43 protein-coding genes are annotated in these 57,671 nt (G+C 72.2%); 20 read left to right on the plus strand and 23 right to left on the minus strand.

Annotation, left to right across the window (positions count from 1 at the left end):
- Positions 1 to 7: 7 nt before the first annotated feature.
- Positions 8 to 415 (plus strand): zinc ribbon domain-containing protein, encoded by a 408-nt coding sequence (locus ABD999_RS41495; RefSeq protein ID WP_345483209.1) that lies wholly within the window; start codon positions 8 to 10, stop codon positions 413 to 415.
- Here ABD999_RS41495 and ABD999_RS41500 read toward each other — a convergent pair.
- Positions 349 to 1,125, minus strand: coding sequence for an alpha/beta fold hydrolase (locus tag ABD999_RS41500; protein WP_345483199.1), 777 nt, complete (start codon positions 1,123 to 1,125; stop codon positions 349 to 351). The genes ABD999_RS41495 and ABD999_RS41500 overlap by 67 nt on opposite strands.
- A gap of 57 nt (positions 1,126 to 1,182) precedes the next feature.
- Here ABD999_RS41500 and ABD999_RS41505 point away from each other — a divergent pair, with 57 nt between their 5' ends.
- Entirely contained in the window at positions 1,183 to 1,647 is a 465-nt protein-coding gene (locus ABD999_RS41505; RefSeq protein WP_148030103.1) for a MarR family winged helix-turn-helix transcriptional regulator, read from the plus strand.
- 48 nt (positions 1,648 to 1,695) lie between these two features.
- On the opposite strand, the gene ABD999_RS41510 is transcribed toward ABD999_RS41505, so the two are convergent.
- From ABD999_RS41510 to ABD999_RS41525, 4 genes are all read right to left on the minus strand, one after another.
- Complete coding sequence (locus ABD999_RS41510; protein WP_345483200.1) at positions 1,696 to 3,120, minus strand: L-fucose/L-arabinose isomerase family protein; 1,425 nt, start codon at positions 3,118 to 3,120, stop codon at positions 1,696 to 1,698.
- Positions 3,121 to 3,134: 14 nt separating this feature from the next.
- A complete protein-coding gene (locus ABD999_RS41515; RefSeq protein WP_271279189.1) occupies positions 3,135 to 4,040 on the minus strand; it encodes a discoidin domain-containing protein in 906 nt (301 codons plus the stop codon).
- A gap of 12 nt (positions 4,041 to 4,052) precedes the next feature.
- The gene (locus ABD999_RS41520) at positions 4,053 to 5,621 is read right to left on the minus strand and encodes an alkaline phosphatase D family protein (RefSeq protein WP_271279190.1); all 1,569 of its coding nucleotides are present in this window, start codon (positions 5,619 to 5,621) and stop codon (positions 4,053 to 4,055) included.
- 92 nt (positions 5,622 to 5,713) lie between these two features.
- Positions 5,714 to 6,499, minus strand: a complete 786-nt coding sequence (locus ABD999_RS41525; RefSeq protein ID WP_271279191.1) for a DeoR/GlpR family DNA-binding transcription regulator — start codon at positions 6,497 to 6,499, stop codon at positions 5,714 to 5,716.
- Positions 6,500 to 6,713: 214 nt separating this feature from the next.
- Between ABD999_RS41525 and ABD999_RS41530 the strand changes: the two genes are divergently transcribed.
- From ABD999_RS41530 to ABD999_RS41545, 4 genes are read left to right on the plus strand one after another with little or no spacing between them, the layout of a single operon-like run.
- Complete coding sequence (locus ABD999_RS41530; RefSeq protein ID WP_271279192.1) at positions 6,714 to 8,018, plus strand: extracellular solute-binding protein; 1,305 nt, start codon at positions 6,714 to 6,716, stop codon at positions 8,016 to 8,018.
- A complete protein-coding gene (locus ABD999_RS41535) occupies positions 8,015 to 8,929 on the plus strand; it encodes a carbohydrate ABC transporter permease (protein WP_271279193.1) in 915 nt (304 codons plus the stop codon). Before ABD999_RS41530 ends, ABD999_RS41535 begins: the two co-directional genes overlap by 4 nt.
- Positions 8,926 to 9,738: a carbohydrate ABC transporter permease gene (locus ABD999_RS41540; RefSeq protein ID WP_148030109.1), complete on the plus strand. Its 813-nt coding sequence runs from the start codon at positions 8,926 to 8,928 to the stop codon at positions 9,736 to 9,738. Before ABD999_RS41535 ends, ABD999_RS41540 begins: the two co-directional genes overlap by 4 nt.
- Positions 9,735 to 13,526, plus strand: a complete 3,792-nt coding sequence (locus ABD999_RS41545) for a hypothetical protein (protein WP_271279194.1) — start codon at positions 9,735 to 9,737, stop codon at positions 13,524 to 13,526. The genes ABD999_RS41540 and ABD999_RS41545 overlap by 4 nt, the downstream gene beginning before the upstream one ends.
- Here ABD999_RS41545 and ABD999_RS41550 read toward each other — a convergent pair.
- Positions 13,516 to 15,042, minus strand: a complete 1,527-nt coding sequence (locus tag ABD999_RS41550) for an ATP-dependent DNA ligase (protein WP_271279195.1) — start codon at positions 15,040 to 15,042, stop codon at positions 13,516 to 13,518. The two genes, ABD999_RS41545 and ABD999_RS41550, sit on opposite strands and share 11 nt — an antisense overlap.
- A gap of 499 nt (positions 15,043 to 15,541) precedes the next feature.
- Positions 15,542 to 15,916, minus strand: a complete 375-nt coding sequence (locus tag ABD999_RS41555) for an FKBP-type peptidyl-prolyl cis-trans isomerase (RefSeq protein ID WP_148030111.1) — start codon at positions 15,914 to 15,916, stop codon at positions 15,542 to 15,544.
- Positions 15,917 to 15,983: 67 nt separating this feature from the next.
- Between ABD999_RS41555 and ABD999_RS41560 the strand changes: the two genes are divergently transcribed.
- Positions 15,984 to 16,610 carry an SDR family oxidoreductase gene (locus ABD999_RS41560; RefSeq protein WP_271279196.1) on the plus strand — a complete coding sequence of 209 codons (627 nt, stop codon included), beginning with the start codon at positions 15,984 to 15,986 and terminating at the stop codon, positions 16,608 to 16,610.
- Positions 16,611 to 16,695: 85 nt separating this feature from the next.
- On the opposite strand, the gene ABD999_RS41565 is transcribed toward ABD999_RS41560, so the two are convergent.
- The gene (locus ABD999_RS41565; protein WP_219550663.1) at positions 16,696 to 18,135 is read right to left on the minus strand and encodes a GuaB1 family IMP dehydrogenase-related protein; all 1,440 of its coding nucleotides are present in this window, start codon (positions 18,133 to 18,135) and stop codon (positions 16,696 to 16,698) included.
- A gap of 98 nt (positions 18,136 to 18,233) precedes the next feature.
- Between ABD999_RS41565 and ABD999_RS41570 the strand changes: the two genes are divergently transcribed.
- Entirely contained in the window at positions 18,234 to 18,686 is a 453-nt protein-coding gene (locus tag ABD999_RS41570) for a GyrI-like domain-containing protein (protein WP_148030114.1), read from the plus strand.
- Here the strand turns inward: ABD999_RS41570 and ABD999_RS41575 are convergent.
- On the minus strand, positions 18,683 to 19,210 hold the full coding sequence (locus ABD999_RS41575) for a TetR/AcrR family transcriptional regulator (protein WP_148030115.1): 528 nt from the start codon (positions 19,208 to 19,210) through the stop codon (positions 18,683 to 18,685). The two genes, ABD999_RS41570 and ABD999_RS41575, sit on opposite strands and share 4 nt — an antisense overlap.
- A gap of 91 nt (positions 19,211 to 19,301) precedes the next feature.
- On the opposite strand from ABD999_RS41575, the gene ABD999_RS41580 reads away from it, so the two are divergent.
- On the plus strand, positions 19,302 to 20,531 hold the full coding sequence (locus ABD999_RS41580) for an FAD-dependent monooxygenase (RefSeq protein WP_271279197.1): 1,230 nt from the start codon (positions 19,302 to 19,304) through the stop codon (positions 20,529 to 20,531).
- Positions 20,532 to 20,600: 69 nt separating this feature from the next.
- Here ABD999_RS41580 and ABD999_RS41585 read toward each other — a convergent pair whose 3' ends face one another.
- On the minus strand, positions 20,601 to 21,722 hold the full coding sequence (locus ABD999_RS41585; RefSeq protein WP_271279198.1) for a CaiB/BaiF CoA transferase family protein: 1,122 nt from the start codon (positions 21,720 to 21,722) through the stop codon (positions 20,601 to 20,603).
- Positions 21,723 to 21,874: 152 nt separating this feature from the next.
- Here ABD999_RS41585 and ABD999_RS41590 point away from each other — a divergent pair, with 152 nt between their 5' ends.
- The 4 genes from ABD999_RS41590 (at position 21,875) to ABD999_RS41605 (ending at position 27,148) form a co-directional block, all read left to right on the plus strand.
- Positions 21,875 to 23,425 (plus strand): serine/threonine-protein kinase, encoded by a 1,551-nt coding sequence (locus tag ABD999_RS41590; protein WP_345483202.1) that lies wholly within the window; start codon positions 21,875 to 21,877, stop codon positions 23,423 to 23,425.
- Positions 23,422 to 24,405, plus strand: coding sequence for an NAD(P)-dependent oxidoreductase (locus ABD999_RS41595; protein WP_345483203.1), 984 nt, complete (start codon positions 23,422 to 23,424; stop codon positions 24,403 to 24,405). The genes ABD999_RS41590 and ABD999_RS41595 overlap by 4 nt, the downstream gene beginning before the upstream one ends.
- A gap of 129 nt (positions 24,406 to 24,534) precedes the next feature.
- On the plus strand, positions 24,535 to 25,884 hold the full coding sequence (locus tag ABD999_RS41600) for an FAD-binding oxidoreductase (protein WP_271279376.1): 1,350 nt from the start codon (positions 24,535 to 24,537) through the stop codon (positions 25,882 to 25,884).
- 4 nt (positions 25,885 to 25,888) lie between these two features.
- A complete protein-coding gene (locus ABD999_RS41605; RefSeq protein ID WP_271279375.1) occupies positions 25,889 to 27,148 on the plus strand; it encodes an SAM-dependent methyltransferase in 1,260 nt (419 codons plus the stop codon).
- Here the strand turns inward: ABD999_RS41605 and ABD999_RS41610 are convergent, their stop codons facing one another.
- Positions 27,149 to 27,958: an alpha/beta fold hydrolase gene (locus ABD999_RS41610; protein WP_148030122.1), complete on the minus strand. Its 810-nt coding sequence runs from the start codon at positions 27,956 to 27,958 to the stop codon at positions 27,149 to 27,151. It lies immediately after the preceding gene.
- A gap of 102 nt (positions 27,959 to 28,060) precedes the next feature.
- Positions 28,061 to 29,596, minus strand: coding sequence for a long-chain-fatty-acid--CoA ligase (locus ABD999_RS41615; RefSeq protein ID WP_271279374.1), 1,536 nt, complete (start codon positions 29,594 to 29,596; stop codon positions 28,061 to 28,063).
- A 148-nt stretch (positions 29,597 to 29,744) separates the two neighbouring features.
- On the opposite strand from ABD999_RS41615, the gene ABD999_RS41620 reads away from it, so the two are divergent.
- Both ABD999_RS41620 and ABD999_RS41625 read left to right on the plus strand, forming a co-directional pair.
- A complete protein-coding gene (locus ABD999_RS41620) occupies positions 29,745 to 31,286 on the plus strand; it encodes a GMC family oxidoreductase (RefSeq protein WP_271279373.1) in 1,542 nt (513 codons plus the stop codon).
- A gap of 51 nt (positions 31,287 to 31,337) precedes the next feature.
- Positions 31,338 to 32,177 (plus strand): alpha/beta fold hydrolase, encoded by an 840-nt coding sequence (locus ABD999_RS41625; RefSeq protein WP_219550675.1) that lies wholly within the window; start codon positions 31,338 to 31,340, stop codon positions 32,175 to 32,177.
- Here the strand turns inward: ABD999_RS41625 and ABD999_RS41630 are convergent.
- The 5 genes from ABD999_RS41630 to ABD999_RS41650 all read right to left on the minus strand — a co-directional run bounded on the left by ABD999_RS41630 (position 32,137) and on the right by ABD999_RS41650 (position 39,388).
- Positions 32,137 to 33,291 (minus strand): methyltransferase domain-containing protein, encoded by a 1,155-nt coding sequence (locus tag ABD999_RS41630; protein WP_271279372.1) that lies wholly within the window; start codon positions 33,289 to 33,291, stop codon positions 32,137 to 32,139. The genes ABD999_RS41625 and ABD999_RS41630 overlap by 41 nt on opposite strands.
- 229 nt (positions 33,292 to 33,520) lie before the next feature.
- Positions 33,521 to 35,872 carry a penicillin acylase family protein gene (locus ABD999_RS41635; RefSeq protein ID WP_271279371.1) on the minus strand — a complete coding sequence of 784 codons (2,352 nt, stop codon included), beginning with the start codon at positions 35,870 to 35,872 and terminating at the stop codon, positions 33,521 to 33,523.
- Between the two features lie 8 nt (positions 35,873 to 35,880).
- Positions 35,881 to 38,157 (minus strand): FtsX-like permease family protein, encoded by a 2,277-nt coding sequence (locus ABD999_RS41640; RefSeq protein ID WP_271279370.1) that lies wholly within the window; start codon positions 38,155 to 38,157, stop codon positions 35,881 to 35,883.
- Positions 38,154 to 38,864 carry an ABC transporter ATP-binding protein gene (locus ABD999_RS41645; RefSeq protein WP_148030129.1) on the minus strand — a complete coding sequence of 237 codons (711 nt, stop codon included), beginning with the start codon at positions 38,862 to 38,864 and terminating at the stop codon, positions 38,154 to 38,156. Before ABD999_RS41645 ends, ABD999_RS41640 begins: the two co-directional genes overlap by 4 nt.
- Positions 38,861 to 39,388, minus strand: coding sequence for a PadR family transcriptional regulator (locus ABD999_RS41650; RefSeq protein ID WP_148030130.1), 528 nt, complete (start codon positions 39,386 to 39,388; stop codon positions 38,861 to 38,863). Before ABD999_RS41650 ends, ABD999_RS41645 begins: the two co-directional genes overlap by 4 nt.
- Positions 39,389 to 39,508: 120 nt before the next feature.
- Here ABD999_RS41650 and ABD999_RS41655 point away from each other — a divergent pair, with 120 nt between their 5' ends.
- Positions 39,509 to 40,750: a cytochrome P450 gene (locus tag ABD999_RS41655; protein WP_271279369.1), complete on the plus strand. Its 1,242-nt coding sequence runs from the start codon at positions 39,509 to 39,511 to the stop codon at positions 40,748 to 40,750.
- Positions 40,751 to 40,753: 3 nt separating this feature from the next.
- Here ABD999_RS41655 and ABD999_RS41660 read toward each other — a convergent pair whose 3' ends face one another.
- A complete protein-coding gene (locus ABD999_RS41660) occupies positions 40,754 to 43,105 on the minus strand; it encodes a hypothetical protein (RefSeq protein WP_345483205.1) in 2,352 nt (783 codons plus the stop codon).
- A gap of 519 nt (positions 43,106 to 43,624) precedes the next feature.
- Between ABD999_RS41660 and leuS the strand changes: the two genes are divergently transcribed.
- Both leuS and ABD999_RS41670 read left to right on the plus strand, forming a co-directional pair.
- Positions 43,625 to 46,078 (plus strand): leucine--tRNA ligase, encoded by a 2,454-nt coding sequence (gene leuS / locus ABD999_RS41665; RefSeq protein WP_271280302.1) that lies wholly within the window; start codon positions 43,625 to 43,627, stop codon positions 46,076 to 46,078.
- Positions 46,079 to 46,255: 177 nt separating this feature from the next.
- Positions 46,256 to 48,364 carry a transglycosylase domain-containing protein gene (locus ABD999_RS41670; protein ID WP_271280303.1) on the plus strand — a complete coding sequence of 703 codons (2,109 nt, stop codon included), beginning with the start codon at positions 46,256 to 46,258 and terminating at the stop codon, positions 48,362 to 48,364.
- Positions 48,365 to 48,366: 2 nt separating this feature from the next.
- On the opposite strand, the gene ABD999_RS41675 is transcribed toward ABD999_RS41670, so the two are convergent.
- Positions 48,367 to 49,335, minus strand: a complete 969-nt coding sequence (locus tag ABD999_RS41675; protein ID WP_271280304.1) for a TIGR03557 family F420-dependent LLM class oxidoreductase — start codon at positions 49,333 to 49,335, stop codon at positions 48,367 to 48,369.
- Between the two features lie 7 nt (positions 49,336 to 49,342).
- Positions 49,343 to 49,786 (minus strand): hypothetical protein, encoded by a 444-nt coding sequence (locus ABD999_RS41680; protein WP_148030135.1) that lies wholly within the window; start codon positions 49,784 to 49,786, stop codon positions 49,343 to 49,345.
- Positions 49,787 to 49,939: 153 nt separating this feature from the next.
- Here ABD999_RS41680 and ABD999_RS41685 point away from each other — a divergent pair, with 153 nt between their 5' ends.
- Positions 49,940 to 53,089 (plus strand): S41 family peptidase, encoded by a 3,150-nt coding sequence (locus ABD999_RS41685; RefSeq protein ID WP_345483206.1) that lies wholly within the window; start codon positions 49,940 to 49,942, stop codon positions 53,087 to 53,089.
- 50 nt (positions 53,090 to 53,139) lie between these two features.
- Here the strand turns inward: ABD999_RS41685 and ABD999_RS41690 are convergent, their stop codons facing one another.
- From ABD999_RS41690 to lexA, 3 genes are all read right to left on the minus strand, one after another.
- Positions 53,140 to 54,252 carry a MalY/PatB family protein gene (locus ABD999_RS41690; protein ID WP_271278977.1) on the minus strand — a complete coding sequence of 371 codons (1,113 nt, stop codon included), beginning with the start codon at positions 54,250 to 54,252 and terminating at the stop codon, positions 53,140 to 53,142.
- Between the two features lie 34 nt (positions 54,253 to 54,286).
- Positions 54,287 to 54,694 carry a DoxX family protein gene (locus tag ABD999_RS41695; protein WP_271278978.1) on the minus strand — a complete coding sequence of 136 codons (408 nt, stop codon included), beginning with the start codon at positions 54,692 to 54,694 and terminating at the stop codon, positions 54,287 to 54,289.
- Positions 54,695 to 54,942: 248 nt separating this feature from the next.
- Positions 54,943 to 55,650: a transcriptional repressor LexA gene (gene lexA, locus ABD999_RS41700; protein WP_148030138.1), complete on the minus strand. Its 708-nt coding sequence runs from the start codon at positions 55,648 to 55,650 to the stop codon at positions 54,943 to 54,945.
- Between the two features lie 1,266 nt (positions 55,651 to 56,916).
- On the opposite strand from lexA, the gene ABD999_RS41705 reads away from it, so the two are divergent.
- Positions 56,917 to 57,546, plus strand: a complete 630-nt coding sequence (locus tag ABD999_RS41705; protein ID WP_271278979.1) for a hypothetical protein — start codon at positions 56,917 to 56,919, stop codon at positions 57,544 to 57,546.
- The last annotated feature ends 125 nt before the right edge of the window (positions 57,547 to 57,671 follow it).

The following is a 57,671-nucleotide window of genomic DNA, read 5'->3' on the forward strand; positions in this document are numbered from 1 at the left end:
GTCGATCATGGCCGCCGCATGGGGCGGTCTCGTCCGACGGCTCGAGGACAAGGCGCCCGGACGGGTGGTGAAGGTCAACCCCGCGTACACGAGCCAGCGGTGCTCGGCGTGCGGGATCGTGGACCGGGAAGCGCGCGAGAGCCAAGCGCGTTACCGGTGCCGATCGTGTGGATACGCCGGCAACGCCGATGTGAACGCGGCCAGGAACATCGCACACGCGGCAGGGCATGCCGTGTCTGCGCGGGAAGGCCACGGGTTGCCCGGCCGGTGCACCGCGAACCTCAACGCGACCTCCTCCTCGTGGGGTAGTTGCGGTTGGAATCCCCGTGCTTCAGCACGGGGAGGATGTCAAACGGTGCGCAGGAAGTCTCCGAGGATCCTGTTGAAGGCGTCCGGGCGTTCCATGTTGGGGTAGTGGGCGGCCCCGTCGATCGAGGTCGCGCGGCCGTCGGCCACCGCGCCGGCGAGGCGTTCCGCCATGCCGATGTGGTCGGGGGAGTCGGCGGCGCCGTTGACGGCCAGCACGGGGACGCCGATGGTGGGGACGCGTTCCCAGGTGTCGCGCACCGGGACGAGGTGGTCGGGCTCGCCGGCGCCGTGCTTGGACATGGTCTCCATGGCCATGCGGCGCAGGCGGCTCACGACCTCGGCATCGAGCTCGCCGAGCGAGCGGTGCGGACCGGCGGCGAAGAGCATGAACCCCTCGACCGAGGCGTCCAGATCCCCGGCGGCCATCCCGGCGTGCCACGTGGCCATGGCCCGGGTGGTCCACGGGTCGGTGAAGTAGGGCTCGCTGGTCCCCGCCCCGCTGACGACCACGGCGCTGACCAGGTCGGGGTGCTCCAGTGCGGTGTCTACGGCGAGGGCGCCTCCCATGGAGACCCCCACGAGGATCGCGGGGCCGGTGTCCAGGTGGCGCAGCAGGGCGGCGAGGTCGTCGGTGAGCCGGTACGGCCCGGTGGCGTTGGCGGACCGGCCGTGGCCGCGGGCGTCGGGCGCGATGACGCGGTACTCCTCCGCGAACACCGGGATCTGGTCCTCCCACATGCGGTGGTCCAGGAAGCCGCCGTGCAGGAGGACGAGCGGGCGGCCGGTGCCGGTGTCGATCCAGAACAAGTCATCCATGACAACCAAGGTGTCATTCTGTGGCGAGAATGGCAACCCAGGTGTCATCATGGTGGAGTGAGTGAGACAGCGGTTCCCGGAGAGCTGCCCGACCGGCTCATCGAGGTGTTCGACCTCGTGGGGCCGCTCTACCGGCGTGCCCACCGCAAGGTGGAGCAGGACGCGCCCGTCGAAGGGCTGTCGGTCGGGGTCCGGGCCGTGCTCAACATGCTGCGCGAGCACGGGCCCATGACCGTCCCCCAGATGGGCCGAGCCCAGGCGCTGAGCCGCCAGTTCGTGCAGCGCATGAGCAACGACGCGGCCGCGCTGGGGCTGGTGGAGTTCGTCGCCAACCCGGCGCACAAGCGGTCCTCGCTCGTACGGATGACCGAGGCTGGCCGCGCCGCCATCACCGCCCTGATCGACCGCGAGCGCGCGATGCTGGCCCCGGTCGGTGAGCACGTGACCGGCGCCGAGGTCGACGCCTGCGTCCGCGTGCTCTCCAGCCTGCTCCGGCTCCTCGACGACGTGGAGGTCGACTGAGGCGTCGGTGTCCGGCGGGCGGGCCGCCCGCCGGACACCGAGGGCGGGTCAAGGCTGGACGTGGATCAGGTCCGCGCCCAGGATGTCGGTCGTGGCGCGGAGGTCCGCGGCCCGGTGACCGGTGCCCAGCGCCCAGTGGTGGGAGATGCCGGTGGCGCTCCACTCGTCGGTCCACTCGCCGGGGTCGCAGCCGAAGTCCACCCGGGAGGTGGTGTTGCCGATCCGCAGCAGCGGCCCGTCCACGACCTCGCCCTCCGAGACGACGAACCCGTAGCCGCCGTCACGCGCCTGGCGCAGCCCGAACACGGTGACCGGCCCGTGCTTGACGTCGAACTCGACCGACACGCCCCAGCCGCGCTTGCCGTGGTAGACGCCGAGCCCGCGCAGCAGCGGCTTGCGGGCGCTGATCGCCAGGTGGGCCGGGCCGTCGTGGCCCATCTCGACGTGGCCGCGCTGGAAGTCGAGCGCCTGCAGCTCGGTGAACGAGCCGCCGGCGCCGAGCCGGTCCATGATGAGCATCGCCAGGCTGGTGCGCAGCTCGTACTCCCCGGCGGCCGGGATGCCGCGGGCGGTGAGCAGCGACGAGCCGAGGATCATGCCCGCGCCGAGCCGCTCGTGGATCTCGCCGTCGAGGCCGCGGTGGTAGTAGGCGAGGCTGTCCAGCTCGAAGTCCTCGACCAGCCGGTCCAGGCCGACGGACACCCGGGCCGCCCAGGCCAGGTCGTCGTCGTCGACGGAGGCGTCCAGCTCGAACACCTCGCGGGCGAGCTTGACGCGCTCGTCCGCGTCGCCGTCGGTCACCTTCTCCACGCGGACGCGCAGGTCGTCGAACTCCAGCACCTCCACATGCCCGCCGAGGTTCGCGGTGACCAGGGTGAGGTCGGTCGCGACGTCCAGCATGCCGGGGTAGAGGTGGCCCATGAGGCCGTGCCGTCCCCGGCGCAGCGCGGCGCGCACGCCGGCCGCCCGCACCCAGCGGCCGATCTTCTGCCACGCCCGCTCGTCCTCCAGGTAGCCCGACACCGAGCGGAACGGGATGCCGAGCCGGGTGAACGCGTTGGCCATCTCCGGCAGCGGGCACGCCCCGCAGTAGGCCAGCCACTGGCCGGTGTCGAAGGTGGCGTGGTCCATCGACTCGGTCGGCTGCAGGTTGATCAGCAGCATCGGCGCGCCACTGCGCTGCGCGATCGGCGCCAGCATGGTGGCCGTCATGTACGTCGTGAGGAACCCGACGATGAGGTCACAGCCGGCGGCCCTGAGCTTCTCGGCCGCGGCCGCGCCCTCCTGGGCGTCCGAGATGAAGCCGACGTCGACGATCTCGGCGTCGAACTCCCCCATCCGCTCCGACACGCGCGCGGCCGAGCGCTGGAGCTGGGGGAGGAGGTCGGGGAACTGCGGCCAGTACGCTCCCAGCCCTCCGGCCACCAGCCCCACCTTGACGCGGGGCGGGGTGATGCGGGTGAACGTGCTCATCGGAGCCTCCTTCGTCAACGGACCTCGACTTCGACGATCCGGGTGTAGTCGTTGGCGCCGTTCGAGGCGAGCGCCACGATGCGGACGGCGTCCGCGGTGACGGCCGCGAAACCGGACTGCACGGCGCCCGCGATGTTGCCGCGTACCTGGGCGACGGTCTGCCACTGGCCGGCCACCCGCGCCTGGACGTCCCAGTCGCGCAACCCGTAGCGCGCGGCCGGGTAGCGCTCGGAGTCGAGCGTGTACAGGTCCACGCGGGAGATCTGCCGGGCGCCGCCCAGCTCGACCGCGACGGTGTCGGGCCAGGAGCGGGAGGTGGCGTCGTTCCAGCCGTTGCCTCCGGCCCAGCCGCTGGAGGAGCGGTCGCCGTCCACGATGCTGCAGGCCGGGTAGTTGGCGTTGGCATGCTGGGAGGAGGCGGTGACCGGGCGGCGCAGCGCGTGGTTGCCGCCGTTGTCGAGGCTGTCCACGGAGACGACCTCGACCGGCACCTTCACGGTCTGCGACGGGGTCCGCAGACGCAGTTCGTACGAGCCTTCCGCGGTGCCGGGAGGCGGGGTGACGAGCAGTTTCGTGCGGACCTCGTAGCCCGGCGGCAGGTAGCTGGTCAGCATCGTGCGGGAGGCGGTGAGCGGCCGGTCGATCTCCATGTCCATGGTGGCGTACCGGGCCTTCTTGGCGTCGCTGCGCAGGCCGATGTCCACCCGGGCGGGGCAGGAGGGGTCGGCGCCGAGGAGGGCGACGATCCGGTCGGCGCCCGCGACGGGGGTGAGCTTGCCGGAGCCCTTGGCGGATCCCGGCTTGACCTTCATCAGCACCGCGGGCGGCGGCTCGGGGGTGGGAGCGGGGGCGGGGTCCCAGGCGGCGGCGGTGGTGAGCGTGAGGGCGGCGGCGGCCAGCGCGGCGGTGAGGTGACGCATGATCGGTCCTTCCTAGAGCGCGTTGAGGCCGGGGGCGCCGTCGAGGGTGACCAGGCTGGCCCTGGTGGACACGGGGGCGCCGGGCCGGTCCACGTACGGGATGACCTTGTAGTCGGCCCGCCACTGGTCGCGGGTGACCTCGCAGGAGACGTAGCCGCGCTGGTAGCTGGAGAACCTCAGGTGCGGGTTGACGGGGTCGCTGCCGCCGGGCGGCAGTCCGGTGTCCGGGTTGCCGTTGCCGCCGCTGGTGATCGAGGTGCAGACGAACTCCACGCCGACGGTGCGGGAGGACGGGTCGTCGAAGTTCTGCTTCAGCTCCCCGGCGAGGTTGTAGTGGATGTCGCCGGTCAGCACGACGGGGTTGCTCACCTGGCGGTCGACCATGCCGTTGACGACGCGGTCCTTGGCGGCCTTGTAGCCGTCCCAGAGGTCCATGCTGAGCTGCTGGGCGGGGCCGGGGTCGAAGTCGAGCTGGATCATGGCGATCTGCTGGGCGAGCACGTTCCACTTGGCGGGGGAGGCGGCCAGGCCGTCGAGCAGCCACGTCTCCTGCTCGGCGCCGAGCATCTGCCGCGCGGGGTCGAGACGCTCCTCGCAGCCGATCCGCTGGCCGTCGCCGCAGACCTGGTCGTCGCGGTACTGCCGGGTGTCGAGCACGTTGAACTCGGCCAGGTCGCCGAAGGTGAACCTGCGGTAGATCCGGGCGTCGGGGCCCTCCACGGGAGGCACCCTGACGGGCATGTTCTCCCAGAAGGCGCGGAAGGCGTTGGCGCGGATCACCAGGTAGTCCTGCTCGGTCACGTCGCCGCCGGGACCGTGCCGGCCGGCCCAGTTGTCGAGCACCTCGTGGTCGTCCCAGGTGACGATCCACGGCGCCCGGTGGTGGGCGGCCTGCAGGTCTGGGTCGCTCTTGTAGAGGCCGTACTGGATCCGGTAGCGGTCGAGGGTGTCGCACTGCACCCGGTACTGCTCGGGTACGGGGATGTCGCGGTTCCCGCCCGTCGGCCGGATGCCGTACTCGTAGAGGTAGTCGCCGAGGTGGAAGACCACGTCGGGGTTCTCGTCGGCGAGATGGCGGTAGGCGGTGTAGTAGCCGTCGGGCCAGGAGGCGCACGAGGCGAAGGCCAGCCGCAGGGAGTCCGGGCTGCTGCCGGGGGCCGGCGCGGTCTTGGTGCGGCCGGTGGGGCTGATCTCGCCGCCGGAGCGGAAGCGGTAGAAGTACTCGCGGCCCGGCTCCAGGCCCTTGGCGTCGATGTGGACGGAGTGGCCGTACTCGGGGCGGGCCCAGGCGGAGCCGTGGCGGGCTCGCCGGGTGAACCCCTCGTCCTCGGCGATCTCCCATTCGACCTTGAGCTTGGCGAACGGCAGCCCGCCGAGTGGCTGTAACGGTTCGGCCGCCAGGCGCGTCCAGAGGATGACCCGGTCGGGCAGCGGGTCCCCGGAGGCGACGCCCAGCCGGAAGGGGTAGTCACCCTTCACAGCGGCCTGCGCGGTCCAGGGGTCGGCCAGGTCGGTGGTGAAGGCGAGGGCGAGTGCGGAGCCGCCGAGCCCAAGGAAAGATCGTCGCGAGGGACGGTGCATGTTGCTTCCTAAGGTGGGGGGCGAAAGCCCTCACTTTGTAGCAAGATGCAATCGTTTTAACAAGCCTCAAGTTACAAATAACAGCTTCGGCGTTACAACTGCGCCACCTCGACGTGCGCGTGGTGGTCGCGGAGCCGTTGGAGCAGGTCGGCGGGGGCGTTGGCGTCGACCACCACGACGTGGAAGTCGTCCAGCGGAGCCACCCGGTGCAGCGCCACCCGGGCCAGCTTGGAGCCGTCGACGGCGAGGATGCGCCGAGTGCCCGAGCCCAGCATCGCCCGCTTGACCAGCACGATCTCCTGCTCCTGGTGGAAGGCGTACTTCTCGGAGATGGCCGAGGTCGAGACCACCACCACGTCGGTGCTCACCGCCTCGACCGCGTCGACGCAGCCGAGACCGAGAAAAGAGTCATGCGTGGCGTGATATTCGCCGCCGAGCGCGATGAGCCGGATGTCGGGATGGCCGGCCAGGAGCCTGATGGCCTCCAGGAAGTTGGTCACCACGGTCAGCGGGGCGAGCTCCTGCAGCTGGCGGGCCACGGCCAGCGCGGTGGTGGAGTCGTCGAGCATGACCGAGCTGCCCGGCTCGATCATGCCCGCCACCACGCGCGCGATGGCGTCCTTCTCCGCCGTGTGGGCCTTGAGCCGGTAGGCGATGTTGCTCTCCCACACGTTGCTGGCCTGCGCGGTGGCCCCGCCGCGGACCTTGCGCACCATCCCCTGGCGCTCCAGCTCGTCGAGGTCGCGGTGGACGGTCATCACGCTGACCCCGAAGCTCTCGGCGAGCTCGGTCACGGAGACGGAGCCCTGGCGCACGATGTGCTCGGCCATGCCCTGCCATCGCGCTGACCTGCTGGAGGTGTGGGGCCGCGACTTCACCTGAGTCTCCACCTGCTCGGAGGGCTGCGAATTCTACTCTTGACACCCAACTTGGGCGACTCGTAGTCTCCCGGCATCTCTCAGATTTAACAAGTTTGATTGGTAAGTTAACAAACTCGCGGCCCGCCCGTTCTTCGCGCAGCCGTCGTTAAAACGTTCGCATCGGCTACCACCTCCCGGGGATCACAACCCTCCGCACGACCGAGGAGAGACAATGACCGACCTGCTGCGTGAGGCCCGGCTGAGCCGGGGGAACTTCCTGCGCATGATGGGCGGCCTGGCCGCCGCCACCCTCGTCACCGCCTGCTCCACCCGCCCCGAGACCACGACCACGACCACCGGCGGGCAGAGCACGACCGAGTTGAAGTTCATCGGCGTGTCCGACCAGAAGGCGCCGATGGACAAGCTGGCGGCCGCCTACCAGCAGGCTCGGCCGTCGGTGCGGATCGCCGCCTCGTACGCCCCCACCGACCAGGTGCAGACGTCGGTGCGCACCCAGCTCGGCGCCGGGAACGCTCCCGACCTGTACGTCGTGTACCCCGGCAACGGCAGCGCGATGTCGATGACCCAGATCGCCCAGGCCGGGCTGCTGGCCGACCTGTCGGCCCAGGCGTGGACGAAGACCATCCCCGAGGGCTTCAAGCCCGCCTTCCAGCTCGACGGCAAGACCTACATCCACTCGGCGGGCTCGTCGGTCATCGGCGCCGTCTACAACAAGAAGGTGTTCCAGAAGGCCGGCGTCGAGGAGCCGCCGGCCACCTGGAGCGAGTTCCTGTCGGTCTGCGACAAGCTGAAGAAGGCCGGCGTGGTGCCCATCGCGCTGGGCGCGCAGACCCCGTGGGTCACCCAGCTCATCACCTACGCGCTGGTGCCCTCCACCGTCTACGCCAAGGACCCGGCCTTCGACGACAGGCAGCTCGCCGGGCAGGCCACCTTCGCCGACTCCGGCTGGCGCCAGGCCATGGAGATGTACCTGGAGCTGCAGAAGCGCGGCTTCTTCAACGACAACGTCAACGGCACCACGTTCGAGCAGCAGACCTCCATGGTCGCCTCGGGCAAGGCCGCCATGGCCGTGCAGGTGTCGGCCGTGCTGCCCGACTTCCGCAAGGCCGCCTCCGCGCCGGACGACCTGTCGATGTTCCCGCTGCCCGGAGCCGACCAGGCGTCCGAGGTGTGGATCCCGGCGGGCGTCGTGGTCGGGCTCGGCGCGAACGCCAAGGGCGAGCGCGTCGAGGAGGCCAAGGCGTTCGTCGACTTCCTCGGCAAGCAGGAGAACATCAACGCCTGGGCCGAGGCCATCGCCGCCATCCCGCTCACCCAGGACGCCTCCTCCAAGGTCGACCCGGCGGTGGAATCGTTCCTGCCGTTCACCAAGGACCGGGCGGTGCCGTTCATGGACCAGCGCTGGCCCAACGCCGAGGTGCAGCCGGTGCACTTCGCGGTGGTCCAGGAGCTGCTCGCCGGCAAGTCCACGATCGACGAGGCTCTGAAGAAGATGGACGAGGCGTACCGGAAGTGACCCCCCTGACTGCCTTCCGCGCCCGCGCCGCCCGCGTCGCGGGGCGGCGGCGGGTCAGCGCGGATGCTCCGCCCTGGCTGTTCGCCGCGCCCGCGCTGCTGGTCTACGCGCTGGTGGTGCTCTATCCCGCGGCGAGCGGCGTGGTGTACGCGTTCACCGACTGGAGCGGGATCGGCCAGGACATGTCGTTCGTGGGCCTGGCCAACTTCCGCACGCTGCTCGGCGACGAGCAGGCCCTGGGCTCCATCGGCAACACGCTGCTGCTCACCGTGGCGGTCGTGTTCGTGCAGAACGCCGTCGGCCTGCTGCTGGCGCTCGGCGTGCACGCGAAGCTGAAGAGCCGGGCGCTGCTCCGGGTGATCTTCTTCGCCCCTGTCGTGGTCAGCCCGGTGATGGTGGCGTTCCTGTGGAAGTACATCTACAACCCCGACCCCACCGCGGGGCTGAACGGCCTGCTCGGGCTGCGCGTGGACTGGCTGGGCGACCCGTCGGTGGCGCTGTGGTCGATCGCCGGCATGGTCGTGTGGCAGTACGCCGGATATTCCATGGTCATCTTCCTGGCCGGGCTGGAGGGCGTGCCCAAGGAGCTGCACGAGGCCGCCATGATCGACGGCGCGGGCACGTGGCAGCGCTTCCGGTACGTCACCTGGCCCCTGCTGGCCCCCGCCGTGACGATCAACCTGATGCTGTCCACGATCGGCGGGCTCAAGTTGTTCGACCAGGTCTTCGCGGCCACGAACGGCGGCCCCGGCTACGCCACCGAGACGCTGTCGACGGTGCTCTACAAGCAGGCGTTCGTGTTCGGCAAGTTCGGCTACAGCACGGCGATCGCGCTGGTGCTCGCCCTGTTCGTGGCGGCCGTCTCCCTCGTCCAGGTCTACTACCTGCGCAACCGCGAGGTGACCGTATGAGAAGGACCTTCCTGCTCGAGATCGTGATGATCGCGGCAGCGGTGGCGTTCATGTTCCCCGTCTACACGCTGGTGTCGCTGTCGCTGAAGGACCCCGCGCAGATCTCGCAGTCGCCGCTGGCCCTGCCGGACCCGCCCACGGCCGACAACTTCGCCAGCGCGTGGACGGCCGCGGCCCTGGGCCCCTCGCTGGTGAACAGCACGGTCATCACGGTGGTCAGCCTGGTGGCGCTCATCGCGCTCGGCTCGTTCGCGTCGTACTTCCTGGCCCGGGTGAAGACCCGCCTCGGGTACGGGCTCTACATCCTGTTCCTGCTGGGCATCGTGCTGCCGTTCCAGCTCGGCATGATCCCGCTCTACCAGCTGGTGACCGAGCTCGGGCTGATCGGCACGCACGCCGGGATGATCCTCTTCTACACCGGCATCCAGCTGCCCTTCACCGTATTCCTCTACACGGGCTTCATCCGGGCGCTGCCCCGCGACTACGCCAGCGCCGCCCAGATCGACGGCGCCTCGCACCTCGTGGCGTTCACCCGGGTCGTCTTCCCGCTGCTGCGGCCCATCACCGGCACGGTGCTGATCCTCAACGCCGTCTTCATCTGGAACGACTTCTTCACGCCGCTGATCTACCTCGGCGGCTCCGGCTACGAGACGGTCCCGGTCAGCGTCTTCGCCTACGTGGGCCAGTACGTCTCCCAGCACGGCCTGGTCTTCGCCGGCCTGGTGCTCGGCGCGCTGCCGATCGTGCTGGTGTTCCTGGCGCTGCAGCGCTACGTCATCAAGGGCTTCGCGAGCGGACTCAAGGGATGAACGTCCACGACCTGCTGCGGGAGCCGCCCCCGGAGTTCTCCCCGGCCGCCATCTGGTGGTGGAGCGGGGAACCGCTGCGCCGCGACCGGCTGCGCTGGCAGATGGAGCGCCTGGTCGCGGGCGGGGTGCGGAACCTGGTGATCCTCAACCTGGCGCCCTCGGGGCCGACGTTCGGCGCCGACGCCGACGACCCGCCCTTCATGTCGGACGCGTGGTGGGAGCTGCTCGACGGGGTCTGCGCCGACGCCGCCGAGCTGGGCGCCCGCCTGTGGTTCTACGACCAGCTCGGCTTCTCCGGCGCCGATCTGCAGGCGCGGCTGGTGGCGGAGCGCCCGGAGTTCGCCGGCCAGTGGCTGGCCCCCGACGGCTCCCTGACCTCGCGCGGTTTCGACTACCTGTCGCCCGAGGCGTGCGCGGTGCTGCTCGACAAGGTGCACGGCGAGTTCGAGCGGCGGGTGGGACACTGGTTCGGCCGGGTGATCGCCGGGTCCTTCCAGGACGAGCTGCCCACCCTGCCCACCTGGTCGGCCCGCTTCGCCGAGGAGCACCTGGCCCGCCGCGGGGAGCCGTTCACGATCGAGGACCCCGACTGGCTGGCCTACCAGCGCACCCGCGCCGAGCTCGCCGAGGAGGCGTTCTTCCGGCCGCTGGCGCGCTGGCACGAACGGCACGGCCTGCTGAACGGCTGCGACCAGCAGGACCCGGCCCGCGCCGGACACCCGGTGGCGGGCGTGCAACTGTACGCCGACTACGCCGGCACCCACCGCTGGTTCGGCGCGCCCGGCTCCGACCACCACGGCGACGCCCGCCTGCACGCCTCGCTCGCCCACCTGTACGGCAGGCCGCGCACCTGGATCGAGGCCTTCCACTCCAGCGGGTGGGGCGGCACGGTGGAGGAGACCCTCGACTGGCTGCTGCCCTGGCTGCGGGCCGGCGCCACCCTCTACAACCCGCACGCCGTCTACTACACGACCCGGCGCGGCTGGTGGGAGTGGGCGCCGCCGTCCACCGACTGGCGTCAGCCCTACTGGCGTCACCACCGCGTCTTCGCCGACGCGGTCACCCGTCTGTGCGCGGTCCTGTCGCAGGGCCGCCACGCCTGCGACGTCGCCGTGCTGCTGCCCACCGCCACCGCGCAGGCGGGCACCGGGACGGGCCACGTGGACGCGGCCGCCGCCCGCGCCGACGAGGTCTACCGGGAGATCGTCGGCGACATGGCGTGGTTCGCCACCCGCCCCGGCGTCCTCGACCGGCTCGGCCTCGACGCCGACGTCATCGACGAGGACTCGGTACGGCGGGCGACCGTCGCGGACGGTCGCCTCACGGTGTCCACCGAGGCCTACCGCGCGATCATCCTGCCCGCCGTCACGGAGCTGGACCAGGACGTCGCCACCAGGCTCGCCGACTTCGCCGCGGCCGGCGGCCTCCTCATCACCGTCGGCGACCCCCCGCAGTCTCTCCTCGACGCCCACCCGGCCCGCCCCGCGGCGGCCTCGGCCGGATCTCGGGACCTCTCTTCGGGTACGGGCGCCGCTCCTGCGGCGACCCCGGCCGGGTTCAAGGACGTCTCCTCCGGTACGGGCACGGCCGCTCCTGCGGCGACCCCGGCTGGATCTCAGGACGTCTCCTCCGGTACGGGCGCCGCTCCTGCGGCGGCCTCGGCCGGATCTCAGGATGTTTCTTCCGGTACGGGCACGGCGGCTCCTGCGGTGACCCCGGCCGGGTTCGAGGACGTCTCCTCCGGTACGGGCGCCGCTCCCGCGGCGGCCTCGGCCGGATCTCAGGATGTTTCTTCCGGTACGGGCGCGGACGGTTCCGCGCGATCCTGGGGGCTCTTCTCCGACGTGGGCGGGGTTCGTCGTGTGGCGACTCCTACCGGGCTGGGGGAGGCGCTGGCGGAGTTGCCGCGTCGGGTCGAGGCGCCGGTTCCGGCGCTGGTGCGTGAGACCGGCGACGCCACGCTGGTGTTCCTGACGGCCGCACACCCCATGGCCAGCAGGATCAGCGTGGGCCGGCCCGACGAGCGCGGTGTGGACCTCGGCTGGCTGGACGCCGTCATCGACTTCGACCCCGCCAGGTACGCCCGCGACATGCGGATCACCGTCAGGGGCGTCTCGGGCACGCCGCTGCTGGCCCGCCTCTTCGACGGCGGTGAGCCACGCCCGCTCCCGCACACCCGCCACGGGGACGCCGTGGAGGTCGTGGTGCCGTTCGACGACGGCCCCGCCGCGCTGCTCGTGTTCGACGGCACCCCGGCCGAGCCCGTGCCGGACGCGCCCCCGTACCCGGTCGAAACCGATCTCGGGGAGGACTGGGAGGCCGAACTGGTCCCCACCCTGGACGACACCTGGCACGACTTCGGCGGCGGCGCGACGGTCGAGCGCTGGACGTTGCGGACGCCGGAGGGGGAGGCGGTGCACGTCACGTTCGGGCCCCGGGGGGAGCAGCGGGTCGGCGACGGCCCCTGGACCCCGTCGGTGTGGTCGCTCTCCCGGGGGCTGCGCAAGGATCCCGTGCACCGGGACACGCTCGGCCCCAAGGGCCGGGTGCCGGCCGAGTTCCTCGCCTTCGGCAGGGTCACGGCGGGCGCCGAGGCCCGCTTCCGTACCCTGCTCACCGTGCCGCAGGGACGGCCCGCCTGGCTCGCGGTAGGGGCCGGGGCGGAGAAGGCTCTGTGGCTCGACGGCGAGCGGATCCCGCTGGACGACCGCGGCTACGCCGCCGTGACGGCGGCGCCCGTCACAGCCGGCGAGCACCTGCTGGAGCTGCGGCTGACGCCTGAGGAGGAGCTCGACCTGCGCGCCTACGTCTGCCTGGTCGCCGATCCCGCCGACGCCGCCGTCCCGGAGTGGATCGCCGGGACGCCGCTGGAGACCACCGTCAACCTCGGGGACGGGCCGTACGAGCTGCTCCAGGTCGCCTCGACCGCGTACTGCCGGGTCCTGGTCAACGGGCGGGAGGCGGGCAGGCAGGGCGGCTTCGACCCGTACGCGGAAGCGGACATCCCCAGGGTGCGCCGTTACGACGTCGCGCACCTGCTGCACCCTGGCGCCAACACGGTCCGCGTGGAGTCCGGCGGCTGGGTGCTGGTGGACGGGCTGGCGGTGTCCGGCCCCGGATGGTCAGGGGACGTCCGGGTCCGGCGCCGCCAGCACGGCGACCCTCCCGCCCTCCACCTCTGGCCCCGCCCCCACCCGCTGCCGGAGGCCGGCTGGCTCGACGGTCGCCCGGTCGCGCTGCCCGCCGGATTCGCCGTGCCGGGCGCGCGCCCTCGTACGGAGGTCTTCCTCGTGGACGCGCCGCCCGGCGCGAGCGGCGTCGAGGCCGGCGGGGCCCGGGCGCGCTGGACGGAGGACGGCGCGGTCGAGCTGCACGCCGTCACGGCTCCGGGAGCCCAGGGCGGAGCCGCCTTCACCGGCCCGGTGCGGTTCACCTGCGGACCGGGCCGGATGCGGCTGGGCGACTGGGAGGAACGCGGCCTCGCCGGATACAGCGGCGGTGTCCGCTACCGCACTACCGTCACGGCGCGTTCCGGGCCGGGCGTGCTCGACCTCGGCAGGGTCAGGGGCACGGCGGAGGTGACGGTGAACGGGCGTCCGTGCGGGATCAGGGTGTGCTCGCCGTACGCCTTCGACGTCGACCTGGACGACGGCGACAACGTGGTGGAGATCCTCGTCCTCGGCACGCTCGGGCCCTATCTCGACGAGGTCAGCCCCACCCACTTCGTCTTCGCCGGCCAGCGCGTCAGCGGCCTCTTCGGGCCCGTACGGCTGCGTACTAGATCATGAGGGCGCGGACCGTCTCGACCGTGTCGGCGTCCTCGGCGCGCTTGTCGGGGCGGTAGCGCAGGACCCTGGCGAAGCGGAGGGCCATGCCGCCCGGATAGCGGGGCGACCGCTGCACGCCGTCGAAGGCGACCTCCACCACCAGCTCGGGACGGACGCGGACCGTCCACTCCGTGGCGGGGCCGTCGGCGAGCGCCAGGAAACGCTCCGTCTGCCAGGCGAGCAGCTCGTCGGTCAGGCCCTTGAAGGTCTTGCCGAGCATGACGAACCCGCCCGTCTCCGGGTCGCGGGCACCGAGATGGAGGTTGGACAGCTTGCCCTCGCGGCGGCCGTGGCCCCACTCGGCGGCCAGGACCACCAGGTCGAGCGTGTGGCGGGGCTTGACCTTGATCCAGCCCGCGCCGCGCCGGCCGGCCGCGTAGGGGGACGGCAGCGCCTTGACCACCAGCCCCTCGTGACCGGCCTTCACCACCTCGGCGAAGAACCGCTCCGCCTCCGCCACGTCGGCGGTGACGAGGCGCGGGGTGAGCAACGGCGGGGGAACGGTGGCCGCGAGCCTCTCCTGGCGGGCCGCGTACGGAAGATCGAGCAGGTCGGCGCCCTCGACCCGGAGCGCGTCGAAGAAGAAGACGCTCAGCGGCGTCTCCGCGCGCAGGCGATCCACATCGATCTTGCTGCCGGTGCGGGCGGCCGTCACCTGGAAGGGGTGCGGGCGGCCGTCGGGGCGGAGCGCGATCACCTCGCCGTCGAGCACCGCGTCTTCCACGGGGAGCGCCAGCACGGCCTCCACCAGCTCGGGGACCCGCGAGGTGAGGTCGTCGAGGGTACGGGTGAAGACCCTGACCTCCGAGCCCGAGCGGTGGGCCTGGACGCGGATGCCGTCGAGCTTCCACTCCAGCGCGGCGGGGGCGCCCGCCTTCGCCAGGGCGGCGGCGACGCCGGGGGCGCTGCCGGCGAGCATCGGCGAGACCGGGCGGCCCACCTCCAGCCGGAACTCCTTCAGGCGCGGCACGCCGCCCGCCAGCGCCGCCGCCCCGACCGCGGGCAACCAGCCGCGGAGCGTGAGCGCCCGGCGCACGTCGGCCGAGGGCGCCCCGGACGCCTTGGCGACCGCCTCGATCATCACGCCGTCGAGCGCGCCCTGCCGCAGCTCGCCGCCGAGCAGCTTGAGCATGAAGGCCTGCTCCTGGCTGGTCAGGCCGGCGAACAGCTCGTGCACCAGCGCCTTGCGGGCGGCCTGTGAGCCCTGGCCGGACACCGATTTGATCTTGGTGAGCAGGGCGTCGACGTCGGTCAGCGTGGCGGTCGCGGCCAGCTTCGGGCCGGGCAGGTCCTGGAGGGAGCGCCAGCCCACGCCGATCTGGCGCTGCGGCAGCTCACCCGACAGGTAGGCGATGGCGATCTCCGCCTCACCCGGGCCGACCCGGCCGAGCAGCTCGGCCAGATGGCCGATCTTCCCCAGCCGCGCGGGCGTGCGCGCCACCGCCTCGGACACCCGGACCACGTCGATCAGTAGCACACCGCTATCGTGCCTCACCACCACGACATTTCCGCAATCCCCCTTCGATTCGGCCCCCCGGAAGGGCGCGCGAATCCCGTACGAGAAAGAAAAGAAGCACCTCACCGACCCCGGGAAGAACCCCGGCGAACGTACCCGGAGTCGGGATCTCGGGCGGATGTGGCGGACCCGGGGGAGAAGGCTCCGAGGTGGCGAGTGGCATCACCGGACGCGGGAAGCCGGGGATGTGGGGGATCCTGGCGGTCTGCTCGGAGTCGGGACACCGGGGGATAGGGCACTGAGGAGGCGTCACCGGACGCGGAGGACGGGGACGTGCGCGGTGGCCGGAGGACCGCAGCGGTCGTGCCCGGACGCTGGGGCCGGGGACGTGCGCGGTGGCGGGAGGACCGCGGCGGTCGTGCCCGGGACGTGGTGAATAGCCCGGCGGGTGATGTCGTGAAGCTTCGGGTGGAGGACGTAGGCTCCCGGCGGGTGGGCCGGGAGCCGGGGGGTCGGCGGGTCAGCTGACGCCGAGGAGGTCCACGACGAAGATGAGGGTCTCGCCGGGCTTGATGCGGGCGCCCGCACCGGCGTTCCCGTAGCCGAGGTGCGGCGGGATGACGAGCTTGCGGCGGCCGCCCACCTTCATGCCGGCGACGCCCTGGTCCCAGCCCGCGATCACACGCCCGCCGCCCAGCGGGAACTGGAACGCCTGGCCGCGGTTCCAGGACGCGTCGAACTCCTCGCCGGTGGAGAAGGCGACGCCGACGTAGTGGACGCTGACCTGATGGCCGGGCTTGGCCTCGGGACCGTCCCCGACGACGATGTCCTCGATCTCCAGGTCGGCGGGCGGGTTGCCGCCCGGGAAGTCGATCTCCGGCTTCGAGAGTGCCACGAAGTGCTCCTGTTGACGATGGCAATGAACCCGACGACTCTACGCGGTCGGGATATGGTCGGCTTCCATGACCGCCCCGACACCCGACGCGATCCTGCTCGACGGGCGCGTGGCGGTGGTCGCGGGGGCGGCGCGCGGGGCGGGACGGGCGATCGCCGAGGCGCTGGCGGTGTTCGGGGCGCGGGTGGCGGCGTGCGACCGTGACCGGCCGCGGGGTGATCTGGCGATGACGGTGAGGCCCGGCGACGCGATGGCGGCGGAGGTGTTCGCGCGGGCGGTGGCCGACCGGTGGGGCCGGGTGGATGTGCTGGTGACGAGCGCCGGCGGCTTCGACGAGCCGGCCGCGAGCGACGAGCGGGCGGTGTTCGAGGAGCACTTCGGCCAGGTCACGGAGCTGATCCGGCGGATGCTGCCGCTCATGCGCGCGGGCGGCGCGATCATCAACGTGAGCTCGGGCGAGGCCCGGCGGGCGGCGGTGTACGGGGCGATGAGGGCGGCCCTGGAGAGCCTCACCGCGACGCTGGCCGTGGAGCTGGCGCCGCGCGGGATCCGGGTCAACGCGATCGCGCTCGGCGGGCCGCCTCCCGGGGGGAAGCGGCCCGCGGAGGAGGCGGCCGGCGCGGCCGTCTTCCTGGCCGGCGACCTCGCCAGATCAGTCACCGGCACGACCGTACGGGTGACGACGACCGGCTGATGGCCGGACCGGCGGGTCGTCCGCACGACCGCGTGGGTGACCACGATCGGCTGATCACCGTACGACCGCGCGGGTACCACGAGGGTCACCAGCTGATGTGGACCGGCATGCCCTCCGAGTAGCCCGAGGAGCTCTGGACGCCGACGACGGCGCGCTCGTGGAACTCCTCCAGCGTGGTCGCCCCCGCGTACGTGCACGCGGAGCGCAGCCCGGCCACGATCGCGTCGATCTGGTCCTCCACGCTGGGCCGGCGCGGGTCCAGGTACATGCGCGAGGTGGAGATCCCCTCCTCGAACAGCGCCTTCCTGGCCCGGTCGAACGGGCTGTCGTCGGCGGTGCGCAGCCGGACGGCGCGCGCGGACGCCATCCCGTAGTTCTCCTTGTACTTACGCCCGTCGGCGTCGGTGTGGGCGTCGCCCGGCGACTCGTACGTGCCGGCGAACCACGAGCCGACCATCACGTTGGCCGCCCCCGCCGCCAGGGCCAGCGCCACGTCGCGGGGGTGGCGGACGCCGCCGTCGGCCCACACGTGGCGGCCGAGCCTGCGCGCCTCGGCGGCGCACTCCAGCACGGCGGAGAACTGCGGCCGGCCCACCCCGGTCATCATCCTGGTGGTGCACATGGCGCCCGGCCCGACGCCGACCTTGACGATGTCGGCGCCCGCGTCGACCAGGTCGCGCACGCCGGCGGCGGTGACCACGTTGCCGGCCGCGACGGGCACGTGCGGCCCCAGCGCGCGCACCGCACGCAGCGCGGTGGCCATCTTGTCCTGGTGCCCGTGGGCCGTGTCGACGACCAGGCAGTCGACGCCGGCTTCGAGCAGTTCCTTGGCCTTGGCCGCCACGTCGCCGTTGACCCCGACGGCGGCGGCGACGCGCAGCCTGCCGCGGGAGTCCACGGCCGGCTGGTAGAGGGTGGCGCGCAGCGCGCCGGTACGGGTGAGGATGCCGACCAGGCGGCCCGACTCGTCGACGATGGGGGCCAGCCGGTGGCGCCCGTCGTGCAGCCGGTCGAACGCCTCGCGCGGGGCGAGCCCGGCGGGCAGCGTGAGCAGCTCGCTGGACATCACCTGGGCGAGCTGGGTGTACATGTCGACGCCCTGGCAGTCGGCCTCGGTCACCACGCCGACGGGGCGGTTCTCCCAGTCGACGACGATGACGGCGCCGTGCGCGCGCTTGGGCAGCAGTTGCAGCGCCTCGCCGACGGTGTCGTGCGGGGTGAGCACGAGCGGGGTGTCGTGGACGAGGTCGCGCTTCTTCACCCAGTCGACCACGTCCGCGACGACGTCGAACGGGATGTCCTGGGGGATCACCACGATGCCGCCGCGGCGGGCGACGGTCTCGGCCATGCGCCGTCCGGCGACCGCGGTCATGTTGGCCACGACGAGCGGGATCGTGGTGCCGGTGCCGTCGTGCGTGGACAGGTCGACTTCGAGCCGGGACCCGACGGAGGAGCGGGACGGCGTCATGAAGACGTCGCTGTAGGTCAGGTCGTACGGCGGCGCCATGCCGTTGAGAAATTTCACGTTCATCCATCTTATGAGGTGACTGCTTCTACCAAACATTTCCCCCTTTCTCGGGGGCTTATGATCGGCCGGGATGCTCAATGGGGGAGGGAGGGCGTGTGGACGTCACCGAGCGGGACGAGATGATCGTCGTCGGATTCGCAGTACGCACCACGAACGCCGACGAAATGGACCAGGCGCGGGCGAAACTGCCGGTCCTGTGGCAGCGGGCCGGTGCTCCGGGGGCCTTCGCCCACGTGCCCAACCGCGTGGGGGAGAACCTCTACGCGGTGCTCACCGACTACGAGAGCGATCATCACGGCGCCTACACGCAGATCGTCGGCACGGCCGTGCGCACGGTGCCGCGGCTGCCTGAGGGCATGGTGGCGGTGCGGGTGCCGGCCGCCAGAACGATCAAGGTGGAGGCGCGCGGCCCGATGCCGCAGGCGCTGGTCGAGGCCTGGCAGCAGGTGTGGAAGCACACCGAGTCGGGCGGCACGCCGGCCAGGGCGTTCACCACCGACGTGGAGGTGCACCACCCGGGGGGCGTCGACCTCTACGTCGCGGTCTAGAAACCGAGCGCGGCGGCCGCGACCTCGACCGCCGTCGGCTTGACCTCCTCGACGGGCAGGTGGGCGTACTCGACCGAGCAGTCGGCGAGGCCGCCCAGCGCGATCGTGGCCCGGATGCGCTGGGTGGTGGTGAGGTCGTCGCCGAGCAGCAGGGCGACGAGCCGCTGCCGCCATTCGATCATGCGCTTGCCCAGGTCGAGGTAGGACAGCACGGACAGTTCGCGCACCACCATGACGATCACCTCGCGGTGCCGCCAGATCATGTCGAAGTAGTCGTCGAGCAGCTCGCGCGGATCCCCGCCGGGCTGCCGGCCGGCCACGAACCGCTCCATGTCGTCGACGAGCGGCTGGACGATGCTGCGCACCAGATCGTCGCGTGAGGAGAAGTGGTAGTAGAGGGCCGGTTTGGTGATGCCGAGCCGGTCGGAGATCTGGCGCAGGCTGGTGTTCTGCACGCCCTGGCGCACGAACAGCTCGCGCGCCACCGCCTGGATGCGCGCCCTGGTGTCACTCGGCCTGGCCATGGATCAACCCTAATCCTTACCTATCGTTAAGTAAGCCCTTGTGGCGGCCGTCGCCGGTGTTTTACCATCCGGTAAGTAAGGAGGGATGTCCATGCACGTCCTCATCTCCGGCGCCAGCGTCGCCGGCCCCGTCCTCGCCTACTGGCTCACCCGCTACGGGTTCACCGTCACGGTCGTCGAACGCGCCCCCGCGCTGCGCAAGACCGGCGGCCACGCGGTCGACCTGTTCCGGCCCGCCGTCGACATCGCCGCCAAGATGGGCGTGCTCGACCGGATCAGGGCCAGGAAGACCGGCACCGAGCTGCTGACCTTCCACGTACCCGGCCGGTCCCGCCCGGTGCGGATGAGCACCGGGAAGCTCATCGCCGCGTTCTCGGAGCGGCACGTGGAGATCATGCGCGACGACCTGGGCGAGATCTTCTACGACGCCGGCCGCGACGACGTCGAGTACGTCTTCGACGACTCCATCACGGCCATCGGCGAGGACGGCGAGGTGGCGTTCGAGCGCGGGCCGTCGCGCCGGTTCGACCTGGTGGTCGGCGCGGACGGGCTGCACTCCAACGTGCGCCGCCTGGTGTTCGGCCCCGAGGAGCGCTTCGCCACCTGGATCGGCGCCTACCTGGCGGTGGCGTCCGTGCCGAACTACCTGGGCCTCGAAGGGCGCATGGAAGGCGTCTCGGCCGTCGACCGGATCATCGGCCTGTACTCGGCGGCCCACCTGCCGGACGCGCGGGCCGTCTTCCTCTTCCGCACCCGCGAGCCCCTCGGCTACCACTACAGGGACGTGCCCAGGCAGAAGGAGCTGCTGCGCGAGCACTTCGCCGGCCTCGGCTGGGAGGTGCCCCGGCTGCTGGCCGAGCTGGACACCACGCCCGCGTTCTACTTCGACAGCATCACGCAGCTGCGCATGGACACCTGGTCGCGCGGACGCGTCACGCTCGTCGGCGACGCCGGCTACTGCCCGGGGCCCGCCGTCGGCGGCAGCACCAGCCTGGCCGTGGTGGGCGCGTACGTGCTGGCGGGCGAGCTCGCCGCGGCGGGCGGCGACCCCGCGCGGGCGTTCCCCGCGTACGAGGCCGAACTCGGCGCGTACGTGCGCGGCAGCCGCGACCTGGCGCTCGGCATGGCGAAGCGGCTCGTCCCCGGCGGCCGGTTCGACCTGTGGGCGCTCGTCCAGGCGGCCCGCGTGCTCGACCACATCCCGGACGCGGTCATCAGGGCGGCCGGCCGGCTCGGCGGCAGGAGCGCGCGCCTGCACGACGCCGTCACTCTCAAGGACTACTCACCGTACGAGACGGCACGCGGCACGGCCCGCGCCTGACCAAGCGCGACCCGGGGAGCGGTGCCGCGCCCACGCCGCTTCGACGACCGGCTCGCGCGCGGCCCGCGCTCAGCCGAGCACGCCCTGGGCGCGCAGCTTCTCCGCCGCCTCCGCCGGGATGCCCCAGGCGGACAGGTCGTCCAGCCGGGTGGCCGGGGCCAGATCGGGGTCCGGCGCGCCGAGCAGCCGGGGCGCGGGCATCGGCTGGCTCAGCCCGCCGACCTCGACGAAGCTGCGCCGGGCCGCGTTGTGCGGGTGCGCGGGGGCCTCGTCCATCGACAGCACCGGCGACACGCACGCGTCGGAGCCCTCGAACACCGCCTCCCACTCGGCCCTGGTCCGCTTGCGGAACTCCTCCGCCAGCCGCGCCCGCAGCGCCGGCCACTGCGCCTGGTCGTTGCGGTCCGGCAGGTCCGACAGGCCCATGAGGGACACCATCGCCTCCCAGAACTGCGGCTCCAGCGATCCCACCGCCAGGTAGCCGCCGTCGGCCGTCTCGTACGTGTCGTACATGGGGGCGCCGGTGTCGAGCAGGTTGGTGCCGCGCGGCCCCCACATGCCGCTGCTCACGCCCTGGTAGAACATCGCGAACAGGATCGCCGCCCCGTCGACCATGGCGGCGTCGATCACCCGTCCCAGGCCGGTGCGCTCCCGCTCGAACAGCGCCAGCAGCACCCCGTACGCGAGCATGAGGCCGCCGCCGGCGAAGTCGCCCAGGATGTTGATCGGCGGGGTCGGCTTGCCGCCCTCGCGGCCCAGCATCGACAGCACGCCGGAGACCGCGATGTAGTCGATGTCGTGCCCCGCCGTGGGCGCCAGCGGGCCGTCCTGGCCCCACCCGGTCATCCGGCCGTAGACCAGCCGCTCGTTGACCGCGTGCAGGTCGTCGGGCCCGATGCCGAGCCGTTCGGCCACGCCCGGCCGGAACACCTCGATCACCACGTCGGCGTGCCGGGCCAGTTCCTTGAACGCGGCCACGCCCTCGGGGGACTTCAGATCCAGCCCGACCGAGCGCTTGCCGCGGTCCATCACGTCGGTGCGCGGCCGGTCGGAGACCGCCTTCACCCGGTCGACCCGCAGCACCTCGGCGCCGTGGTCGGCGAGCATCATCCCGGCGAAAGGACCTGGTGCCAGCCCCGCCAGCTCCAGCACCCGAACCCCGGACAGCGGACCCTGACGAGCGTTCGACATCGGCGTCTCCTTCTCATGACCGGCAGGCGAACAGTCACCCAAGTAGAACAATATTCGGTGTGCTCTGGCAAGACGCCTTCCTGACCACCCCTCAGAGGCAGGTGAGGTATGGGAAACTTGCCCACTATTCGGGTGGTCAACAGGGGTAGGACATGGATGCGGATAGCGGCCGGCTGATCGCCAAGCGCTACGAGTTAGTACGCGCGCTTGGCCGCGGTGGGATGGGCGTGGTCTGGGAAGGCCACGACACGCTGCTCGACCGGCAGTGCGCGGTCAAAGAAGTGGTGCTGCCCGCGGGCCTGCCCGACGCCGACCAGGAGCGTCAGCTCGTCCGCACCGCGCGGGAGGCCCGCACCGCCGCCCAGTTCAACCACCCGTCCGTGGTCGCGGTGTACGACGTGGTGGAGGAGGACGGGCGGCCCTGGATCATCATGGAGCTGGTGCGCGCCCCGTCCGTCGAGGAGGTCGTGGCGACCATGGGCGCGCTGCCGGTGCGGCAGGCCGCCGACGTCGGGCGCCAGGTGCTGTCCGCGCTCGTCGCCGCGCACGGGCAGGGCATCCTGCACCGCGACGTGAAGCCGAGCAACGTGCTGCTCACCGACGACGGCCGGGCGGTGCTCACCGACTTCGGCATCGCCACAGCCGAGGGCGAGTCCTCGCTCACCAAGACCGGCATGGTGACCGGCTCGCCCGGATTCCTGGCCCCCGAGCGGGTGCGCGGCACCGAGGCGGGCCCGGCCTCCGACCTGTGGTCGCTGGGCGCCACCCTCTACGCCACGCTGGTCGGCCGCTCGCCGTTCGAACGCGGCGAGCCCATGGACACGCTCAAGGCCATCCTCGACGAGGAGCCCGACTACCGGCGCATCCCGCCGATCATGCACCCGGTGCTCCAGGGGCTGCTGCGCAAGGACCCGGCCGAGCGGGTGACCGCCCAGGAGGCGGACGAGCTGCTCGACGCCGTCCTCCAGGCCAGGCCGGCCGCCGCCGACCCGGACGCGCCCGGCCCCCGCGTGTCGCGCGGGCTCGTCCGCGCCGTCGTGGCGGCCGCCGCGGCCGCCGTCGTGGTCGTGGCGGCGGGCGCCGTCGCGTACTTCAGGTCCGCCGGCCCGGCCGAGGGCACCGCGCAGCTCGCCCAGCGGGCCGCGGCGACCAGCCCGATGCCGAGCGCCCCGCCGTCCGCCACGCCGACGCCGACGGCCAGCTCCACGCTCGCGCCGACGCCCGCCCCGACCAGGACGAGGCCCGTGGTGCGGGCCTGGACCTCGCCCGCCGGCTGGTCGATCGAGCGGCCGGCCGGCTGGAAGGGCGCGCGCGGCGAGCACCACGCCGAGTGGACGCACCCGCACCGGATGGGTCACCTGGCCGTCGAGGCCGTCTACGCCAGCCTCGACCCGCACCAGCTCCTGCGCGACGAGGAGGAGGCGTTCAAGTCCGCCGGGGGCGCCGGCGTCCTGCGCGACGCCGGACTCAGGAAGGTCAGCCACAACGGCGCCAAGGCCGTGGAGTGGGAGTTCACCTGGGTGGCCGAGGCGGGCGGCGGCACGCCGTGGGCCGCGCCCGGCATGAAGTACCACGAGGTGCGCCGGGCCGTGACGATCGGCGAGACCGCCTACATCCTGTCCTGGACCTTCACCGAGGCGCAGTGGCAGCGCAACACCGGCCTGATGCGCCAGGTGATGGAGAGCTTTACGGTGGGCGCATGACGCCCTGGAACCTGCTGGCGCTCCCGCCGCTCCCCGTGGACCTGATCCGCCGGCTGCTGGCCCCGCTCGGCGACCGGGTGAGCGTGCGCGCGCCCGCCACGCGCGACCGCGCGGCGCTGCTGGCCGCGCTGCCCGAGGCGGAGATCGTGCTGGGCGACTGGACGGGCGAGCTCACGCTGGACGCCGCGGCCGTGGCCGCCGCGCCCCGGCTGGCGTTCCTGCAGCAGCCCTCGGTCGGCGTCGACGGCCACGACCTGGCCGCGCTGGCCGCCGCCGGCGTGCCGGTCGCCAACACGGCGGGCGTCAGCGCGGGCGCGGTGGCCGAGTGGTGCGTGGCCGCCGCCCTGGCGGTGACCCGCAAGCTGGCCGCGGCCGACGCGGCCGTGCGCGCGGGGGAGTGGCCGCAGCAGGCGCTCCAGCCACGGGAGCTGGGGGCCGCCCGGGTGGGCGTGGTCGGCTACGGGCCGATCGGGGAGGCGTGCGCCCGTCTGTTCGGGGCGTTCGGCGGCCGAGTCTCCTACTGGACGCGCACGCCCCGGGAGGACCCCCGCTACACCGCGCTGGAGGACCTGCTGGAGACCAGTGACGTGGTGGTCGTGGTGATCGCGCTGTCGGAGGAGACCCGCGGCCTGATCGACCCGCGCCGGCTCAAGCGGGGCGCCGTGCTGGTCAACGCCGCCAGGGGCGGGGTCGTGGACCAGGACGGGCTGGTGGCGGCGCTGCGTTCGGGGCATCTCGGGGGCGCGGCGCTGGACGTGTTCGACGCCGAGCCGCTGCCTCCCGGCGACCCGCTGCGCGAGCTGCCCGGAGTGCTGCTGTCGCCGCACGTCGCCGGCGTGACCCAGGAGGCCACCGGCCGCCTGATGACCGTCACGCTGGACAACCTGGCCGCGGCCGTGGAGGGCCGCGAAGTCGTCAACGTGGTGAATGGCGTTTGTCAGCCAATTACGCGGAAATACTCGGAATCACCGGCTTCTTAGGCTTGTAGCTGGCACGATGAACAGTTTTCGTGTCTTTAACGCCCCCGGTCTGTTCCATGTTGTCCCGGAGAGATAACGTTCTGTCGACGATCTCTGCCGGCTCCAGGGGGTGCTTGCGTGAAGACGACGATGTCGACACACCGACGGGCAGTGGAGCACATCCGGCGCTCCTACGCCGAGATTCCCGGCGACGCCGCGCCGCGCCTGGCCAAGGCCACGTCCAACCTGTTCAGGTTCCGCGACTCCGGCAAGACGGCCGGGCTTTCCGCCAGGGATCTCGACGAGGTCATCAGCGTCGACCCCGAGACGATGACCGCCGAGGTCCAGGGCATGACCACCTACGAGCACCTCGTGGACGCCACGCTCCGCCACGGGTTGATGCCGTACGTCGTCCCCCAGCTCAAGACCATCACCCTGGGCGGGGCCGTGACCGGGCTCGGCATCGAGTCGACCAGCTTCCGCGACGGCCTGCCCCACGAGTCGGTCGAGGAGCTGGAGATCCTCACCGGCGACGGCCGCGTCATCGTCGCCCGTGACGACAACGAGCACCACGACCTCTTCCGGGCCTTCCCCAACTCCTACGGCACCCTCGGCTACGCGCTGCGCCTGCGCATCAAGCTGCGCAAGGTCCATCCGTACGTGCGGCTCACCCACGTCAGGTTCACCGACGCCGACAAGTGCATGCTGGCCATGCAGGAGATCTGCGAGAGCATGGAGCACGACGGCGAGCCGGTCGACTTCGTCGACGGGGTCTTCTTCGGCCCGCAGGAGCTCTACCTCACCGTCGGCCGCTTCGCCGACCGGGCGCCCTACACCTCCGACTACACCGGCATGCGCATCTACTACCAGTCGATCCGGCAGCGCGGCCGCGACTGGCTGACCGTGCGCGACTACCTGTGGCGCTGGGACACCGACTGGTTCTGGTGCTCGCGCGCGTTCGGCGTGCAGCAGCCGATGGTCCGCACGTTCATGCCGCGCCGCTGGATGCGCTCCGACGTCTACCGCAGGCTCGTGGCCCTCGACCGCAAGCACGGCGTCACCGCCCGCATCGACCGCTGGCGCGGCCGGCCGGTGCAGGAGTCGGTCATCCAGGACGTCGAGGTGCCGGTCGAGCGCGGCGCGGAGTTCCTGGAGTTCTTCCACGGCGAGGTCGGCATGACGCCGGTCTGGATGTGCCCGCTGCGGGCGAGCTCCCGCTGGCCGCTCTACCCCCTGGAGCCCGGGAAGCTGTACGTGAACTTCGGTTTCTGGGGCATGGTGCCGCTGCCGCGGGGGCGGTTCGACGGCCACCACAACCGGCTCATCGAGAACGCGGTGCACGAGCTCGACGGGCACAAGTCGCTCTACTCGACGTCCTTCTACGGCCGCGACGAGTTCTGGCGGCTGTACAACGGCGACACCTACTGGCCGGTCAAGCGGGAATACGATCCGAGCGGCCGCCTGCTTGATCTGTACGACAAGTGTGTGCGGGGAAGGTGATGTGATGGCTCTCGCGTCCATCTTCGAGAAGATCGTCGGTACGGACGCCGGCATCGCGTTCATGGCGTATGACGGCAGCAAGGCGGGTCCCGACGGCGCCGACGTCACCCTTGAGGTGAAGTCGCCCATCGCGGTGGCCTACCTGGCGCAGGCCCCCGGCGAGCTGGGGCTGGCCCGGGCGTACGTGTCCGGCCACATCGACGTGCACGGCGACCTCTACACCCTGCTCGACCGGATGTGGAACATCACGACCAACGACCTGACCCCGGCCGAGAAGGTCGCCGCGGTCCGCTCGCTGGGGCTCAAGCCGCTGCTCATGCGCGTCCCTGTGCCGCCGCAGGAGGTGCGCACCAGCGCGCTGGCCAGGCTGGGCTCGCGCCACGCCAAGCAGCGCGACGCCGAGGCCATCCACCACCACTACGACGTGTCCAACCGGTTCTACTCGTGGGTGCTCGGCCCCTCCATGGCCTACACCTGCGCCACCTTCCCCTCCGAGGACGCCACGCTGGAGGAGGCCCAGTTCGCCAAGTTCGACCTGGTGGCCCGCAAGCTCGGGCTCCGGGAGGGCATGCGGCTGCTCGACGTCGGCTGCGGCTGGGGCGGCATGGTCATCCACGCCGCCCAGCACTACGGCGTCAAGGCGCTCGGCGTGACGCTCAGCCGCCAGCAGGCCGAGTACGCGCAGAAGGCCATCGCCGAGGCCGGGCTGCAGGACCTCGCCGAGGTTCGCCACATGGACTACCGCGACGTCACCGAGAGCGACTTCGACGCCGTCAGCTCCATCGGCCTGACCGAGCACATCGGCAAGGACAACCTGCCCGCCTACTTCGGTTTCCTCAACGGCAAGCTCAAGCCCGGCGGCCGGCTGCTCAACCACTGCATCACCCGGCCCACCGGCAAGGAGAAGACGTTCAACAAGGGCGGCTTCATCAACCGCTACGTCTTCCCCGACGGCGAGCTGGAGTCGGTCGGCTACCTGGTCAGGCAGATGGAGGACAACGGCTTCGAGATCCGCCACGAGGAGAACCTGCGCGAGCACTACGCCAAGACGCTGAGCCACTGGTGCGACAACCTGGACGCCAACTGGGAGGACGCGGTCCAGGAGGTCGGCATGGGCACCGCCCGCGTCTGGGCCCTCTACATGGCGGGCTGCATCGTCGGCTTCGAGCGCAACAAGATCCAGCTCCACCAGGTGCTCGGCGTCAAGCTGGATGACCAGGGGCGCTCCGGCATGCCGCTGCGCCCGTCCCGCGACTGGCCCTGATCAGCTCTCCAGCACCTCGTACAACGTCTTGGCGAACTCGGCCGGGTGCGTGAGGAAACCCACGTGCCCGCCGGGGAAGCCGGCGATGTCCAGCCCGAGTTCCTCGGCGAGGGCGAGGGCGGTGCGGTGGCCGACGGTGGACCCCGTCTCGCCGCCGGTGGCCAGCGTGAACTTGCCGCCCCGCAACGCCTCCAGGTCGGGCACGTAACGGACGAACGACCGCAGCTCGTACGCCACGCAGAAGGACATGTTGGCCTGGACCCGCGCCAGCATGTCGGCGACCGGAGGCGGCAGCCCGGCCGACGCCTCCGGCGGCGCGGCGACGCCGAGCAGGGCGCTCAGCGCCCGGACCGCCGCCGGCGCGCCCTCCCGCTCGTACGTCTCGTACACCTCCTGGAAGGCGGCGTGCCAGCGGTCGGCGTCGGGCAGCAGCTCGATGAGGAGCGGCTCGTGCGCGACCGCCGCGCGCACCTGCTCGGGACGGGCGGCCAGCAGGTCCATCACGACCATGCCGCCGTAGCTCGTGCCGAAGAGGTAGGCGGGCTCCCGGCAGAGCGCGCGCAGCAGCAGGTGCGCGTCGCGGGCGTGCTGGGGGATGCGCTGCTCGCCGATCGGGGAGGTCAGCCGGCTCCGCGAGTTGCCGCGCGGATCGTAGGTGATCACGGTGTAGTGGTCGGCGAGCAGTGCGGCCAGCGGCGCGAACGCGCCCGCGTCCCCCTCGCCGCCGTTCACCAGCAGCAGGACCGGGCCGGACCCGCGCAGCTCGTAGTACAGCTCGGCGCCGGGAACGGCGAGCGTGCCAGCTTCCATGCGATCCTCCGATGTTCGTGAGCCGTACACGAACAGATCGCGGACGCGGGGGAAAGCGTTTCGGTCCTGGGCCCCCTCCCTCCGGAAGGGGGCCTGCGGGGCTCAGCGCAGCTCGCGCTTGAGGATCTTGCCGGTGGCCGTCATCGGCAGCGCGTCGCGGAACTCCACGATCCTCGGGTACTTGTAGGCCGCCATGTTGTCCCTGGCCCAGGCGACGAGCTCGTCCTCGGTGAGGCTCGCGCCCGCGTCGAGGATGACGTACGCCTTGACCTCCTCGCCGTGGGAGTCGTGCGGCACGCCCACCACCGCCGCGAGCGAGACCGCCTCGTGCGTCATGAGGATCTCTTCCACCTCGCGCGGGTAGACGTTGAACCCGCCGCGGATGATCATGTCCTTGGCCCTGTCGATGATCGAGTAGTAGCCGTCGGCGTCGCGGGTGGCGATGTCGCCGGTGCGGAACCAGCCGTCGCGCATCACCTCGGCGCTCGCCTCGGGCCGGCCGTAGTAGCCCTTCATGATGTTGTGGCCGCGGATCGCGATCTCGCCGGGGCCCTCGCCCTCGACCGTCTTCCAGTCGTTGTCGATCAGCTTCATCTCCACGCCCCAGATCGGGGTGCCGATCGTGCCGGGCTTGGCCGGGCGGCCCGGCTGGTTGAAGCTGGCCACCGGGGCGGTCTCGGACAGGCCGTAGCCCTCCAGGATGCCGATGCCGAAGGTCTGCTCGAAGTCCTTGAGCACCTCGACGGGGGAGGCGGAGCCGCCCGCCACCGCGACCTGCAGCGTGGCCGGGGGCTCCGCGCCCTCGGCGTGGATCTTGGTGAGCATGGCCCAGTACATGGTCGGCACGCCCGCGAAGAACGTCGCCTCCTCGCGGCGCATCAGCTCCAGCGCCTCGCCCGGCTCGAAGCGCGGCATGAGCACCAGCTTGGCGCCGCGCATGAACCCGGTGTTCATGACCACCGTCTGCCCGAAGGAGTGGAACAGCGGCAGCACGCCCATGTAGGTGTCGCCGTTCTCCGAGCGCGGGAACATCTTGTCGTTGACCATGACGTTCATCAGCATGTTCTGGTGGCTCAGCTCGGCGCCCTTGGGCTGGCCGGTGGTGCCCGAGGTGTAGAGGATGACGGCGGTGTCGTCGGCCGAGGTCTGCACGGTCTCGAACTCGCCGGACATGCCGTTCAGCGCCGCCCAGACCGACTCCCCGTACTCCGACTCGGTCGCCAGCGGCGTGGCCGGCAGCACGAAGAAGTGGTCGCAGCCCTCGGCCCCCTCGAACCCCGCCCGGCCGCGCTCGCCCAGCGGCAGCTCGGGCGTGCCCTCGAAGCAGAACAGCGCCTTGGCGTCGCTGTCGTCCAGGTGATAGCTGATCTCCCTGGACTGCAGCAGCACATTGAGCGGCACCACGGTCGCCCCGGCCTTGAGGATGCCGAAGTAGACGAACGGGAAGTACGGCAGGTTGGGACAGGCGATCGCGACCTTGTCGCCCTTGCCGATGCCCCGCGAGACCAGCAGGTTCGCGACCTGGTTGGCCACGGTGTCGATCATGGAGTACGGCAGCCGCATGTCGCCGAAGACGACGGCCGTGTTCTCCGGAGTGTTCCTGGCACTGTCTTCCAGGACGATCGACAGGTTGAGCATGACGCCTTCCCTCCTTGTTGGGCCTTCGGCCACATCTTCGCAGCGGGGGCATACCAACCGGTAGGTAACTCAGGTTACAGATGCGTATGGACGCGATGCCGCCGCTGGAGTAAGCAAGTAACAAGTTACTCGCCCCTGGGAGGGGTCCATGGAGTACGACTACGTGATCGTCGGAGCCGGTTCGGCGGGGTGCGTGCTGGCGGCGAGGCTCTCGGCCGACCCCGCGGTGTCCGTGGCGCTCGTCGAGGCCGGCGGCCAGGACGACAAGCTCGAGATCCGCATGCCCCTCGGGTTCCCCAAACTCTTCAAGACCCCGTACGACTGGGACTTCACCACCGCGAAGCAGGGCGAGATGGCCGGGCGCGAGCTCTACTGGCCGCGCGGGCGGGTCCTCGGCGGCTCCTCCTCGCTCAACGCCCAGATGTGGGTGCGCGGCTGCGCCCTGGACTACGACCAGTGGCGGATCCCCGGCTGGGGGTACGAGGACGTGCTGCCGTACTTCCACCGGGCCGAGCGCCGCGTCGGCAGCAACCACGGCGGCGTCTACGGGACCACCGGCCCGCTGCTCATCTCCGAGCTGCGCAGCCCCAACGTCACCACCGCCGCGTTCCTCAAAGCCTGCGAGGAGCTCGGGTTACGCCGCCTGGACGAGCTCAACGGCCCGTCCAACGAGGGCTACAGCCCCACCCCCGTCACCCAGGACCGGGGCCGCCGCTGGAGCGCCGCGGACGCGTACCTGCGCCCCGCGCTGCCCCGGCCGAACCTCACCGTGATCACCGAGGCCCCCGTGGACCGGATCACGATCGAGGACGGGCGCGCCACCGGCATCGAGCACAGCGGCGGCGCCCAGATCAGGGCCAGGCGCGAGGTCATCCTGTCGGCGGGCGCCATCGGCTCCCCCTACCTGCTCATGCGCTCCGGCGTCGGGGCCGGCGACGAACTGCGCGACGCCGGCGTGCCGGTCGTGCGCGACCTCCCCGAGGTCGGCAAGAACCTCCAGGACCACCTGTCCACCGGCGCCTTCGTCTCCTGCACCAAGCCCGTCACGCTCACCAGGGCGGAGTCCGTCGCCAACCTGCTGCGCTACCTGGTGTTCCGCTCCGGCATGCTCACCTCGAACGTGGGTGAGGCGGTCGCCTTCATCAGGACCTCCCCGGAGGAGCCGGCCCCCGACATCGAGCTGGTCTACGCCCCGGTGCCGTTCAAGGACCACGGCCTCACCCCGCCCACCGGCCACGGGCTGACCGTCGGCGTCGTGCTGCTGCAGCCCGAGAGCCGGGGCAGGATCGGCCTGAACGGCCGCGAGGTGGTGGTCGACCCCGCCTACCTGAGCGCCGGCGTCGACGTCGAACGGCTGACGGCCGGGCTCAAGACGGCCAAGCAGGTGTTCGCCACCAACGCGATGAAGCCGTACGCGGGCGGGCCGATGCCCCCGTACACCATGCCGGAGAGCGATGAGGAGATCGCCCAGTGGATCAGGGAACGCGGCGAGACTCTCTACCACCCCGTCGGCACCTGCCGGATGGGCGTGGACGAGGCGTCGGTCGTGGACCCGTCGCTGCGCGTGCGCGGCGTGGCGGGGCTGCGGGTGGCGGACGCCTCCGTCATGCCGACGCTCAACCGGGGCCACACCCACGCCCCGGCGGTGATGATCGGTGAGAAGGCGGCCGACCTGATCGCCGAAAGCTGATCGGCCCCGGACGCCCCCGCGCGGGCGTCCGGAATGTTAGGTTGCGCAGTCATGGAGATCAGAACCGTCCACGCCAACGGGGTGGAGTTCTCGTATCTGACCGTGGGGGACGGGCCGCTGGCGCTGTGCCTGCACGGCTTCCCCGACACCGCGCACACCTGGCGTCACCTGCTGCCCGAGCTCGCCGGGCGCGGCTACCGCGCGGTCGCGCCCTTCACCCGCGGCTACGCGCCGACCGAGATCCCCGCCGACGCCGCCTACGAGGGCGCCGCGCTCGCCGCCGACGTGCTCGCCCTGCACGAGGAGCTCGGCGGCGACGAGCGCGCGGTGCTCGTCGGGCACGACTGGGGGGCGTTCCCCGCCTACGCGGTCGCCGACCGGTTCCGGGCGGCCGTGACCATGGCGGTCCCGCCGCCCGCCGCGCTGCTCGCCGGGCTGATGGACTACGACCAGCTCAAGCGGTCGTTCTACGTGTTCCTCTTCCAGACGCCGCTGGCCGAGTCGGCCGCCGCGACCCCGGGGTTCCTGGACCGGCTCTGGCAGGACTGGTCGCCTGGCTACGACGCCTCCGACGACCTCGCCTTCGTGCGCCGCAGCATCGGGGAGCCGGCCAACCTGGCGGCGGCCATCGGCTACTACCGGGCCATGATGGGCACCACCCCGCCCTCCGGGCGCTACCCGGATCCGGGCAGGGCGGAGTCGACGCCCATCCTCTACCTGCACGGCGACCGCGACGGCTGCCTCACGCCCGACGTGGTCAAGCAGGCACTGCCGCACCTGCCGCCGGGCTCCCGCGCCGAGCTGGTGCCCGGCGCGGGCCACTTCCTGCACCTGGAGCGGCCGGACGTGGTCAACCGGCTCGTCCTCGACTGGCTCGCCGCCGTTCCCTGAGCCGCAGCACTGCCAGTACGGGATGCCGCCCCGACAGGCTGACCTCCACCCGCTCCACGGTCTCGAACCCCGGCGGATCCCCGCCTTCGTCGTACGACAACGCCACCACCAGCCCGTCGCGGGCCAGCACGCGGCGGATCTCCCGCCACAGCCGGTCCGGCTCCCGGGCGAGCTCCCCGGCGGGCGGCACCTGACGCCCCCACGGCGGATTCACCAGCACCCGATCGACACTGCCCCCGGCCACCGGCACCCGCCCGGCGTCAGCCACCCCCCACCGGAACCTCGTGCCCCTGCCCGTGCAGTTCGCGCCGGCCAGGCCGGGGAGGTCAGCCGTGCGGCCGAAGACCTCCGCACTCCCCGCCACCCTCGCACCGTCCGCGAGGAGTGCGCCGTCCGCGCCGTCCTCGGCGTGGCGGGCGTTCTCGCGGGCGGCGGCGATGGCGGCCTGGTCGTGGTCGAGGCCCAGGAGGACGGCCTGCGGCGCGAGCGCGGCGGCCTCGATGAGGGTGGTGCCCGCGCCGCAGCACGGGTCCAGGACCGTGCGCGCCCCGGCGAGCCGGGCCAGACCGGCCATGGCGGCGGCCAGCGGCGGGTGCAGGGTGCCCCGGATCGAGGCCGTCTTGTAAGGCCTGCGGTGCAGCGGCCGGCCCGCGATCCGTACCGCGATCACCGCCCGGTCGCCCTCGATCGTGACCCGCCACGCGACGCACCCGCCGGGCGGCGCCGCGCCGCCCGAGCGCGAGTGGTACGGCGACCCCAGCCGCCGCGCCAGCTCCGCCCCGACGGCGTCCTCGATCTCGAACCGCGTGTAGTTGCGCCGCCCCACGAACGACGCGGAAACCTCGATCCCCGGCTGCGCGGGGACGCCGGGGTACGTGATCGTACGGGCGGCGGCGGCCAGGCGGCGCAGGGCCGCGCGGGCGGGCCCGACACCGTCCACGACGGCCGCCACCAGCAGCACGTCGTCGGCCGTCCGCAGCCCTGTCAGCCCGGCCCAGGAGCCCGAGGGCTCGAACCACACCTCACGATGGCGCAGCCCGCTCACCCGGCCCAGCCGTGAATTCCGGATCTCCGCGGCGACCAGCGGTTCGATGCCACGAACCGACCGTGCCACGGCAAGAGTGTGCGCGGAAGAACGCGCCCGGCGTCCCTCCGCAGGTTGCGAATCTCGCACCTGTCTTCTCCCACGTCGCGACCCGGGACGGCGGCAGGCCGTCCCGCATCGCCGGCGGTGGGTCGTCCGCGACCCGCCGGCGGGTCGCTAACGCAGGTAGAAGAACGTCACGCGGCCACCTTAGCGATCACCCGCCGGCGACCACCACGGGTTTTCCGCCAGGCCCGCGTCAACGCAGGGACACCGTCGTGAGCCCCGGATACGCCCTGATCTCGGCCTCGGTGAACCGCCCGGTCACCCACCGGCCGCGCGAGAACAGCTCGGTCTGGTCGGCGTGGTGCGGCGAGGTCGAGTCGGCCGACAGCGAGTACGTCAGCACGGTGCGGGCGCGCGGCCCGGACGGCGTCAGCTCCACGGCCATCAGGAAGCTGGAGCCGGTGTCGACGTCCTCATAGCGGCCTTCCTCGCCGAGCGCGCCGCGGGCGCGGATCCGGTCGAAGCACCCCTCCGCCTCGGTGCAGCCCGGCACCGGGACGGCGCCGTACCACTGGGCCTGCCCCGGCGTCAGCGTCAGCGGGAGGTCGTTGGCCCTGAAGAACCGCACGGCGTCGGCCAGCGCGGCCGGCACCACCGGGTTGGCGAGGTCGAGCCCGCGCGGTGTGGTGAGCGGGTGCTCGGGGTCGAACGGCACCTTCCACCAGCTCCTCGGCGGGATGACCCCGCCGTCGGGCCGTCTCCGCGGGCGGTGCAGGCCCAGGAAGAACTCGCGCCACAGGATCGCGCCACGGCTGTCCAGGCGGGCCCGCCCGTCCCAGGCCGTCAGCGTGGCGCAGGCCCGGCGGACGTCGACCTTCTCGCCGTCGCTCGCCGTCATCACGGGCTTGGCCCGGCACAGCGCGCGCAGATCCGGGCGGAGCAGCTCGGCACTCAGGTTGCGCTTGCCCGTCGCCGTCCGCTGGAGAGTGTCCAGCGTGAAGCCGGGGGCGCCGAGCCCGTCGTCGCCCGACAGCCGCTGGGCGATCATGTCGAGGCCGACCCGGGTGCGCAGGTCCCGTTGCGTGCGGGTGTCGCCGAAGATGCGCGGATAGTCGGTGAGCGGGGCCTCCGGGTTGGTCAGCCAGGGATCGGCGTTGGCGTTGGTCACGTAGTCGGCGCGGGCCAGCCGGGGCTGGGCGGCGGGGCCGAAGACGCCCGGCTCGATCGCGTCCGCGTCCTCGCCCCACAGACAGGCCGACGTGGACCCGTCCAAAATGAGCGTCTCGGGGTCGTCCCCGGCGCGGCAGCGATCCGCCTGCTCGTCGGTGACGTGCGGGACCACCGAGGCGTCGGCGAAGTACGTCTCGCCGCCGGCGTCCGCGGCGAGCGTGTAGACGAAGGGCATCCCCTGGTAGGTGTCCTGCGCGCGGCGCAGCCCGGCCAGGTCGCGGGCGGCGCCGATGGCCAGCCACTCGTCGGCGAAGCGCAGATTGGCGGCGTTGACGTCGGCCAGGGCGATCGCCGTCCCCTCCGTCCAGCCGGTGGCCAGCACCGGGCCGTACCGGGAGGTGTACAGGGTGGTGGTGACTGTGTTGGTCGCGCCCCAGGCGTCCCGGACGGTGACCGACACCTCCTGCCGGCCCATCGGCTCGGGCCGGCCGTCCACCAGGTACGTGGTGCGCCGGCCCGGCACCAGCTTGAGCCGGTACAGGGTGAAGCGCTGGGCGTGGGAGACGGTGTGCGTCCAGGCCACGCTCGCGTTGTGGCCGATCTGGACCATGGGGGTGCCGTACAGGCTGCCGCCCGACACGTCGAGCACGCCCGGGATGGTCAGGTGGACCTGGTAGAAGCGGCGGCTGCCGTTCCACGGGAAGTGGGGGTCGGCCAGCAGCATGCCGTGGCCGCCGCGGGTGGCCTCGCGCCCGAGGGCGTAGGCGTTGCTGCCGGGGGCGCTCACCTTCTTCTTCCTGTCCGGCTGCTTCGTCTCCTCTTCCTCCTGCCCGGAGGCGGCGATGGCCTCCTTGAACGAGGAGCTTCCGGCCAGGCGGCCGAGGTCGAGCAGGTTCATCCAGACGTCCGTGGCGGTGATGGGGCCGACCCAGTCCTTGCCCCGGCAGGCCGGGTCGGGCAACCCGGCCACGCCCGTCTCGCTCAGGTAGCGGTTGAACCCGGCCACGTAGCCGTCCACGAGCGCCCGCACCTCGGCACCGGGGCCGTGGGGCGCCGGGCGGGCGAGCACCCGGCGCAGCACGCCCGACGCGTGGACGCTCTTGTGGTACACGTCGCTGGCCAGGTTGGAGACCGGGTCGACGGCGTCGTCCGACATCGCCTCCGCGCCGAAGTGGCGCGACCGCTCGCCGCGCAGGGTGAGCGCCCACGAGGCCATGACGCACAGGTTGTCCTCCGCGAAGGCGTAACCGTAGCCGTAGCCGAGGCCGCCGTGGTCCTTCGCGGAGATGTGCGGGATGCCGTACTCGGTGCGCCTGATGTCGGCGGCGTAGCGGCCTTCGGCGGCCCGCGCCGGCGCGGGCGCCGCCACGAGGAGGGAGGCGGTCAGTGCGGCCGCGAGCGGCGCGGCCAGCCGCCGGACACATGTGCTGATCATCGGCGGTCCTATTCGAAGCGGGCGTTGTCGGGGGTGGTCACGCGCTTGAGCAGCGGCAGACCGGCGAGGGCGATCAGCAGGGCGGCCAGCAGCCCGCCGCCGACGGTCAGGAAGTAGGCGGGGCCAGGCATCGTCGCCGGGGCGCTCTTGATCGCCAGCTGGTCGATCACCGGCCCGGCCACGCCGAAGCCCGCGCCCGCCGCCACCAGGGCGGCCAGCACCACCGGGACGGCCGTCTCCAGCAGCATCACCCTGGTAAGCGTCCGTGCCGGCGTGCCGCACAGCCGCAGCAGCGTGAAGGGCTGCCTGCGCTCCACCACGCCGCCGGCGACCGCCACCAGCAGGCCGCAGCCCGCCACCAGCAGGGTCAGCGCGACGATGGCCAGCGCGACGCGTTCCACCTGGTCCAGCAGCACCGCGCGGGCCTGGGCGACCTCGGCGAACGTCTGCGGTGTCTCGGCGCTGCCGGAGAGGGCGACGTACGGGTTGAGCAGCGTGCGGATCCGCTCACGGACGACCGGGTCGGCCGCGTGGATCAGCACCGCGGCCAGGGGCCGGTCGGCTGTGGCCGTGTCGCCCTTGTTGCCCGCGTCCACGACCGGCAGGTTGCGGTCGACGGAGAGCATGTTGTCGCTGGTCAGCAGCCGGTTGAAGTCGGCCGTCACCGCGTGGACGCCCGGGGCGCACCGGCCGAGCGCCGGGAAGGCGGCCAGGGCGTCGCATTCGACCACGTGCCCGAGCAGGAAGTCGAGCCTGCAGCCGGGGCCCGGGTCGCACGGCGGAGGGCCGTCGGGTAGGGCAGGCGTATCGGCCCTGCGGTAGATCGGCAGCACGGTGACGCCGGGATGGGCGCGTAACTTGGCGAGCAGCTCGGCCGCCGTGGCGGGCGGCAGAGGCTGACCCTCGGTGGCGTCGGCGTACCCGAACGGCGCCCGCATGACCTCGTTCAGCGTGCCGCCGCCCGCCGCCTCCTGGCCCGAGACGACGGCGGGGACGATCCCGGCGACGGCCGTGCCGATGAAGACCGCCAGCACGATCCCGTTCACCGACCGGAAGGCCCCCTTCGGATCGGCCGCCAGCCGCCGCGCGGCCAGCAACGTCGCCGCGCCGCGCGTGACGCGGGCGGCCAGCCGCGCGGCCAGCATCGTCAGCCACGGCCCGGCCACCACGAGACCGACCATGATCAGCGCCAGACCGGCGTCGACGAGCACCGCGTCCGGGTCCTCGCCGCCCGCGAACACCGGGCCCGCGAACAGCCCCAGCCCCGCCAGCAGCGGGAGCACCCGCCACCATCCCGGGGCGGCGGCCCGCACCTTCCGCGCCGCGCCGAGCGGTGTGATCCGCACCCGGCGCAGCGACCACAGCGCGGCGCCGGCGGCGGCGAGCGGCACGCCCGCGACCACGGCGCCGTACTGGAGAGCGGTCGGCACGACCACGTCGGGGAAGAAGCGGGAGCCGGTGACGGCGACGCCGGCCAGGGCGGGCCGCACCGCCTGGAAGACCGCGACGCCGGCGAGCGCGCCCAGCAGCGCGCCGAGCGCCGCGTCCACCGAGGCGATCACGTTGATCTGCCGCGCGGTGGCGCCCGCCAGCCTGATCGCCGCGAAGCGCGCCTCGCGGCGGGCGGAGGCCAGCCGCGTGGCCGTGCCGACGAGGACGAGCAGCGGGAAGATCAGGCCGATGGCGGCGATGCCGAAGCCGTGCTCGTAGAGGGCCGCGGTGTCGTCCGCGCGCGGGGTGGTGGCGACGGCGTCGACGGCCACGGTGCCGGCCATGGCGGCCAGCTCGCCGGGGGTCCGGCCGACGACGACGACCAGGTCGTCAGGGCCGGACAGCGCCGCCCGCCCGATCAGCCCGGCGCGGTCGCCGGGGAAGCGGCCGGCGAGCTGTTCGCGCGGCACGGCGTCCATCAGCTCGGCGAGCGCGGGCGAGACGTAGTGGCGCCCCGCGCCGGGCAGCTCGGGGACGCCGGGCACGGCCGCTGTGGGCGTTCCGTCGAGGACGGCGACGTCGAGCCGCTTGATCGGGCGGCCCGCGTAGGAGTCCTGGCGGTGGTTCCACAGCACGGCGCCCGGGGTGGCGCCCAGCGCCCAGCCGCCCGGCGCGGAGCCGGTCGTGCACTCCCAGCACGGGCGGTCAGCGGTCACCTGGAAGGCGTTGAACAGCGCCACCGTGGACAGCAGCACCGTCACCCCCATCGCGACGGAGGCGGTGACGAGCGCCAGCCGGACGGCCGCCTCCCGGCCGCCGCGCAGCGACAGCCGCAGGCCCAGCCGGAGCGTCATCGGACGGCCCCGCCGGCGTAGGGGTCGGTGACCTTGCCGTCACGCACCATGACCTCCCGGTCGGCGCAGGCGGCGACGCGGGCGTCGTGGGTCACCACGATCACGGTCACGCCCTCCTGGCGGGCCAGGCCGACGAGCAGTTCCATGACCTTCTCGCCGGCGAGCGAGTCGAGCGCGCCGGTGGGCTCGTCGGCGAAGATCACCTGGGGCCGCGTCACCAGCGCCCTGGCGATCGCCACCCGCTGCGCCTGCCCTCCGGACAGCTCGCCGGTGCGCCGCTCGCCCAGGTCGTCCAGCTCCAGCCGCCGCAGCCAGCCGCGCGCCCGATGGTAGGCCTGCTTGCGCCCGGCCCTGCCGAGCAGCAGCGGCAGGGCGACGTTGTCGGCCACCGTGAGCTCCGGTACCAGCTGGCCGAACTGGAAGACGAAGCCGAACGCGGTGCGGCGCAGCTCGGACCGCCTGGCGTCGCTCAGGGTGTCCAGCCGCCGCCCGCCGAACCAGACCTCGCCCGCGTCGGGGGTGAAGACGCCGGCCAGGCAGTGGAGCAGCGTGGACTTGCCGGAGCCGCTCGGGCCCATGATCGCCAGGATCTCCCCCGCGGTCACGGAGAGGTTCGCCTCGCGCAGCGCCCGCGTACGGCCGTGGGAGCGGTCGACGGAGCGGGCCTCCAGCAACGGTCCGGGCACAGGAAGGCCGTCGACGGTCATGACTGCCGCACCGTCTCCGCCAGCGCGCCCAGGCGGGCCGTGGTCACGTCGATCCAGCGCAGGTCGGCCTCCAGGTGGAACAGGGCGTGGTCGGCGAGCAGGGCGTCGACCAGGGCGCCGGAGCGTTTGATCTCCGACAGCTCACGCATGCGCCGCATGTGGGTGGCGCGCTGCGCGTCGAGATAGCCGTGCGCGTCGTGGCCCAGCATCAGCGCCAGCACGACCTTCGTGAACAGGACCGTCTGCAGCAGCGGCTCCGCGGCCACCGGCTCGGCCAGCCACGCCTCCACCTCCTGCCTGCCGACCGGGGTGATGGCGTAGCGCTTGCGGTCGGGGCCCTCGCCGGGCTCGCTCTGACCGGCCGTGACCTTGCCGTCCCTGGCCAGGCGGCCGAGCGTGGAGTAGACCTGCCCGAAGGGGAGCGGCTTGCCCCGGCCGAAGTAGGTGTCGTAGGCGCGCTTCAGGTCGTATCCGTAGCTGGGCTCGCGATCCAGCAGGCCCAGGAGGGCCAGGGGGACTGTCATGGCGGACGACTATACACCTGAGGTATATACCCGGTGTATACGTGACTTCGGATGAAAGGTACGTACGGTGTACGTGCAAAGTGTTGACGCGGAACCGCCCATGCTCGAATGATGGGCACCATGAGCGTCCTCGACTTCGACCTGTCGGACACCCACTTCTGGGCCAGGCCCATGTCGGAGCGGAGGCAGGCCTTCGACCTGCTGCGCCGGCGTGCGGCGCCGGCCTTCTTCGCGGAGCCGGAGATCTCCTTCGCGCCCAGGGGTCCCGGCTACCACGCCCTGGTCAAGCATGCCGACATCCTCGAAGCCAGCCGCAACCCGGAGGTCTTCTGCTCCGGCGACGGCGGCGCGACGAACATCCCCGACATGCCGGCGGAGTTCACCGAGTACTTCGGCTCCATGATCAACATGGACGACCCGCGCCACGCCCGCCTGCGCCGCATCGTCTCCCGGGCCTTCACGCCCAAGATGATCAAGCAGTTCGAGTCGGACGTCGACACCGCCGCCGCGAAGATCGTCGACGACCTCCTCGCCAACGGCACCGGCTGCGACTTCGTCACCGAGGTCGCAGCCCGCCTGCCCCTGAAGATCATCTGCGACATGATGGGCATCCCGGAGCGCGACTACCAGTTCGTCTTCGAGCGCTCCAACATGATCCTCGGCGGCTTCGACCCCGAGTACGTCGGCACCGACGTCGAGGGCATCGCCGAGCGCCTGCTCACCGCCGGCATGGAGCTCCAGCAGCTCGTCCAGGACCTGGCCGCCCACCGCGCCGACAACCCGACGAGCGACCTCACCTCCTCGCTGGTCAACGCCAACATCGACGGCGAGCGGCTGACCATGCAGGAGCTCGGCTCGTTCTTCATCCTGCTCGTCGTGGCGGGCAACGAGACCACCCGCAACGCCATCTCGTACGGACTGCGCCTGCTCACCAAGAACCCCGAGCAGCGCGAGCTCTGGAGCCAGGACTTCGACAAGCATGCGCCGACCGCGGTCGAGGAGATCGTCCGCCTCGCGTCACCGGTCAACTTCATGCGCCGCAAGGTCACCCGCGACCACGTCATGAACGGCAACCCGTACCGCGCGGGCGAGAAGATCGTGCTCTACTACTGGGCCGCCAACCGCGACCCCGAGGTGTTCGACGACCCCGAGCGCTTCGACATCACCCGCCACCCCAACCCGCACGTCGGCTTCGGCGGGCCGGGGCCGCACTTCTGCCTCGGCGCCCACCTGGCGCGCCGCGAGATCACGGTGATGTTCCGCGAGCTGCTGCGGCGCGTCCCCGGCATCGAGGGTCACAACCCGGACCGGCTGCACTCCAGCTTCATCAACGGGATCAAGCACATGGAGTGCAGGTTCTGACGGTCAGCCCTGGGAGATCAGGCGCAGCCGCTTGACGACGGTGTTGACGTCCGGCAGCAGCGCCTTGCCCTCCGCGGGCACCGACATGAAGACGATCGCCGGCACGTCGCCGCCCGTGTTGATCGCGGCGGCGACGACCGTGGCCTTCTCGGTGGGCGAGGTGAGCGAGTAGGCGATCAGCCTGCCCGTGCTGTCGCCCACCTTCAGCGACTGCTGGGCGATCTTGCGCACCTTGTTGCCGTCCGCGTAGAGCCGCTTGCGCGCGTCGACCACGACCGCCTTGATCACCGGCTCCAGGTCGTCCGGAGAGGTGTACCTGCCCGCCAGCTTGGCGGGCAGCGGGCCGGTCAGCACCTGGGCGGCCAGGTCGTCGCCGACCATGGCGTACTGGCGCGTGTCGTACCCGTAGGTGCCCTTGACCGTCGGCCGCTCGTCGAGCCGCCAGGTGCCGCCGAGCCGGGGGACCTGGATGCCCGCCTGCGGGTCCTGGACCGTGCCGGTCACCGGTGACGCGTTGCCCTTGTACGCGGGCAGCCTGCCGATCGTGACGGACGTCTTCCTCGGGGTGGCGGGGGCCGACTGGGACGGGGTGGCCTGCGCCGCGGACTTGCCCGGGTCCTCGCTCGCCAGCGGGCCGGCGATGAACGCCCACAGCAGCGCGATCACCAGGGCTACGGCCGCCGAGCTGGCCAGGGCGTAGATCCACAGCGGCTTGCCGGGCTCGTCCAGCGACTCCGGCTCGCCCATCGCCTGGTAGTTGTCGCCGAAGACGGTGTTCCAGAGCTCCTGCTGGCGCTCGGGGGGAGGGGTGCGGGAGCCGCTGATCTGACCGGCCGTCACGAACGGGCGGTCAGGGTCGGAGGGGTCCCGGCTGAGGTTCGCCCCGGGCCTGCCCTGCTCGGTCCCGGGCCCACCATGACCATGCCCTGCAGGCCCGCCAGGTCCGCTCGGACCGTACGGGCCGTCGGCCCCGCCGTACGGACCGTCTGTTCCGCCGTGACCCCCAGGTCCGTAGGGGCCGTCGGCTCCGCCGGGACCACCGTGACCGCCGGGGCCGCCAGGTCCGTACGGACCGTCGGCTCCGCCTTGACCCCCAGGTCCGTAGGGACCGTCAGCTCCACCGGGCCCGCCAGGTCCGTAAGGGCCGTCGGCTCCGCCGTGACCGCCAGGGCCGTAGGGCCCGTCGGGCCCGCTGGGACCGTAAGGGCCGTCGGCTCCGCCTCGTCCGCCGTGGCCCGGCCCTCCGGGGCCGCCCGGCCCGTGGGAGCCGCCGGACCCGCCGGGACCGTACGGTCCACCGGGCACGCCGCCAGGCCCCCCGGAACCACCGTGACTACCGGAACCACCGGAACCGCCAAGGCCGCCGGAACCGCCTGGGCCGCCTCCGCCTGGACCGGCCGGGGCTTCCACGCCCGCTCCGGCGTGCGCGGCCCGTGCGCCGGGGCCGGCGTAGCCCTCCGGGCCGCCCGCGCCGGGGTAGCCGTTGCGCGCGCCGGGGTCGGCGACACCCTGCCCGCCGTACCCGTCGGAACCCCCGGGGTTGCCGTACCGGTTGGCGCCGTATCCGTCCATGCCGCCGGAGCCGCCGGAGCCGCCGGAGCCGTAAGCGTCCGTGCGCCCGGAACCGCCGCCACCGGGGCTGCTGTATCCGTCCATGCCGCCGGAACCGGCGTGGCCGTCCGCGCCGCCGTACCTGTCGGAGCGTCCGGGACCGCCGTAGGTGTCCGAGTGGCTGGGTACGGGGTTGGCGCCCGAACCGGTGAGGCTCGCTCGTCCGTACATCATCGTGTGCTCGTCGGCGGCGGCGGCGGAGCTGCGCGCGCGTCCCGGGTGGTCGTCGAGCCCGCCAGGACCGTACGAGCCGAGGATCGCGGCGTCCGGGTCCACCGGGGCGGGCTGCAGGTCGGGCACCCGGTTCATGGTCATCGTCCCGTCCAGCGGGTCGCCGGGGCGGGAGGTGTCGGCCTGCTGCGGCCAGGGGGCGGGGGAGTTCAGGTTGGACCAGGCGTCGGAGTAGGAGGAGGCCGGCGGCTCGGACCAGGCGGGCACCGGGTCCTTGACCGGCGGCGGCTCCGGCCACGAGGGCTGGGCGGCGGGCGGCGCCTCGGGCCAGGAGGCGCCCCGCGAGGCGGACGGGGCGTCCGGCCACGACGCGGGCGGGGACGACGGGCCCTGCGAGCCCGCGTCGGGCCAGGCGGGGGCGGACGGCGGCGTCTCGGGCCAGGACGGGCCGGGCGGCCGGGACGTGGGAGCGCCGCCCTGCCGGGCGTCCGGCCACGCGGTGGGAATGTCGTCGCGGGGCGGCTCCGGCCACGAGGGCTGAGAGCCTGGCGCCTCGGGCCACGCGGTGGGCACGTCCTGCCGCGGAACTTCGGGCCAGGAGGGTGGCCGGTGCGACGCTCCGGAATTCTCCGATGCCATGGGTTCCGGCCCTCCTGAGCGCTTGTCCGGCCTCGACGTACCGTGCATGATCTCATGGGATTTTCCAAGAGAGTCAGCCGACTCCGCAGCGAAACGGGCGAAGCCATGCGGATCGGTCGGCGGATCCTGCATCGGCAGGTCGGCCTCCGAACGTTCCGGTCCAGCTGAGTGCACCACGGTGACGAGCGTATTCTAATGGGACATATGAGGTCACAACGGATAGATCACCATCAGGTCTCGCGAGCCTGAAGGGCCCATTGTGCCCTCGTACCTCGATCGGCCGCCCGCATTCAGCCGAAGACGTGCGCTAGGCTTGACGTATGCGTTCCGCGACCCTGCTCCTTACCGGGCCGCGACGGTTCTGAGTTCCTCGCCGTCGCGGCTGCCCCTCGTCCTGGTCACGGGGGGTTTTCTTATGGGTCCGAGTCCGAGTCAATCAGAAGGACAACCGCCGTGAGTGAGTACGACCCGCAGGCGCTGCAGGCCAAGTGGCAGCCGCGCTGGGAGGAGATGGACCCGTTCCGGGCGAGCGAGGACGCCGCCGATCCCCGTGAGCGGCGCTACCTGCTCGACATGTTCCCCTACCCGTCGGGTGACCTCCACATGGGCCACGGCGAGGTCTTCGCCCTGGCGGACGTCATCGCGCGCTACTGGTTCCAGCGCGGCTACAACGTCCTGCACCCCATCGGCTGGGACTCCTTCGGCCTGCCCGCCGAGAACGCCGCGATCAAGCGCGACGCCCACCCCGCGGAGTGGACCTACCGCAACATCGAGACGCAGGCCAACTCGTTCAAGCGCTACGGCATCTCCTTCGACTGGTCGCGCCGCCTGCACACGAGCGACCCCGACTACTTCCACTGGAACCAGTGGCTGTTCAACCGCTTCTTCGAGCGCGGCCTCGCCTACCGCAAGGGCGGCCTGGTCAACTGGTGCCCCAACGACCAGACCGTGCTGGCCAACGAGCAGGTCGTGGCCGGCAAGTGCGAGCGGTGCGGCGCCGACGTCATCAGGCGCGAGCTCACGCAGTGGTACTTCAAGATCACCGACTACGCGCAGCGCCTGCTCGACGACATGGGCCAGCTGGAGGGCGGCTGGCCCGAGCGCGTGATGACCATGCAGCGCAACTGGATCGGCCGCTCCGAGGGCGCCGACGTGGTCTTCGAGATCGAGGGCCGCGACGAGCCGGTGCACGTCTTCACCACCCGGCCCGACACCCTGTTCGGCGCCACGTTCTTCGTGGTCGCCGTCGACGCGGCGCTGGCCGACGAGATCGTCACCGACGAGCACCGCCCGGCCTTCGAGGCCTACCGCGCCGAGGTCGCCAAGCTGAGCGACATCGAGCGGCTGTCCACCGAGAAGGAGAAGACGGGCGTCTTCCTGGGCCGCCACGCGATCAACCCGGTCAACGGCGAGCGCATCCCCGTCTGGGCGGCCGACTACGTGCTGTCCGACTACGGCCACGGCGCGATCATGGCGGTGCCCGCCCACGACCAGCGCGACCTCGACTTCGCCAGGAAGTTCGGCCTGCCGGTGCGGGTGGTGGTCCACACCGGGCTGGCCGACCCCGGCGAGACCGGCGTCGCCACCTCGGGCGAGGGCGAGATGGTCAACTCCGGGCCGCTCGACGGGCTGGGCAAGGCCGAGGCCATCGCGAAGATCATCCAGGTCCTGGAGGCGGAGGGCAGGGGCCGCGGCGCGGTCAACTTCCGGCTGCGCGACTGGCTGCTGTCCCGCCAGCGCTACTGGGGCACGCCGATCCCGATCATCCACTGCCCCGACTGCGGCGAGGTGCCCGTCCCCGACGAGCAGCTCCCCGTCACCCTGCCCGACCTGCGCGGCGAGGCGCTGGCGCCGAAGGGCGTCAGCCCGCTGGCCAGCGCGACCGACTGGGTCAACGTCGACTGTCCCAAGTGCGGCGGCCGCGCCCAGCGCGACACCGACACGATGGACACCTTCGTCGACTCGTCGTGGTACTTCCTGCGTTACTGCTCGCCGGGCTACACCGACGGCCCGTTCGACGTCGAGCAGGTGCGCAGGTGGGGCCCGATCGACCAGTACGTCGGCGGGGTCGAGCACGCCGTGCTCCACCTGCTCTACTCCCGGTTCTTCACCAAGGTCCTGTACGACATGGGCATGGTCGGCTTCACCGAGCCGTTCCTGCGCCTGCTCAACCAGGGCCAGGTCATCAACGGCGGCAAGGCGATGTCCAAGTCGCTGGGCAACGGCGTCGACCTGGGCAAGCAGATCGACGACTTCGGCGTCGACGCGGTGCGCCTGACCATGGTCTTCGCCGGCCCGCCCGAGGACGACATCGACTGGGCCGACGTCTCGCCCGCCGCGTCGCAGAAGTTCCTGGCCCGCGCGCTGCGCGTGATGTCGGAGGTGACCAGCGAGCCCGGCGTCCCGTTCGAGGGCGGCGACGTCGAGCTGCGCAAGGTCACCCACCGTACGATCGACGAGGTCACCAAGCTGGTCGACTCCCACCGCTTCAACGTCGCGGTGGCCCGCATGATGGAGCTGACCACCGCCGCCCGGCGGGCGATCGACTCCGGGCCCGGCGCCGCCGACCCGGCCGTCCGCGAGGCGGCCGAGACGCTGGCCGTCATGCTGTCGCTGGTGGCTCCCTACACCGCCGAGGAGGGCTGGGAGCGCCTCGGCCACCAGGGCGGCACCGTCTCGAAGGCGGGCTGGCCGAGCGCCGAGCCCGCGCTGCTGGTGCGCGACCTGGTGACCTGCGTGGTCCAGGTGGCGGGCAAGGTGCGCGACCGGCTGGAGGTCTCGCCGGAGATCGCCGAGGACGAGCTGCGGTCGATCGCGCTGGCTTCGGAGAAGGTGCGGGCCTACCTGCAGGGCGAGCCCCGGCGGGTGATCGTGCGCGCGCCGAAGCTGGTCAACATCGTCCCCTGACGTCATCGCGAGGCCGCCGCACCCCCGGGGTCGCGGCGGCCTTCGTCGTGTACGGGCTGACCAGCGGTGATATGCACACCGATATCACCTGCTTTCCCATATCGCTATTGGACGCCATCCGATCAGGTCTGCTTTGCTCCTGCCCACTACCGGGCGACAGAAGGACAAAGGGCACTGATGGCACGTCGGGGGACGAAGATCGTACGGCTCACCGCCGCAGGGGCGGCGGCGGGCGTGCTCGTGGCGGGGCTCGCGGCGCCGACCGTGGGCGGCGCGGGTCTCGGGTTCATGTCGGCCGCGGCGGTGGCCGACCTGCGGCCGGTCGAACTGGCCGAGCCGCCGCTGCCCGAGGTCTCGGTCGTGCTGGACGTACGGGGCAAGGAGATCGCCCGCTTCTACGAGGAGTACCGCGAGGTCGTCGGCCTCGACCGGGTCGCGGAGGTCATGCGGACGGCGATCGTCGCCATCGAGGACTACCGCTTCTACGAGCACGGCGCGATCGACCTCGAAGGCACGATCCGGGCGCTGGCCACGAACCTGCAGGCGGGCAGGGTGAGCCAGGGCGGGTCGAGCATCACCCAGCAGTACGTCAAGCAGGTGCTGCTCAACGCCGCCGGCACCGAGGAGGAGCGGAACGCCGCCCTGGAGTCCAGCTACGCGCGCAAGCTGAGAGAGCTCAGGTACGCCATGGGCGTGGAGGAGAAGTACACCAAGGACCAGATCCTCGAGAAATATCTGAACATCGCGTACTTCGGTGCGGGCGCCTACGGCGTCGAGGCGGCGGCCAAGCGGTTCTTCGGCGTCCGGGCGAGCCGGCTCACGCTGCCGCAGGCGGCCACCCTGGCCGGCGCCGTGCAGGACCCCAACGCCACGGACCCGAACCTCGGCGAGAAGCACCGCGCGCGGCTGCTGAAGCGCCGCGACGTCGTGCTGAACCGGATGGCCGAACTGGGCGCGATCACCCCGGCGGAAGCGGCCAAGGCGAAGGCCGCCAAACTGGGCTACAAAGGCAAGAAGCTGCCCGGCGGCTGCGAAGCCAGCAAATATCCGTACTTTTGCATATATGTCCGCCAGGAGATCGCCAACAACCCCGCCTTCGGCAAGACCGCCAGGGCGCGCCTGCGCATGCTCAACGGCGGCGGCCTGACCATCAGGACCACGCTCGACCCGGCCATGCAGGCCGCCGCCGACCGGGCCGTCAAGAGGTACGTGCACGCCTCGGACCACCCCGTCGCCGCCGAAGCCCTCGTCGAGCCCGGCACCGGAGCGATCAGGGCCATGGCGGCGAGCAGGCCGTACGGGCGGAGCAAGGCCAGGAACGAGATCTCGTACAACGTCGTCGCGGACGCCGGGCACGGCGGCGGCGCCGGCTTCCAGGCGGGCTCCACGTTCAAGACCTTCACCCTGATCACCGCGCTGAAGCAGGGCATGAAGACCGGCGACGGACTGAGCGCGGGGGCGGGCTACCGGGCGCCGGGTCCCGCGGCGTTCAGGAACTGCGCGGGCGAGAACGTCGGCGACCCCGGCCACACGGTCACCAACGACGAGGGCTCGCCGGGATGGAAGACGCTGCGCACCGGCACCTGGAGCTCGGTCAACACGTTCTTCATGGAGCTGGAGCGGCGCGTGGGCCTGTGCGAGACGGTCACCACGGCCGAGGACCTGGGCATCCGCCGGGCCGACGGCCGCCCGCTGAGCGAGTACGAGACGTTCACGCTCGGCATCGACGAGATGGACCCGGTGACGGTGGCCGGCGCGTACGCGGGCATCGCGGCACGCGGCCGCTACTGCGCGCCGATGGCGATCACCCGGATCACCGGCCGCGACGGCGAGGCCACCGCCTACCGGCCGAAGTGCCGTCAGGCGCTGGAGCCCGCCGTCGCTGACGCGACGGCCGACGTGCTGTCCGGCGTGTTCACCGACGGCACGATGCGCGGCGTCGGCGGCATCGGCCGCGACGCGGCGGGCAAGACCGGCACCACCGACGGCTACGCGACCGCCTGGTTCGCCGGCTTCACCCCCGACCTGGCGGCGGCGGTGAGCATCGGCGACCCGCGCGGCTCCCAGGCCCACAAGCTGGCCGGGGTGACGATCGGCGGGAGGTACTACGGCGCCGTCGACGGGGCCGCCCTGCCGGGCCCCATCTGGAAGGAGACGATGATCGGCGCGCTGGCCGGCTCGCCGCCGCAGCGGTTCACCCCGATCGACTCCGCCCGGTTCGGGGGGTGCTCCCAGGACTGCCGGCCGGAGCCCGAGCCCACGGACGAACCCCGCGACGCGGAGTGAGCTCAGAGGCGGCGCAGAGCGGGCAGGAGTTCCTTCTCCGCCCACTGGAAGAACGGTTCCTGCTGGTCGGCGCCGATCTGGACCAGGGCGACGTGCGTGTGGCCGGCCTCTAGGTAGGCGCGGACGGCCTCGACGACCGCGTCCACGTCGGCGCCGCACGGGACGCTCCCCGCCACGTCGTCGGGCCTGACCGTGCCTGCTGCGGCCCGGAAGTTCACCGGGCCGGGCAGCTCGGCCATCACCTTCCAGCCGCCGACCGCCGACCAGCGCCACAGCCGGTGGGCCCGCTCCTTCGCCGCCTCCGCGTCGGTGTCGTAGGCGATCGCGAGCTGCCCGTACACCGGCTTGCCGGAGCCGCCGTCGTTCTGGAAACTCCGCACCACGTCCGGCATCGGCTCGTTGACGACCAGGACGTCCCCGTACTCGGCCGCGAGCCGCGCCGAGGCGTCGCCGGAGGCGGCGATGCCGATGGGGACCGGATCGTCCGGCAGGTCGTAGAGCTTGGCCGAGTCGACATCGTAGAACTCGCCCTGGAAGGTGACGTAACCGCCGCCGAGCAGCTCCTTGATGATCCGCACCGCCTCGCGGAGCATGCGGTGGCGGACGTCGGCCGACGGCCAGCCCTCGCCGACGACGTGCTCGTTCAGGTTCTCGCCCGCGCCGAGCCCGAGCGAGAACCGGCCCTCGCTCAGCACCGCCATCGTGGCGGCCTTCTGCGCCACCACCGCCGGGTGGTAACGCATCAGCGGGCAGGTCACGTACGTCATCAGAGGCAGGCGTTCGGTCGCCTGCGCGGCGGCGCCGAGCACCGACCAGGCGTACGGTGAGTGACCCATCTCCTCCAGCCAGGGGAAGTAGTGGTCGGAGATGACCGCGTAGTCGAAGCCGGCCTGCTCGGACCTGGCGGCGAAGTCCACGAGCTGCCGTGCGGGCGTCTGCTCGCACATCAGGGTGTAGCCGAACTCTGCCATGGTGGCCCTACTTTCCGGCGTACGGGGACGCCATCCGGTCGCCCAGCTCCTCCAGCACCAGCCCGAGTCCGATGCCGAGCATCCAGACGTCCTTGGCCAGACCGATGCCCTCGGGCGTGGGCTTGAGGCTGCCTTCCTGACGCATGCCGGGGGTCTTGAGATAGAGGCCGAGCAGCCCTCCGGCGAAGGCGGTCAAAGCCGCCCCGGCCAGCAGCGAGGGCACCATCGGCAGCAGCAGCGCGGCGCCGAGCGCGATCTCGCTCTTGGCCAGCAGCCTGGTGAACTCCTGCGGCTCGTGCTTCTCCAGGAAGGGGTAGACGCCGACGGCCATCCCATGGGTGCCGGCGGCGGTCCCCTCGTCGGCGCCGGCCTTGCTCAGGCCGGAGTTCAGGATGAACGCCCCCGCCGCCACGCGGGGCGGGATCTGGTGAGGACGGGCGAAGATACGCATGCATGCCTCCCGACTATGCGTCGCAACACCCCCTTCCCGTGATTTTTCACGACATCCGGGAGTCTGTCCGGTTTTGACCGTGTCTTCATTCCTCGCAGTCCTCGGCGCGAAATCGTGTCATCCCCTCGGCGGAGCGCGCACTAGTGTCTACCTGTGACAACTGGCGCATACCTGAGATTCCCCCACCTGTGCGGTGACCTGGTCACCTTCGTCGCCGACGACGACGTCTGGCTCGCCCCGATCGCCGGCGGGCGCGCATGGCGGTTCACCGCCGACCGCACCCCCGTGTCGAACCCCCGTCTCTCACCCGATGGCGCCCGCATCGCCTGGACCAGCACCCGCGAGGGCGCCCCCGAGGCGTTCGCCGCCGAGCTCGACGGGCCGGAAGGCGAGCGGCTCACCCACTGGGGGAGCCCGTCGACCCAGGTGCGCGGATGGAGCGCCGACGGGCAGGTGCACGTCGTCAGCGCCGCCGGGCAGGGCGGCCGCACCAGGACGTGGGCCCACGCCGTCCCGCTCGACGGCGGCCCGGCCACCCGCCTGCCGTACGGGTGGGTGAGCGAAGTCGCCGTCAGCGGCGACCGGGTGGTGACCGTCTCGCCCATGTGGCGCGAGCCGTCCCAGTGGAAGCGCTACCGCGGCGGCACCGCCGGCAAGATCTGGATCGACGCCGAAGGCTCCGGAGAGTTCACCCGCCTGTTCGCCGACAACCCCGCCCAGCACTGGGCCGCCATGTGGATCGGCGACAGGATCGCCTTCCTCGCCGACACCGACGGCATCGGCAACCTCTACTCGACCCTGCCCGACGGCTCCGACCCGCGTAGGCACACCGGCCACGAGGAGTTCTACGCCCGCCACGCCACCACCGACGGCGAGCGGATCGTCTACAGCCACGCCGGCGACCTGTGGCTGCTGGAGAGCCTCGACGCCGAACCGTACCGGCTCGACATCAAGCTCGGCGGGCCGCGCCCGGCCCGCGCCAAGCGGCCGGCGCCCGCCCGCGCCGGCGGGTTCTCCCCGGACGCGACCGGCCGCGCCAGCGCGGTCGAGATCCGCGGCACCGCCCACTGGGTGACCCACCGCGACGGCCCCGCCGGCACGCTCCGCGCCGAGCCGGGCGTCCGGGTACGGCTGCCGCGCGTGCTCGACTCGGACGGCGGCGCCCTCTGGGTGTCCGACGCCACCGGCGAGGACGGCCTGGAGATCGGCACCCCCGGCGGTGAGATCCGCACCCTCGCCGCCGGCGAGCTGGGCCGCGTGCTCGACCTGGCCGCCTCGCCCGACGGCAAGCACGCCGCCGTCGCCACCCACGACGGCCGGCTCCTGGTCGTCGACGTCGAGACCGGCGCGCACCGCGAGCTCGACCGCACCGGCCACGGCGACATCAGCGGGCTCACGTTCTCGCCCGACTCCGCCTGGCTGGCCTGGGTGCATCCGCACCAGGAGCCGCTGTCGCAGATCAAGATGGGCCGCGTCGACGGCACCTCCACCATCGAGGTGACGCCGCTGCGCTTCGCCGACTACGACCCGGTCTTCACCCGCGACGGCAAGCACCTGGCGTTCCTGTCGGTGCGCACGTTCGACCCGGTGTACGACGCGCACGTGTTCGACCTGTCGTTCCCCGTCGGCTGCCGCCCGTACCTCGTGCCGCTGCGCGCCACCACCCCCTCCCCGTTCGACCCCAGCCTGCAGGGACGGGGCTTCAACGGCGAGGACGACCACCCGCAGGCGGAGGAGAAGAAGAAGGACGACGCGCCGCCGCGCACCGAGGTCGACCCCGAAGGGCTCGCCTCCCGCGTGGTGCCGGTCCCGGTGCCCGCCGGCCGTTACGTGAACCTGCGCACCGCCAAGGACGCGCTGCTGTGGCTGCGGCACCCGCTCGCCGGCCGGCTCGGCGACGGCACCGAACCCGCCGGCGAGATCACGCTGGAACGCTACGACCTGAAGAAGCGCGCCAAGAGCGAGCTGGGCAAGGAGTTCCGCGCCTTCGAGGTGAGCGGCGACGGCACCCGGCTCGTGCTCAACGGCAAGAACGGCCTGCAGACCCGATCCGCGAGCGAGGGCGACGAGGTCGTCACCATCGAGCTCGACCGGGTCGCCGTCCAGCTCGACCCCGTCGCCGAATGGCGGCAGGGCTACCGCGAGGCCGGCCGGCTCATGCGCGACCACTTCTGGCGCGCCGACATGAACGGCGTCGACTGGCAGGGCGTCCTCGACCGCTACGCGCCCTTCGCCGAGCGCATCGGCGCCTACTCGGAGCTGATCGACCTGCTCTGGGAGGTGCAGGGCGAGCTCGGCACCTCCCACGCGTACGCCATCGGCAACGGCCCCACGGTCGACCCGCGCCGCCGCCAGGGCCTGCTCGGCGCCGACCTGGCCCGCGACGAGGACGGCACCTGGCGGGTCGAGCGCGTCATCGCGGGCGAGTCGTCCGACCACGACGCGCGCTCGCCGCTGCTCGCGCCCGGCGTCGCGGTCCGCCAGGGCGACGCCCTCGTCGCCGTCAACGGCCGCCCCGTCGATCCGGTACGCGGGCCGCTCCCGCTCCTGGCGGGCACCGCGAACCAGCCGATCCAGCTGACCGTCCGCCCGGCCGCCGGCGGCGAGACCCGCAAGGTCGTGGTCACCCCGATCGCCGACGAGACCCGGCTGCGCTACCACGACTGGGTCGAGGGCCGGCGCGCGTTCGTCCGGGAGGCGTCCGGCGGGCGGCTCGGCTACCTGCACGTGCCCGACATGGTGGCGTCCGGGTGGGCGCAGTTCCACCGCGACCTGCGTACCGAGATGGCGTACGAGGGACTCGTCGTGGACGTGCGCGAGAACGGCGGCGGGCACGTGTCCGAGCTCATCCTGGAGAAGCTGTCGCGCAAGGTCACCGGCTGGATCCGGGTCCGCGGCCACCAGCCGATGCGCTATCCCGAGGACTCCCCGCGCGGGCCCGTCGTCACGGTGACCGACGAGTTCGCCGGCTCCGACGGCGACATCGTCAGCGCCGGCATCAAGAACCGCGGCATCGGCCCCCTCGTCGGCGTCCGCACCTGGGGCGGCGTGATCGGCATCGACTCGCGCTACTCGCTGGTCGACGGCACCGTCGTCACCCAGCCGCGCTACTCGTTCTGGCTGGAAGGGCACGGCTGGGGAGTGGAGAACCACGGCGTCGACCCGGACATCGAGGTCGTCATGACACCCCAGGACCGCGCGGCCGGCCGCGACCCCCAGCTGGAGAAGGCCGTGGAGCTGGCACTCTCCGCCCTGGAGGAGCGCCCCGCCGCCACCCCGCCCGGCCTCCCGCCCCTGCCGTAACGACCCCGGGGGACGGCTCCTCGTCCGGAGAGCCGTCCCCGCCCGGCCGATCAGGGGGTCACGGTGGCGATCCTCCGCAGGATCTCGGCGAGAACGGGCTCGGAGGTGGCGAAGTTCAGCCGGACGAACGTCTCGCCGCCCGGCCCGAACACGGCGCCGTCGCTGAGGAGGACCTTCGCCTCCCGCTCCAGCTGCTCCGCCACCCCGGGACGGCCGTAGTCGAGCCATGCCAGGTAGGTGGCCTCCGGCACGCGGTACGTGACGCCCTCGGGCAGGTGTTCGGCGATGGCGCGCCGGTTCCGGTCGAGCAGCGCGACCGTGTCCGCCAGCCAGGCGTCACCGTGCCGCCAGGCGGCCACGGTCGCCTCCACGCCGAACACGTTCGCCGAGCCGAAGAGGAACGGCGGCTGGGCGTCCAGCGCCCCGCGCAGCCCGGGGGAGCCGAGGTGCGCCACCGAGCAGCGGATCCCGCCCAGGTTGAACGCCTTGGTGGCCGAGGTCAGGGTGACCGTCCGGTGAGGCAGGATCGTGCCGAACGGGATGTGCCGGTTCGGCTCGTACACCAGGTCCGCGTGGATCTCGTCGGAGATGACCAGCAGGTCGTGCCGTTCGGCCAGCTCGGCGAGCTCCTCCAGCTCGGCCCGGGTGAAGACGCGGCCGGTCGGGTTCTGCGGGTTGACCAGCAGCAGCACCTTGCACCCGGACAGGTCGGGGATCTCGGCGCGCCACGAGTCGCCGTCCGGCACGAGCCGGATGGGGCGCAGCGGCCGGTCCATGGTCTCCAGCGTGCCGAGGAACGGATGATAGGCCGGGGTGTGCAGCGCCACCCCGTCTCCCGGGGCCGTCCACACGTGCAGGAGCACCTGCAGGGCCTGGTTGATGTCGGAGTAGGAGCGGACCAGGCCCGGATCGGGCTCCCACCTGTATCGGGCGGCCATCCGCTCCGCGAACGCCTCGGCGAGCGGCCCGCTCTGGGGGCTGTCGAGCCACGAGGGATAGCCGAGGTCGCCTTCCGCCCGGCGGCGCAGCGCCTCGACCACCTCGGGAGCGGACGGCAGGTCCATGTCGGCCACCCACGCGGGGATGACCCCCGGGTCGGCCTTCGCCCACTTCAGCCCGTCATTGCGTGCTTTGAACGCTTCACCCACGAATGTGTCGCTCACCCAGACATTCTAGGAATGTCGGCCTTCGTACGGATCAGCCGCCGGCCAGCGACCGCCACAGCCGGTCCGTACGATCACGCCGCCCCCACGCGATCACCCCGCTCACCACGAGCAGGACCAGCGGCAACGCCACAGGCCCGCCGCTCACGAACGCCTCGGTCAGCACCGCACCGGCCATCAGCCCGGCGCCCGCCAGCGCGGCCGCTCCGGCCACCGGGGGCGCCAGCAGGCACACCGCCACCGCGACCTCCAGCACCGCGACCAGGTAGCGGAACCAGTCGCCCCACCCGATCGCCTCGAACGTGGACACCGACGGCTCAGCCCCGGTGAACTTGCCCATCGCCGCCATCAGCAGCATGCCGGCCATGACCACCTGGAGCACCCACAGGCCGGCCCCGGCCAGCCGCCGCCCGGCACTCGGCCTCGTCTCGATCTTCTCCATGCCGCCGACATTATGGACTGCGATCAACCGCCGGAATGCGGCTGGTTACCGGACAAGGGTGGAGGTAGGTGCACTTGCCCGGAGACGCGCCGTGTGCGACGGAACCATGGAACCCGGGCAGCCGGAGAGGCGCCCGCCGGACAGGACGCGCGTGGAGAGGAGGACGGCGACCATCGGCGGGCTGGTGCGCGAGAGCCGGTGAGGAGCGCGGTGCGGCACGGCCGCACCGCGTCTCACGCGGCGAGTGGTCAGAGGCGGCGCAGGACCGCCACGACCTTGCCCAGGACGCTGGCCTCGTCGCCGGGGATGGGCTCGTAGTTGTCGTTGTGCGGCACCAGCCAGACGTGGCCGTCCTTGCGCTTGAAGGTCTTGACCGTGGCCTCGCCCTCGATCATCGCGGCCACGATGTCGCCGCTCTCGGCGACCGGCTGCTGGCGGACCACGACCCAGTCGCCGTCGGCGATCGCGGCGTCGATCATCGAGTCACCGGTGACCTGCAGGAGGAAGAGCGTGCCCTCGCCGACCAACTGCTTGGGAAGCGCGAAGACGTCTTCGACGCTCTCCTCGGCCAGAATCGGGCCACCGGCGGCGATGCGGCCGACCAGCGGGACGTAGGCCGCGGTGGGCCTGTTGACGGGGGCGTCGTCTGTGGCGGTGTCGGGGTCGACCCACAGCACCGGCTCACCCGGCAGCCGCACCTCCAGCGCGCGCGGGCGGTGGGGGTCACGCCGCAGATAGCCCTTGCGCTGCAAAGCCGTCAACTGGTGCGACACGCTGGACGTGCTGGTCAACTGGACGGCCTCGCCGATCTCGCGCATGGACGGCGGATAGCCGCGCTGCTGCACCGAGTCGCGGATCACCTCGAGGATCTTGCGTTGCCTGGGGGTCAGCCCCAGTGAGTCACGCCTTCGCACCGCGAGGTCACTGACCCCATTGGCGTCATCCCGCTCGCTCATGCCTCTCCTCCTCGCCCGGCAACCCGCCCCGCGGGCGAGGCTCCCGGTCCGTGGTCCTGATGTCGCACACAGCGACCGTATCTCTGTTGAAGATCATCTTCAAACAGTTGTTCGAGTCTTCCTCGAAAATGTCGGCAGTGTGGTGTAGAACATCGTACGGGAGTTCGATCGACACCGTGTTCGATTTGCCGATCTTTCTACGGCCGTTTCCGGGGGCCACGACGGCGGGAGGTCCATCATGCGAACGACCAGACGGAGCCATCGCGCAGCGGGCTCACCCACGGGCCGCATCCACGGGATGATCTGATGGCGGATCCGACCGGCGACCACGTCAAGCGCCTCACCCTCATCGTCGACGCCACCCAGGAGGGGAGCCCTCAGGGGCGCCACCCTCGCCCCGACGCGCCCAGGCGGAAGAACGACGGCGGAGCGGGCCCTCGGTCGCGATGGGCCGCCGACGGCAAGCGCCCCCACCTGTACCTCGTCCCCCCAGCCCGCCCCGACTCGGACGCCGGCCCTGGCAGGTGGGGGAGAAGCGACGGTGGACCCGTCCGAGGGGGAGAGCGCGCCCCCGGAAACGGTCAGGTCGTCAACGGCGGGTCCGTCCGAGAGCGAGCGCCCGGAGCCGGTCAGGTCGTCAACGGCGGGCGCCAGGCGGCGGGCGAGCGTGCGCCGGGAGGCGTCGTCAAGGGCGGGTCCGTCCGTACGGAAGAGTGTGCGTCCGGACCCGGTCAGGTCGTCAACGGTGGACCCGTTCGAGGGGGAGAGCGTGGGCCGGGAGTTGGCCAAGCCGTCAATGGCAGGCGCCGGGCGGCAGGCGAGCGCGCGCCCGGAGCCGGTCAGGTCGTCAATGGCGGGCCCGTTCGGACGGGAAAGCGAGTGCCGGGAGACGGCCCGGCCGTCAACGGAAGGCCCGTCCGTACGGGAGGGCGAGCGCCCGGAGTCGGCCAGGTCGTCAACGGTGGGCGCCAGGCGGGGGGCGAGCGGCGGGTCGTGGAGCGGCGCCGGAGGCAGGGTGCGCCGGAAAGGCGCCTGACGGACGACGGCCCTCTGCGGCGTTCCGGCCTCACCGGCGAAGACGGGCCCGGCGGCGGTCGCGCTGAGCGGTCGCCGGTTTCCCCGGCCCGGGTGCGGGGGCTCAGGCGGGACGGGGCGTCGATGGTGCCCAAGGGGAGTGCGCGCGTAGTGCAAGGGGAGCGGATCCCGGTGGACCAGGCGCCGAGGCGCCGGACGCGTAAGGGGGACGGCGCGATTGAAGGGGACGCGGTGCGGGCGCGTCGCCGCGTCGTCGTGCCCGGGACTCCAGCGCAGCTCGGCCGGCCAAGGATGGGCTGGTTCCCGAGGTTCGCGCGGATCGACAGGGCCGGTCGCGCCGCACAGATCGACAGGGCCGGTCGCGTTACGCAGATCGATAGGGCCGGTCGCGCCGCACAGGTTGACAGGACCGGCCGCGCCACGCAGGTCGGCAGGACCGGCGGCACCACGCAGGCCGACGGGGTGGGCCGCTCCGCGGGGGCCGACAGTGGGCGGCGTGCGCGGGCAAGGAAGAGGCTGCGGGGTGGCGCGGCCGAGACCGCGCCGGTGCGGTTGACGCGGCGGGGCCGCGCGGCGCTGGTGCTGGTCATGGCGCTGCTGTCGCTGGGCGGGTTCTGGCTCGGCACCAGGGCGGCCGGCCACGCAGGGGTCGAGCGCTCGCCGGGCGCCGTCGGCCTGTCGTGGGCACAGGTGCGTGAAGTCGATAACCTGAGCGGCGCCGGCGTCCACCCCGGCGAGGACCTAGGCGCCGTCGCGGACGAGGCCAAGCGGTTCGACAGGCTGACGAGTCCGCCCAGACGGACGGGCACCCGCCTCCACGGCCCCGATGGCGTCGGCACCCCTTTACACCAGGGACAATAGGTGACCGTGCGATGCCCGCGAGCCTCCTGTGAACAAACATCACGTACGTGACGCGTACCAACAAAAGTGACACGTCCCGGACGACACGCCGAGGCGGGGCGGGGACGCGGGGGCTGATCAGCGAC

Source organism: Nonomuraea ferruginea (assembly GCF_039540635.1).
Taxonomy (GTDB): Bacteria; Actinomycetota; Actinomycetes; order Streptosporangiales; family Streptosporangiaceae; genus Nonomuraea; species Nonomuraea ferruginea.

What these genes read in the sequence shown, in the direction of transcription:
- ABD999_RS41510 (WP_345483200.1), bottom strand. Translation starts at nt 3,120, where the DNA reads ATGAGCACGTTCACCCGCATCACCCCGCCCCGCGTCAAGGTGGGGCTG.
- ABD999_RS41590 (WP_345483202.1), top strand. Translation starts at nt 21,875, where the DNA reads ATGGATGCGGATAGCGGCCGGCTGATCGCCAAGCGCTACGAGTTAGTA.
- ABD999_RS41655 (WP_271279369.1), top strand. Translation starts at nt 39,509, where the DNA reads ATGAGCGTCCTCGACTTCGACCTGTCGGACACCCACTTCTGGGCCAGG.
- ABD999_RS41600 (WP_271279376.1), top strand. Translation starts at nt 24,535, where the DNA reads ATGTCGACACACCGACGGGCAGTGGAGCACATCCGGCGCTCCTACGCC.
- ABD999_RS41530 (WP_271279192.1), top strand. Translation starts at nt 6,714, where the DNA reads ATGACCGACCTGCTGCGTGAGGCCCGGCTGAGCCGGGGGAACTTCCTG.
- ABD999_RS41635 (WP_271279371.1), bottom strand. Translation starts at nt 35,872, where the DNA reads ATGATCAGCACATGTGTCCGGCGGCTGGCCGCGCCGCTCGCGGCCGCA.
- lexA (WP_148030138.1), bottom strand. Translation starts at nt 55,650, where the DNA reads ATGAGCGAGCGGGATGACGCCAATGGGGTCAGTGACCTCGCGGTGCGA.
- ABD999_RS41500 (WP_345483199.1), bottom strand. Translation starts at nt 1,125, where the DNA reads ATGGATGACTTGTTCTGGATCGACACCGGCACCGGCCGCCCGCTCGTC.
- ABD999_RS41610 (WP_148030122.1), bottom strand. Translation starts at nt 27,958, where the DNA reads ATGGAAGCTGGCACGCTCGCCGTTCCCGGCGCCGAGCTGTACTACGAG.
- ABD999_RS41680 (WP_148030135.1), bottom strand. Translation starts at nt 49,786, where the DNA reads ATGCGTATCTTCGCCCGTCCTCACCAGATCCCGCCCCGCGTGGCGGCG.
- ABD999_RS41545 (WP_271279194.1), top strand. Translation starts at nt 9,735, where the DNA reads ATGAACGTCCACGACCTGCTGCGGGAGCCGCCCCCGGAGTTCTCCCCG.
- ABD999_RS41575 (WP_148030115.1), bottom strand. Translation starts at nt 19,210, where the DNA reads ATGGCCAGGCCGAGTGACACCAGGGCGCGCATCCAGGCGGTGGCGCGC.
- ABD999_RS41695 (WP_271278978.1), bottom strand. Translation starts at nt 54,694, where the DNA reads ATGGAGAAGATCGAGACGAGGCCGAGTGCCGGGCGGCGGCTGGCCGGG.
- ABD999_RS41605 (WP_271279375.1), top strand. Translation starts at nt 25,889, where the DNA reads ATGGCTCTCGCGTCCATCTTCGAGAAGATCGTCGGTACGGACGCCGGC.
- ABD999_RS41625 (WP_219550675.1), top strand. Translation starts at nt 31,338, where the DNA reads ATGGAGATCAGAACCGTCCACGCCAACGGGGTGGAGTTCTCGTATCTG.
- ABD999_RS41520 (WP_271279190.1), bottom strand. Translation starts at nt 5,621, where the DNA reads ATGCACCGTCCCTCGCGACGATCTTTCCTTGGGCTCGGCGGCTCCGCA.
- ABD999_RS41670 (WP_271280303.1), top strand. Translation starts at nt 46,256, where the DNA reads ATGGCACGTCGGGGGACGAAGATCGTACGGCTCACCGCCGCAGGGGCG.
- ABD999_RS41580 (WP_271279197.1), top strand. Translation starts at nt 19,302, where the DNA reads ATGCACGTCCTCATCTCCGGCGCCAGCGTCGCCGGCCCCGTCCTCGCC.
- ABD999_RS41620 (WP_271279373.1), top strand. Translation starts at nt 29,745, where the DNA reads ATGGAGTACGACTACGTGATCGTCGGAGCCGGTTCGGCGGGGTGCGTG.
- ABD999_RS41640 (WP_271279370.1), bottom strand. Translation starts at nt 38,157, where the DNA reads ATGACGCTCCGGCTGGGCCTGCGGCTGTCGCTGCGCGGCGGCCGGGAG.
- ABD999_RS41595 (WP_345483203.1), top strand. Translation starts at nt 23,422, where the DNA reads ATGACGCCCTGGAACCTGCTGGCGCTCCCGCCGCTCCCCGTGGACCTG.
- ABD999_RS41615 (WP_271279374.1), bottom strand. Translation starts at nt 29,596, where the DNA reads ATGCTCAACCTGTCGATCGTCCTGGAAGACAGTGCCAGGAACACTCCG.
- ABD999_RS41650 (WP_148030130.1), bottom strand. Translation starts at nt 39,388, where the DNA reads ATGACAGTCCCCCTGGCCCTCCTGGGCCTGCTGGATCGCGAGCCCAGC.
- ABD999_RS41645 (WP_148030129.1), bottom strand. Translation starts at nt 38,864, where the DNA reads ATGACCGTCGACGGCCTTCCTGTGCCCGGACCGTTGCTGGAGGCCCGC.
- ABD999_RS41560 (WP_271279196.1), top strand. Translation starts at nt 15,984, where the DNA reads ATGACCGCCCCGACACCCGACGCGATCCTGCTCGACGGGCGCGTGGCG.
- ABD999_RS41495 (WP_345483209.1), top strand. Translation starts at nt 8, where the DNA reads ATGGCCGCCGCATGGGGCGGTCTCGTCCGACGGCTCGAGGACAAGGCG.
- ABD999_RS41515 (WP_271279189.1), bottom strand. Translation starts at nt 4,040, where the DNA reads ATGCGTCACCTCACCGCCGCGCTGGCCGCCGCCGCCCTCACGCTCACC.
- ABD999_RS41675 (WP_271280304.1), bottom strand. Translation starts at nt 49,335, where the DNA reads ATGGCAGAGTTCGGCTACACCCTGATGTGCGAGCAGACGCCCGCACGG.
- ABD999_RS41585 (WP_271279198.1), bottom strand. Translation starts at nt 21,722, where the DNA reads ATGTCGAACGCTCGTCAGGGTCCGCTGTCCGGGGTTCGGGTGCTGGAG.
- ABD999_RS41540 (WP_148030109.1), top strand. Translation starts at nt 8,926, where the DNA reads ATGAGAAGGACCTTCCTGCTCGAGATCGTGATGATCGCGGCAGCGGTG.